Source organism: Microcoleus sp. Pol7_B2, assembly GCF_036701035.1.
Lineage (GTDB): Bacteria > Cyanobacteriota > Cyanobacteriia > Cyanobacteriales > Microcoleaceae > Microcoleus.
This window is the reverse complement of record NZ_JAUBQB010000053.1, coordinates 1-50,458: the sequence shown is the minus strand read 5'-3', so window position 1 is coordinate 50,458 and position 50,458 is coordinate 1. Positions and strand designations below refer to the sequence as shown.

Here is a 50,458-nt window from a genome sequence, read left to right as displayed (position 1 = left end):
GGCACATCTCTTGATGAAGTTATTCGTGCTTATTGTGCAGAAAGAGTGTCTCATACTTATTTGAAATGACTATATATTTCGGTCACGCCACTGCGTCCTATCAATCGCAACTATCAATTCTTTCTGTTTGTTGAATTGAGTCCTTAAGATGTATTTAATCAGAGGAAACCACAGTTTTTCAATATTGAGAGCCGGTAATTTCAAAAATCTTTGAATGGCGCGTCTTCTACTCTCAAATGTGATCGGGTATGGCATGACTGTTGCCAGCGATTCAATGCTTACTTGTTTATGTGCTTGCAGCAGAAAAACTAAAATTTGCAGAGTTAAGTATTCCGCTTTTTTTAGTTGTCTTTGGAAACAATTTTGGTAAAATGGAGGTAACATTGTATATAGATGGGGTTGCTTATAAAAATTGACCCCATCTTTTTTTACCATAAATCGGTCTAACCTTTGTTAGCTATGGGTCTTGACGGGGTTGTCACCCCCTGAAAGATTAAAGCTAATATAGCAATACTAAATCAGTCGTATTTTTTTTACCCACCCCAAATATCCCCTTATCAAGGGGAGGGAGTAAGAATTTCACACATGATTTAGGATTGCTATAGCTCTCTAAATAATAAGCTTTGAAATTCCCTTTTACTTTACCTATAAATTTTACTTTAAAAGCTGTTACCTTGTTCCTTTTAATCGTTTTTGAGCAAGTTTTTTGAAGGGGTTTTAAACTCAATGGTTGCCTCCTGAGCTTTTTCGTTACTCACAGGCTTGGGTTCCTTTAAGTTGGCTTTCATGCGATAGTGTACTTGCTTGTGTAATGTTTGATATTTGAGTGAAATTTGATAGTTCTCTTCTACCCATTGACCAATTTCTTTATAAGTCTTAAAATCACAGGACTCTTCACTTAATTTTTCTGAGATTCCGGCTATTACCGCTGAAGGAATTACTCGGGGTCTACCAGTTGCTTGCCGTATTTCTAACATTTCTGACAGACCGCCAGCAATATATTGTTTTAACCATCTATGTACAGTAATTCTATGTACACCTAAACGTTCAGCTACATCTGTAAGGCTTTGACTAGCTCCAGTTTTTAACCAATAAAGTGCCTGAATTTTTTGTTTATTAGGTAGAGTTCGCTGCTCGGACAGAATTATTTTTAACTCGTCTGCTGTTAAATCAATTCTTTCTTGGTAGTTTACTTTCATAAAGTATTACTCAAACTTTGTTCTTCATTGTAGCATTTCTTCTGGAGAAATGATATTATTAACTAAATTTCCATTTTCAGGAACGTCAGCCAGTCGCTTAAAGACTAGCAACGTAATATCATCAAACACTTTCTGCTTACCGATATGTTGCCGCACATCTAGAATCACCGCATCCTTAACTCCTGCTGCAGACTTGTGCCAATTTTGACTAATTACTTGACACAATTGCTTCAGTCCATACTGCTTTTTGCCGATGTTATAGGCTTCTGGAATGCCATCAGTATAAAGCACTACGCCATCTCCAGGTTCTAGCTCAATCAGGACGTGACTGATCAAGTCTGCGATATCATCATCTAAAGCGATCGGGAAACCTAAATCCACCGTGTCGATGCGCTCAACCTCTCCATTGTTTCGCACCACTAGCGTTTCTTCATGCTGACCGCTGATGCTAATGAGTCCTTCGGAGTAGCTCAAAATCGCCAGCGTCAGACTTTTCTCAGAATTCATGCGCTGTACGTTTTTGTAGAGGGTACGGTTGAGTACATCCAGGAATCGAACGGGGTCTAGTTCACGAATCTCTTGCAGGGTGCGAACTGAGGTTTGCGCCATCAGCATCAGAATGCCGCTTTCGAGGCCGTGTCCGGTGACATCACCGATCGCCAGTGTGACAACACCATCGATCTGTAGCACGTCGTAGTAGTCACCTCCTACTTCATCAGCGGGTTCCATGTATCCGGCGATATCTAGTCCGTCAATTTCCAGTTCCTCAGGGTTAGGCAAAATCATTTGCTGGATCTGACGCGCCACATTTAATTCTGCACCTAAGCGGAGGTTGTCTACTTTGAGTTTTTCGTTGAGGGTAATGATTTCCTGATTAGCATTAGCGAGTTCTGCTGTTCGTTCTTTAACTTTGTCTTCGAGGGTTTCAAAGGATTCTTGGATTTGCCTCGCCATGCTGTTGAAGGATCGTGCCAGCAGACCGATTTCGTCTCGCGATCGCATCTTCACACGCATATCTAAGTTACCCGCCGTAAACTGGGCAACCGCTTGGGTGAGGTAAATCACAGGCTTTGTTAATAGTTGTGCGATCGCCAAAGCGATGATAGTTACAATTGTGGCGATGATTGCTAATAAAAGAAGTGCATCACGTATTTGTTTTTCTACAGGTGCTAGGGCAACGGCAATCGGCTGTGCGAAAAGAACTGACCAAGGTTTATATTTCAGGCGGGCGATCGCTAAGAGGCTCAACTCATTATTACCCGTAGCTGCCAATCGTGTGGTTAGATAAGGCTGTTTAGTGTCTAATGCTTGCTTGAGGTCGGGCAAATTGATTGCAAGTTCTTTCGTTAGAGTCTTAGGCAAACGCCCTTCGCGTTGCAGTTTCGCTACAACATTGGGCGGCAAAGGCACAATCGATTTGAAAAGGAGTTCAGGTGTAGTGCTATGTGCCAGATGGATATAGTGTTCATCTAAAAGAACTCCTAACGATTTCGCACCTGCGTGTTCAGTTTCCCGAGTCACCAACTGCTGGACAGATGTGGCATTGTATGCCACCCGCAATACACCCAATATATTTCCCTTCGCATCGCGAACAGGACTGCTAAAGAAGAGCGTCACGAGGTTGGGAATTGTCGGCGATTGCCTAATACTAGAAACAAAAGATAGTTGAGTTTTGAGCGGTTCTTGGAAGTAATCTTGACCGGATTCATCTCGTCCAACATCCGGTGTATTCGTATCGAGTACATTTCGTCCCTCTAAGTTGAGCAAGGCATAGGAGATAATATTAAGCATATCTTTGCGACTGAGCCGGGTTAAGGTTTCAGTCGCTAACATCTCTTGGGGACTACCATTTCGCCGTTCTGGAGGTAGGCTCAGATAGGCAGACAAACCTGGTAAAATCGCTTCTACGCGCACGGCATTGAGATTTGCATCGATAAACCCGTCTATTCTGTTAGCGGTTTCGTTAGCCGCCGCAGATAGGGCTTGTCGTGCGTTGTCGGTCAATGCCTTTTGAGTTGTCTGCTTGTTGATAAATGCTAACAGCAGCAACGGAATTAGAGCAACGAGGAGAAACGACACGATTAACTTTGTACGAATGCTGTTGAAAAAAGAGCGCTTCATGGTTTCCGACTAAGAGGGGGGGTTAAAAAAGAAGAATTGAACAATTTTTCTAGATTGGGAAGGCGCGTCACATTGCCCGTGCGAATAAAAAAGTCCGCATATTTCTTGGCGGTTTTGTAGATATAATTAGGACTGTCCGATTGAAAGAACTTTTGATTTTCTGCAAGGTCAGTGAGGTCTATTCCCTCGAAAGAAATTGTCTTGATGGGAATATTCAACGCTTTGCTAACGAGCTCGTTTCCTTCGGGAATATTTGCTTCCCAATATGACAAGCCTTGAAGCCAGCCTCGCACAAAGGCGCGAATATCTTCGGGGCGATCGCGTATCACCTCACCCCGAAACGCGACCAAATCCAAAATTAAGCCTGGGGTTTGTTTGCTGGTAAACAGGATATGCGCCCCTAATTTTAATGTTTCAGAAAGATACGGTTCCCAAGTGTGTCCTGCTTGGATAGCATTGTTTTGTAAGCGCTCGGGAACTTCTAAAGCCTCGACTTTAACCAGGCTAACATCATCGCTCGTCAGTTGAGAGGTTTTCAACATCTCAGTAACGAAAACTTCGCTAAAGCCGCCTAGATTTGCACCAAGCTTTTTTCCTTTCAAGTTAAGAATTGTTTTAGTGTCTGATTGCGCGACTACCACATCAGCACCTGTCGATTCATCCACAACCATCACAGCTTGCATATCAGGATTTGTTGCACTCAAGATTATAAAATCTCCCAAGGTTAATCCGATCCCATCATACTTCCCTGCACTGAAATCCGCTTGTTGCAATTGTAAGTAGTCTACATAGCTGACTTCCACGTCTATCCCTTGCGCTTTGAAGAATCCTTTCTGTTGAGCAATGATGACAGGTGTATAGCCAACAAAACTGACACAAGTTAGTTTCAGGGGAGGAAGTTTGACTGTTAGGGATTCCGGAGAATGACAAGCAAACAGCAGCCAGCAGGTAATAATAAAGATGCTGTTGAAAAACGAGCGCTTCATGGTTTCCGACTAGGAGGGGGGGTTAAGAAAGAAGAATTGAACAAGGTTTCTAGATTGGGAAGGCGCGTCACATTGCCAGCGCGAATAAAAAAGTCCGCATATTTATTGGCGGTTTTGTAGATATAATTAGGACTGTCTGATTGAAAGAAGTTTTGATTTTCTGCAAGGTCAGTGAGGTCTATTCCCTCGAAAGAGATTGTGTTGATGGGAATATTCAACGCTTTGCTCACGAGTTCGTTTCCTTCGGGAATATTTGCTTCCCAATAGGACAAGCCTTGAAGCCAGCCTCGCACAAAGGCGCGAATATCTTCGGGGCGATCGCGTATCGCCTCACCCCGAAACGCGACCAAATCCAAAATTAAGCCTGGGGTTTGCTTGCTGGTAAACAGGATATGTGCGCCTAATTTTAAGGATTCAGAAAGATGCGGTTCCCAAGTGTGTCCTGCTTGGATAGCATTGTTTTGTAAGCGATTGGGAACTTCTAAACCATCAACTTTAACCAGGCTAACATCATCGCTCGTCAGCTTAGAGATTTTCAACATCTCAGTAACGAAGACTTCGCTAAAGCCGCCTAGATTTGCACCAAGCTTTTTTCCTTTCAAGTTAGGGATTGTTTTAATGTCGGATTGGGCGACTACCACATCTGCACCTGTGGATTCATCCACAACCATCACAGCTTGCATATCAGGATATGTGGCACTCAAGATCATAAAATCGCCCAAGGTCAATCCAATTCCATCATACTTCCCTGCACTGAAATCCGCTTGTTGCAATTGTAAGTAGTCTACATAGCTGAGTTCCACGTCTACCCCTTGCGCTTTGAAGAATCCTTTCTCTTGAGCAATGAGGCCCGGTCTATGGCCAACAAAAGAGATCAAACTTACTTTCAGGGGAGGACGTTTTACTTTTAGAGATTCCACAGAATGACAAGCAAACAGCAGCCCGCAGGTAATAATAATAAAGATGCTGTTGAAAAAGGAGCGCTTCATGGTTTCCGACTAGGAGGGGGGGTTAAGAAAGAAGAATTGAACAAGGTTTTTAGATTGGGAAGGCGCGTCACATTGCCAGCGCGAATAAAAAAGTCCGCATATTTCTGGGCAGTTTTGTAGATATAATTAGGGCTGTCTGATTGAAAGAAGTTTTGATTTTCTGCAAGGTCAGTGAGGTCTATTCCCTCGAAAGAGCTTGTATTGATGGGCATATTCAACGCTTTGCTCACGATCGCGTTTCCTTCGGGAATATTTGCTTCCCAATATGACAAGCCTTGAAGCCAGCCTCGCACAAAGGCGCGAATATCTTCGGGGCGATCGCGTATCGCCTCACCCCGAAACGCGACCAAATCCAAAATTAAGCCTGGGGTTTGTTTGCTTGTAAACAGGATATGCGCCCCTAATTTTAATGCTTCAGAAAGATGCGGTTCCCAAGTGTGCCCGGCTTGGATAGCATTGTTTTGTAAGCGATTGGGAACTTCTAAAGGCTCGACTTTAACCAGGCTAACATCATCGCTGGTCAGTTTAGAGGCTTTCAACATCTCAGTAACGAAAACCTCGCTAAAGCTGCCTAGATTTGCACCGAGCTTTTTTCCTTTCAAATTAGGGATTGTTTTAATGTCGGATTGGGCGACTACCACGTCTGCACCTGTCGATTGATCCAACACCATCACAGCTTGCATATCAGGATTTGTGGCACTCAAGCTCACCAAATCGCCCAAGGTCAATCCGATCCCATCATACTTCCCTGCACTGAAATCCGCGTCTTGCAATTGTGAGTAGTCTACATAGCTGAGTTCCACGTCTACCCCTTGCGCTTTGAAGAATCCTTTCTCTTGAGCAATGATGAGAGGTGTATAGCCAACAAAAGGAACACAAGATACTTTTAGGGGAGGGGGTTTTAGTTTTAGAGGTTCCGGAAAATGACAAGCAAAAAGTAGGCAGCCGGTAATAATAAAGATACAGATGAAATTGAGTAGTTTATACATACTATCTAAAGCATTCCTGGTGTAGAAAAGGCGATTTATATTTTCTTGAGTCCGATCGACCTAAGTGCATCGTCCGCAATCGCCGCTAAACCTGTTCGGGTGGCGATATCTAGAACAAGCTTGCCCGATCGCACTTTTGCCAATTCTACTAACCGAGTTGCAGCCTGTTTGTGAAATTCCTTCTCGTAGTCGGGCGGTTGTTGAAGTCATTGAGAATCTGCCGTTTGTAGGCAATTAGCGAGTCAGTCATGCCGAATTACTGGTTTAACTTTCTACATTGTGGCAGTTATGGTCGATCGCGACTCTCGTCGCAGGTGACATCAGCCGGCAATCTCTACAATGCCCGCAAATGTATGCAAAACCGCTACTGAGTATCAACTCTCCGGCAACAAACACCCGCCCAACTGGGATCGCGAAGCTGTAATCCGCTACAATCTGTGTTTGGTAAAGAATTTTTACAAGTTCACAGCCCATTACAGCCTTTGCGGCTTGTACTACCCAACCTGCCTGAAAATATGGATTTTGCTACTCTTGCTGCCCAGCTAAATGCTGGAACTATCTTGCCAGAGGGAATTGTCATCATCACCCTCTTGGTGGTTCTCGTCGGCGATTTAATCGTAGGCCGCAGTTCCTCGGCTTGGACTCCCTACGTTGCCGTTGCGGGTTTGTTGGCCGCCGTCGCTGCCTTGTGTTTGCAGTGGGATAACACGGATACCATCTCGTTTCTGGGCGGTTTTAACAGCGATGCCTTGAGTTTAGTGTTTCGCGGAATTATCGCTTTGAGTACGGCTGTCACTATTTTGATATCCGTCCGCTATGTACTGCAAACGGGTACTGCTTTAGCGGAATTTATCGGCATTTTGCTGACCGCTACTTTGGGAGGAATGTTCCTCAGCGGCGCTGATGAATTGGTGATGATTTTTATTTCGTTGGAAACTCTGAGTATCTCGTCTTATTTGCTGACGGGTTACACAAAACGCGACCCGCGTTCCAATGAAGCTGCTTTGAAATATTTGTTAATTGGGTCGTCTTCTTCGGCGGTGTTTCTCTACGGGCTTTCGCTGTTGTACGGGTTGTCTGGCGGCGAAACTAAGCTGAGTACGATCGCGGCTAACCTTTCTACTGTGGATGAAGGTCAATCTCTCGGTTTGGTAATTGCTTTGGTTTTTGCGATCGCCGGAATCGCCTTCAAAATCTCTGCGGTTCCCTTCCACCAATGGACTCCTGACGTTTACGAAGGTTCTCCTACACCGGTTGTTGCCTTCCTTTCTGTCGGTTCCAAAGCAGCCGGTTTTGCCCTAGCAATCCGCTTGTTAACAAGTGCTTTCCCCGCACTTACCGAACAGTGGCACTTCGTATTCACGGCCTTAGCCATTCTCAGCATGGTGTTGGGAAATGTGGTTGCCCTCGCCCAGACTAGCATGAAGCGGCTTTTGGCTTACTCGTCGATCGCCCAAGCGGGTTTTGTGATGCTGGGTTTGATTGCAGGAACAGAAGCCGGTTACTCCAGCATGATATTTTATCTGTTGGTTTACCTGTTTATGAACTTGGGTGCTTTCGCTTGCATCATCCTGTTCTCGCTGCGGACTGGAACCGACCAAATTAGCGAATACTCGGGTTTGTACCAAAAAGACCCGCTGTTAACTTTAGCCTTAAGTATTTGCCTGCTTTCTCTCGGTGGAATTCCGCCCCTGGCTGGATTTTTCGGCAAAATCTATCTGTTCTGGGCTGGCTGGCAAGCAGGACTTTACGGCTTAGTTATTCTGGGATTAATTACCAGCGTAGTTTCGATTTACTACTACATCCGCGTTGTCAAGATGATGGTAGTAAAAGAACCTCAAGAAATGTCAGACGCGGTAAAAAATTATCCCGAAGTTCGTTGGAACCTTCAGGGAATGCGGCCTTTGCAAGTCAGCGTTGTACTCACCTTGGTTGCGACAACATTGGCGGGAATTTTGTCGAACCCTTTGTTTAATTTGGCTAATGATGCTATTACCAAAACTCCCATCTTGCAGTCGGCTTTGAGTCATGTGCAACCTGTTGCGGGTGCGAAAATTGAACCTAACTTGGTGTCTCGCCGAGATTAATTTTTTCGGGTTTTGAAATAGTGGAAAACGCCTGACTCTTGGAAGTTGGGCGTTTCTTTTTTGGTGTGATATACTGTTAATTATAATTTTTAACCGCAGATGTAGGCAGATTAACGCAGATAAACGCAGATAAAAGTTAGTACAGAGGCAATAATGTTAGTACAAAGTAAGGAAAAGTTTTATACTCCAGATGAGTACCGGGAGTTAGAGGAAACTGCTGAGTTTAGAAATGAATACCGCGATGGAAAAATTGTACAAATGAGTGGTGGTAGTATTAATCACAGCCGGATTATCCGAAATTTGAGTAGAGTCTTGGGAAATTTGCTTGAGGGGCAGCCCTATGAGCTTTTTCACAACGATTTGCGGTTGTGGATTCCTCGGTACCGACGGGGAACTTACCCGGATGTGATGGTGATTGAAGGGGAGCCAGTTTTTACCCAGGGACGCAGTGATGAGATCCTCAATCCGATGCTCATCGTGGAAGTGCTTTCTAAGTCTACCAAAGATTTTGATCGAGAGGATAAGTTTCGGTTTTATCGATCTATCCCTGAATTCTGTGAATATGTGTTAGTCAATCAATCTGAGTTTTTAGTGGCACAATATATTAAAACAGAATCGAATGAATGGTTATTTCGGGAATATGAGGGAGGGACAGCAAAAGTTTCTTTTGCTTCCTTGGGAGTGCAAATGTTGATGAGCGAGATTTATGCAAAAGTGGTATTTGAAACCTCTGAAACAGAAGTACCATAATCTAATTAATTGGTTTGTTTCTGCAAATCCCAGACTGCTGAATAAAAATCATTGGCGAGCGAGATTGTAACCACGAATTAGGGTGTTTACTTGCTTTATTCAAGAGTTTCACAAGTAAAATTCAGAGTAAAACTAGATGAATGTAATTTGGTTACTATTAAAAGCTTCTTGGTTAAATGTTTCCATCGCCATACTCACAGGCTTAATCAGCGGCGGTTGCAGCGCTATGTTAATTTCCCTAATTAATCGAGCAATCAGCGACAATTCCAATGGTAATTTAGTCTGGTATTTTGCGGGATTAGCAATCTTGGCTCTTTTGAGTGGCTTTGTATCCCAATTTTTGTTAATCTACCTTTCTCAAGAAGCTGTTTACAATCTGCGGCTGAGTTTGAGCCGTGGCATTTTGTCTACTCCTTTGCGGAATTTGGAAGAGTTGGGCGCTAACCGCTTGCTGGCAACTCTCACAGATGATGTGGGAACGCTTTCTAATACTATATTTTTGATTCCTTTTCTCTGTGTTGATATCGCCGTTGTCGTGGGATGCTTAACTTACTTAAGCACGATTTCGGGGACGGTTTTTGTTGTTGTATTTGGTTTTTTGGTGCTGATGATTGGCACAGTGCAGTTGTTGCTCAGCAAAATGCGGAAATTCTTCGATTTAGCCAGAGAAGAACAAGATATATTATTTAAGCATTTTCGCAGTATTACTGATGGAATTAAGGAACTTAAACTGCATTCCTTGCGCCGCCAAGAGTTTTTTACGGAACAATTGCAGGTGAGTGCTGATGCTTCCCGCCATTATAACGTGACTGCTTTGAATACTGGTGCAGTTGCGATTGGAGTGGGTCAGTTGCTATTTTTTATGCTGATGGGTTTGCTGCTGTTTGCTTTGCCGAAATTTGTGCCAGTTTCTACACCTGTTTTGTCAGCTTACATTCTGACAAGTACCTATCTAATGTCTCCGTTTCAGAATATTTTGCAAAGGTTGCCGGCGATTTTTCGTGCTAATACTTCTGTGGAAAAGATAGATAGAATGGGATTGGCTTTGGCGAGTCAAGCTGAGATAAGTTCAACGGTTAAACCGTTTCAAACTCCTGAGTGGGAGACACTGGAGTTAAATCGAGTAATTCACAGCTATCCGGGAGAAAAAGAAGACAGTAATTTTAGTTTGGGCGAGCTTAATTTGAAGTTTCATTCGGGTCAATTGGTGTTTATAATTGGCGGGAATGGCAGCGGTAAGTCTACTTTAGCTAAGTTAATCACTGGTTTGTATATTCCTGAATCGGGAAAAATTCTCCTAGATGGTCAGTCAATTACTGATGAAAATCGAGAGTGGTACAGGCAGCATTTTTCTGCTATTTATTCTGATTTCTATCTGTTTGAAAGGCTTTTGGGGATGACTAATCACGATTTGGACAAGCAGGCTGCTGAATATTTGCGAGAGTTTCATTTGGAAAATAAAGTTCAGGTGAAAGATGGAGTTTTGTCAACTACGGCTTTGTCTCAGGGACAGCGAAAGCGGCTGGCTTTGCTGACGGCGTATTTGGAAGATAGACCGATTTATTTGTTTGATGAATGGGCTTCCGATCAAGACCCGTTTTTCCGGGATATTTTTTACAAGCAGTTGCTACCGGAGTTGAAGCGGCGGGGGAAAACAGTTTTTGTGATTAGTCACGACGATCGCTATTTTGATTTAGCCGATCGCGCAATTAAACTAGATTACGGTAAAGTAGAGTATGACCGATAAAATGGATAACTACCGAATTGTCGAAACTTTGACCGAAAGCCAGGTTTCCGACTTGATGGATTTGTACAAAAACGAGTTTTGGAGCGACAAGCGGACGCGCGATGACGTTGTGAAAATGCTGGCGGCGACTGATGTTATCATTGGTTTTGTCGATGAGAGCGATCGGCTAATTGGCATTACCCGCGTCCTTACCGATTTCGTATACAGAGCCATGATTTTTGATGTCATTATCAAGCCGACACACAGAAAGATGGGACTGGGTGCGAAGTTGATGGATGCAGTTTTAACTCATCCCGAACTGCAAGGTGTCGAGCATTTTTATCTTAATTGTTTGCCGAACATGATGCCGTTTTACGAGCGTTGGGGTTTCACGGATGATATGGGCGAACTTAAGTTTTTGCGGCGAACAACAGGCTGAACTCAGCCATTTTAAAGCCCCAATTTTTCTCTAATTGCGTCTTCTTTGAAACCTACTAAAACAGCCGTTCCATCTTTAACGAAAAGAGGACGTTTCAGTAGCATCGCATCCTTAGCAAAAGCCTCCACCCACTGTTCGCTCGTCCAATCTTTCTTGTCGTCGCCCAAAGCGCGGTAAGATTGACCGGAAGTATTTCGTATGGGTTGAAAACCCAAAGCAGCTACCCAGCTTTGAATTGTTTCGCGAGTCGGTGGCTGTTCTTTGGTGTTAATGAACTCGTAATTAACATCGCTATCTTTGAGCCATTGGAAAGCTTTTTTGCAGGTGCCGCAGTTCGGGATTCCGTAAACTTGAATTGACATAATAATGACTGTTGACTAATGACTAATGACTAATGACTACTGACTAATCTAGCTTGTTGAACCCATTTTTGCACGCGATCGACTGAAGGAGTCAAGTCATTGCGCTGCATTGTCGCTACGTGCAGCCTTAAAACTTGTTGGTGCAATCTCTCCACGGGCATTTGAGCCAATTGAGCCGGCGAAGCAACCCCGGCGTGAAGTAACAGCCCGCAATACTGACACCCTACACTCGGAATTCGAGCCAAATTTGCCATCGCTACCCATTTATTAACATATTGAATGTTAATCTGTAATTGATTGGCTAGCAACACTTTCGCCGCCTGCGTTTTCGTCATGCGAATTAGTTGTCCGGTTGTGGTGATGCTGCACTCTTCTAGTTGAGATTGGTTTTCCTTGCTCAATCCCGGTAAGTCTGCGATCGGCCAATCGCGTACTTGCACAGAAGTTTGAGGAGCTTTATGAGAAATTTTCATGTTTTTTCAGTTAATTTTACTTATAATTTAAATTCTAAAAGATCGAACCGTCAATTATAGGCGATCGCTCACCTCACCCAATCAACAAAAACCAGATCGAGGAATTTGATTAATTGCGGGTGTTGTGACATTTCTGCTAATTGCCTGCAAAGTAGCAGTTTCAGCCTTTTTTTCCTGTCTGTGGCTCAGCCTTACTGCTTAACCCAATCATCCCGGCGATGACGACAAAGACTATAAAAAAGACACCCTATAAATGCTAGCAAAAAATCAGATAAACATGAGAGTTTTCTCAAAAAGGTCTGCCAAGTTGGCAGTCTGAATTTTAGTGTTTTAATGCCGAGAATGCAAAAACTTCCCGCTGACTCCAAACCAAACTCAAACTTATCGGTTTCTACCCATGAAAATTACAGAAGGTTATGATTTGTTAACTAATACTTTACAGCAACGGCGACAAAAACTGGCCAGTTTAATTAATTTTCCGGTAATTCTCTGGTCGGGCCGCAGCATTCCTCGCAATTATCCGGCACTTACTTATCCTTTTCGTGCCAGCAGTCACTTTCTATATTTTGCTGGTTTGCCCTTAGAAAATGCTGCCATTCGCTTAGAATCGGGAAAATTAGAATTGTTTTTAGATGAGGCACCTGCTAGCAGCACGCTTTGGCACGGAGAAATGCCGAGAAGAGCAGAAATTGCCGAACTAATTGGGGCTGATGCTGCTTTCCCAATGGCCGAATTAAAAGCCCGATCGACCAATGCAGCAACGATCGCCGTTCAGGATTCTTGGACTCAGTTGCAACAGTCTCAAATTCTCGATCGCCCTCTGGCACCGCCAAACTCGCCAACCGGAATCGACCTAGAATTAACTCAGGCGATCGTATCTCTGCGCTTGAGCCACGATGCAGGTAGTTTGGCCGAATTGCGTCAAGCTGCGGCTGTCACTGTAGAAGCTCACAAAGCGGGGATGGCGGCAACTCGAAATGCTCAAATAGAAGCAGGGGTGCGCGCTGCAATGGAAAGTGTCATCATCTCCAAAAATATGACCTATGCCTATCCTAGTATCGTGACTGTTCACGGAGAAGTCCTGCACAGCGAACATTATCACAATCCCCTACAAACCGGAGATTTGTTGTTAGCAGATGTTGGTGCGGAAACATCAACGGGATGGGCGGCGGATGTGACTCGCACTTGGCCGATTTCGGGCAAGTTTTCTCCGACTCAAAGAGCGATTTATGACGTAGTTTTGGCAGCACACGATGCTTGTATTGATAAAATTAGCCCGGGCATGGAATATCAAGACATTCACCTGTTAGCTGCTCGGATTATGGCGGAAGGATTGGTTGATTTGGGTATCTTGCGGGGCAATGTTGAAGATCTGGTAGAAATGGATGCTCACGCACTATTTTTTGTGCACGGTATCGGACATCTAATTGGTTTGGATGTTCACGATATGGAAGATTTAGGAGATTTGGCTGGCTATGAAGCCGGAAGAACGAGAAGCAGTCGGTTTGGGTTGGGATTTTTGCGGTTGAATCGAGTTTTGCGTCCGGGAATGCTGGTATCGATCGAACCGGGATTTTATCAAGTTCCGGCAATTTTGAATAACTCTGAAAATCGTGCCCAATATAAAAATTTTGTTAAGTGGGACGAGTTGGAAAAATTCGCTGATGTGCGGGGAATACGCATAGAAGATGATATACTTGTCACCGAAGACGGTAGAGAAGTGTTGACAGGGAAATTGCCGACAAAAGCTCCGGAGATTGAGGAGCTAGTTGCGGTAAATACGTAAGTAAAGCCCACTTCTCGGGGACATAGGTAGTTTCATCACGTAGGAAAAAAGATCAATAAAAATGAATAAAAGTTGGCAAACAAGTCTGTTCATATTAATTAAAAAAGTCATCACCAAAGTCAGAAAAATCGCAGCACTAATACTTCCACGCATTGGTCGCCAACCTGTATCCTCGCCACCACCCATGCAAGCTGCACCTTTGCCCAGCAAAGAAGAAGAGAGGCTAGAAGCACTTCACCGCTACGACATTCTACATACAGAGGCAGAAGCAGCTTTTGACGATCTAACAGCTTTAGCCTCCTATATTTGCGGCCCTCCTATTGCTTTAGTAAGTTGGATAGAGTCTAACAGATAGTGGTTTAAATCCAAAGCCGGCAATTTTGAATAACTCTGAAAATCCTGCCAAATATAAAAATTTTGTTAAGTGGGAGGAGCTAGAAAAATTCGCCGATAATCCGGATTGAAGATGATATACTTGTCACCGAAGACGGTAGAGAAGTATTGAGAGGAAATTGCCGACAAAAGCTCAAGAGATTGAGGAGCTAGTTGCGGTAAATAGGTAAGTAAAGCCGACTTCTCTGGTACAGAGGTAGTTTCATTAGGTAGGAAAAAAGATCGATAAAAATGAAGAAAAGTTGGCAAACAAGTCTGTTCATATTAATTAAAAAAGTGGTTTTCCAAGTCAGAAAAATCGCAGCACTAATACTTCCACGCATTGTTCGTAAACCTATATCCTCGCCGCCACCCATGCAAGCTGCACCTTTGCCCAGCAACGAAGAAGAGAGGCTAGAAGCACTTCATCGCTACGACATTCTAGATACAGAAGCCGAAGCAGCTTTTGACGATCTAACAGCTTTAGCCTCCTATATTTGCGGCACTCCTATTGCTTTAGTAAGTTTGATAGATTCTAACAGACAGTGGTTTAAATCAAAAGCAGGTCTGGAGGTGCCCGAAACTCCGAGAGAGTCAGCTTTTTGCGCCCACGCTATTTTAAATCCCAACGAATTGCTAGTTGTACCCAATGCTCTAGATGACGATCGCTTTGCCGCCAATCCGCTAGTAACTTCCAATCCAAATATTCGGTTTTATGCTGGCGCGCCGCTAGTAACTCCCGATGGTTATCCGATCGGCACTTTGTGCGCGATAGATACAATCCCTCGTAATCTCGCCCCAGAACAGCTAGAAGCGCTGCGGACTTTAGGACGGCAAATTATCAACCACATGGAGTTGCGAATCAATCTGACTAAATTAAAGCGGGCACAGCTCAGGAACAAACAAGTAGAAGAAAAACTCCGTTCTACCGACGAGCAAATTGTCAATTTTTTAGAAGGAATGAGCGATGCTTTTTTTGCTTTCGACACCCAGTGGCGATTTACTTACGTCAATTACAAAGGATCACAATTTTTGAAGCGATCCCAGGAAGAACTTTATGGTAAAAATTTTTGGGAAGAGTTTCCCGAATTCGCAAATTCTGATTTTTATAAAGAGTATCATGAAGCTGTTGCTAAACAAATTGGAGTGGCTTTTGAAAAATATTATCGTCCCTTAAAAGTGTGGTTGGAAGTCCGGGTTTTTCCTTCTTACGACGGCATTTCTGTGTTTTTTCACGACATAACCAAGCGCAGGCAGATGGAAGCTGCACTCAGAAAAGAACAGAAAACAACTGAAAGGTTATTGTTAAATATTTTGCCCGAACCGATCGCCCACAGGTTGAAGTATAAACCGGGGGTGATAGCTGACAAGTTTGAAAAAGCAACAATTCTTTTTGCTGACTTGGTGAATTTTACCCAGATTTCTACTACCATGTCCGCCACTAAATTAGTATACTTACTGAATGAAATTTTCTCAACTTTTGACCAACTGAGTGAGAAGCACGGCTTAGAAAAAATCAAGACGATCGGGGATGCTTACATGGTAGCAGCCGGTATTCCCATTGAACGTCCAGACCACGCAGAGGCGATCGCCGAAATGGCGCTGGATATGCTAGCAGCAATTAAGGAACTAAATGCGAAGCTAGATACGAAATTTGACCTCCGCATCGGGATTAATAGCGGGCCGGTGGTAGCGGGGGTAATCGGGACTAAAAAATTCATTTACGATTTGTGGGGAAATGCAGTGAATACAGCCAGCCGCATGGAATCTCACGGCATAACAGGTCGCATTCAAGTCAGCCGCTATACTTATGAGTTGCTTCAGGATAAATATGAATTTGAAGATCGTGGCGAGATCGAGATTAAAGGTAAAGGGCAAATGCAGACTTATTTGCTGACGGGTAGAAAAATAGCAAGCGAGCTCAAAATCTCAGAGTAAATAAAACTAAGACTTGAAAGTAACTGATTGTTGAGGGAAACTCCGCAGGCTGCGATTAATTGCCTCTTCGGCGCGATCGCCCTGTGGCAGAACGGCTGCTGCAGATCAACCAAATAAGATTATGCTATAGACAGAGATATCGGAGCAATCCTAGGCGCGGTACTCGACGTTATAAAAATACTAAGTTGAAGTCGTCGGAGCCTTTAATAATGGTTCAATTTCATATTCAAACAGATAGCGATATTCCAGCATCCACCCAACTATTCAATCAAATCAGGTTTGCGATCGCCTCGCGACAATTTCCGCCCGGACACCGCTTGCCCAGCACCAGACAGCTAGCCATGCAGACGGGTTTGCACCGCAACACCATCAGCAAAGTATACCGCCAGCTCGAAAATACCGGACTCGTAGAAGCCCAAGCAGGATCGGGCATTTACGTCCGCGCCCTCGGCAACGAAGGCGGCAACAAACTCAAATCTCCGATCCTCGAAGAATATCCCCTGGCCAATAAAATAGTGCAAGGAAGTATCGATCAACTGCTGGGACAGGGCTGTACGCTCAACCAAGCGAGGGAATTACTTTTGGCCGAAATTGACTGGCGGCTCAGGTGCAGCGCCCGAGTGGTCGTCACAGCCCCCACAGAAGACATCGGCGTGGGCGAACTGATGGCGAAAGAACTCGAACAAGCTCTTCGCATTCCCATACAGTTAGTGCCGATGGAACAGCTAGGTACTTTTTTGGATCAAATCTCTTCGGGAACTGTGATCACGAGTCGATATTTTATCGGAGAAGCAGAATCGATTTCGGCACCGCGTTCTGTGCGAGTTATTCCCGTAGACATCTACGACTACAGCCAGGAAATCCAGCTAGTCGGGAGTTTGCCCAAAGACAGTTATTTGGGTCTAGTCAGCCTGAGTCCGGGAATGCTGCGATCGACCGAAGTCATCATCCACAGCATCCGGGGAGAGGATTTGCTGGTGATGACGGCCTTGGTGTCAGACGAGTACAAGATTAACTCGATCGTGCGATCGGCCAGAACAATTTTTTGCGACCAACCGAGTTTTGCTACAGTTAAAGCTGCCATCAATGCGGCTAGAGAAGATATTATTCGTCCCCCGCAACTGATATGCTCCGAAAATTACATCGGCTCTAAGTCGATTAATTTGCTCAAGCGCGAGTTGGGCTTGGGATGACGAAGGAAGAAGGCAGAAGGCAGAAGGCAGAGGGAAGAAGGAAGAAGGAAGAAGGAAGAAAAACAATTCAACTTTTTTAAGTTACCAATCCCAATGCCCAATGCCCCAATCCCAATGCCCAATGCCCAATGCCCAATGCCCAATTACCGATTACCAATTACCCATTAGAATTATCCATGACAATTGAAATCCAACCTTCAATTAATGTTAAAACGGCGATCGAAAGCCGCCGGGCCGCGCGCAGCTTCAAACCCGATCCGATTCCCCCAGCAATATTGGCAGAGATTTTGCGGTTGGGAGTGCGATCGCCCTCTGGTTACAACTTGCAGCCTTGGCGGTTTATCGTACTTCAAGACTCAGCCAGCAAAGAAAAATTAAAAGCTTGCGCCTTTGATCAGCGCCAAGTGGTAGAAGCCCCAGTAGTATTAATCTGTTGTGGCGATCGACGCGCCGCCAGCCCCGAAAACACCGAAGCTGTCATCGAATTGGGCAAAGCCACAGGGGCAATGAATGACAATTTAGCCGGTTATATGCGACAAGCAATCCCGCAATTGTTCGAGAACCGTCCCTGCTTCGACTCCCTAGAAGCTTGGACAAACAGACATACAATGCTCGCAGTAGCCCACTTAATGATTGCAGCTAAAAGTTTTGGGGTAGACAGTTGTCCGATGGAAGGTTTTGTCAGCGCTAAGGTGAAAGAAGTTTTTCAAATTCCCGAAGAAGTAGATGTTTGCTGTTTGCTGCCGCTTGGTTATGCAGCAGAACCTTTCAAACAATATGGCGGACGTTTTGACGTGACTCAAGTTTATTACAGCGAAAGTTATGGACAGGCTTTGCAAGCTGAGATTTGAGAGTTAAGATTTTGTTGCAACTTGAATTTTAAGAGTTAAGATTTGGAATGAATCGGTGCCGTAGTTCAAACAAATCAAAAATCCCGACAGTTAGGCAATCTAAAATCAAAAATCCCAAATCTAAAATCGAAAGTGGTGATATCAGAGAGAGGAAAAAATATGACAGCAGCAACGCGACAAAGCAACGCACAAATTCTCGAAGTAAAATTGCAGCAACACTTGCAAGCAGCCGGATTTAAAAACTTACCGCTTTATATTAGTTGTGATTTTCGAGATGAATCTTTAACGGTTGTGGGAGAACACCCGCGCAGTTTAGTTCTCAAAGCCAAACCGACTTTTGCGGTGCTAGAAGCAGCAATTCTCGAAATAGAACCAGAATCTATTCAACAGATTGGACTTTGCCTAAAAATTACCGGGCAAAAACAGCCTTATGCTTTCCATTCTTTTACCATGCACAACCCTGTTTTGTCAAGACCAAAAACAGTGCAGTTGTTCAAAAAAACCGAGAATACCCCCGCAGAAGAAACAGGGATAGTCTTAACAGAAAATGTTGCTCAGACGGCGGATGTAGAGGAGGAGATACCGTTAGAAACGGATGGGAAAGATGCGTGGGCTGAAGAATATTTCCCCAATTTGTCTGAGAGTTCCAGCAATTCCGATCCGATCGCCTTTAAGGTAGCTGCAATCCCGGCAGATATTGCAGACAATCCCTTCAATCCGCTGGATATGGAAGCGGTAGCAGTTGCCCAAAAACCCAAGCATTCACCGTTTGCGATGCTGGCTGCAGCAGGAATGGTCAGCATGGCGGCGCTAATTTTGGCAGGCGGTTATTATATGCTGAGCCGCCCCTGTGTTATCGGAGAATGTACAGCATTAGCTAATGCCAAACAGTTGAGCGATAATTCGACGAAGACGCTGAAAACGTCAAAAGTTGCCAACAGCCCCCAAGAAGCGCAGCGACAGTTAAAACAGGCGATCGCCCTTTTAGAACCGATTCCCTCCTGGTCAATTCATCGCGGTGAAGCTCAAAGCGCTCTGGAAAGCTACCGTTCGCAAAATCAGAATTTAAACTCTGCGATCGATGCAGCGCGCCTCGCACAGTCAGCAGCCCAGAAAACCCAAAATCCGCCTTATTCTGCCGAAAACGGACAGGAAGCGCAAGCTCTGTGGCAAAGTGCGATCGCCGAACTCGGAGAAATCCCCACCGACAGCCCAGTTTATCCGTTTGCTCAGAGAAAGACAAAAGAATACGGGAAGAATTTAGCAACTGGAAATCGGCAGTTAAGCACAGAGAAACAAGCCGAAAAAACGCTGCTCGCGGCCAAAAGTAGAGCCCAAATAGCAGAAGCTCGCGAAGCAGTAGCTCAGACAGCCGAGACTTGGGATCAAGTGCAATCAGGTTGGGAAGAATCCCTCGACATCCTATCAGAAATTCCCACGAGCACGACATCTTACCAACAAGCTAAACTGTTAGTTCCTAAATACGAAACCAAACTTTCAGAAGCTCGCGAGCGCAAAAATGTCGAAGGAATTTCGGAAAATGCGTATACTCAAGCTGTGACTTTAGCAGCGGAAGCTCAAATTTTCGAGGGCAAAAACGCCTGGTTTAAAGCATCAGAATCCTGGCGAAGAGCTTTGAGTTACGCGGAGCAAGTGCCGGCGGCAACTGCCTATTCTCAGAAAGCCCAACCGCTGATCGCTTCCTACAAAACTTCATTGCAGCAAGCAGAAGTAAGGTTACAGGAAGAAAGAAACCTACAAAAAGCCCGCACTGATTTAGATAGAACTTGTAAAGGTAACCCCAAGATTTGCGACTATACTGTTAGCAAAGATTTGATTGCGGTACAGATGACTCCTAATTACGTGCAGAAACTGCAACAAACTTTCATTCAAGCAAACAACAACAATGCTGTGAAGTCTCGCCAAGCTGTAGAAAAGCACGTTCAAACATTGCAAAAAGCTTTGGAGGCGATCGCCGAAAACGCCAAAATCCCGATGCAGGTGTACGATGGCGAAGGCCAGCGGATTGGGAGTCACGAACCGAAGTAGTTGTAGTTGTAGGGTGCGTGAGGGCGAAAAATCTGTCATATTTTTCGCAATATTTACACTCACGCATCTCCAGCGATTTCATCCGCAGTCAATCCCGCTTGAAAAACTTGTTGCGCCGTCAAATTCAACTCTGGAAAAGTTGGCGACTCAATCCTATCATTTCCCCGAACCAAACTCACCTCATACTCGCCGTCAACCAACTGATAAACCGATATCGTTGGTTGTTTGGGATTGCCAATAAACCTGCGACCCCCCAAACCTAGATAATCCACAATCCAGTATTCAGGAATCCCGATTAGTTCGTATTCGCCTACTTTTTTGATGTAGTCATCTTGCCAATTCGTGCTAACTACTTCAATAACCAGCGAAATTGATGCACATTGAGTCACAGTGGAGAACTTTTCCCAAAGAGGTTCTGATGCTAAGTTGGGGCGGTTTAAGATCAGAATATCGGGCGAATAGGCTGATTCGTTTTCCGGCGGCTTAACTAATGCTTGTTTTGGGATTAGGTACGGAAGGTTTAGCCTGACAATTTCAAGAGTTAATTTCGAGACTAAGAAACCGATAACTTCTTCATGTTTTCCCGGTGGCTGGGTTATTTCAATAATCCCTCCCTTGTGCAGTTCGTAACGTCGGTTTTCTGGTTTCCATTCGACAAATTCTTCAAAGGTTACTGGTTGAGTTGGACTTTGAATCATGGCTATTTATCCTTAGTGATGACAGGGCGGGCTAGAAGCCCACCCCACAAGAAAACTCACTCTTCGTGGAACAGGCATCTTGCCTGTTCCCCCACCCCACAAGAAAACTTAAGTCTTGTGGAACAGGCATCTTGCCTGTTCTTAAAAATAGTGCCAAATGCAAGTTCATACCCACATGATGTTACCAATTACCAATGCCCAATTACCATTTTATCAATTGTGCATCTTGATTAAAAAACTTCCGGGACAATCCCTCAGTCAACAGCAGAGTTGCGATTACAGTTGCCAGCGCTAACACAAACATAATCAAAATCTGGTAAGATGCTGCATCGAGAGGACTGACACCGCTCAGCATTTGACCTGTCATCATCCCGGGTAAAGTCACGATTCCTACCACTGTCATTGTATTTAAGAGCGGGATTAATCCAGCTTTGATGGCATCTTTGCGGTACTGTTTTACTGCTTGCTGCGGAGTGGAACCTAAACTTAAATGGGTTTCTATTTCTAACTGGCTGCTATTAACTGTACTGAGAAGTCTTTCGCCGGCGATCGCCCCGGAGTTCATGGCATTGCCCAAAATCATACCCGCTAAAGGAATCAGGTATTGCGGTTCGTACCAAGGGTCAGGTTGCAAAATTAGCAAGTTTGTATAAGCGAGAGTCAAGGCCGTACTGATAAAAATTGAACCCCAAACTAAGGGCAGTAAGTTCTTGATTTTTTTGCTGATGCGGTTGCTGGCAACCATGCTAGCTGTTGTCAGCATGATTGCTAAAACTGCTAAAACCAGCCAAGGATTTTTCCCCTCGGGGTCAAATACGACTGCGAGCACGTATCCGACTAAGATTAGCTGGATCAGGGTGCGCCCTGCCGCGATCGCGATCGCCCCCTCCAATCCCAATCCCTGCCACGCCGAAAGCCCGATCGCGATCGCCACCATCCCCAAAGCCCAACCCAAATCTGTAAAATCTAGCTCAATTAACACCGGCCCACCCTTTCGATAATGTGATTGTTTGCCTGTCCAAATATAAGATATTGCAATAAAGGTTTCTGGAAAACAGTTTTGCTGCAAGAATTTGCTTTGATAATGCTTGAAATTTATGGTGTGAAGAGTGAATAATGTTCCCCCCCTCGACTTAACCCGCCAATACGCGCAGATTGGCGACGAGATAACCGCTGCGGTGCAAAAAGTGCTTGCCTCTGGCGGCTACGTAGGCGGCCCGGCCGTAAAGAGTTTTGAACGAGAGTTCGCCGACTACACTGGAGTTTCCGAGTGCGTGGGCTGCAACTCCGGCACCGATGCGCTGATTTTGGCTTTGCGTGCTCTCAAAATTGGCCCCGGCGATGAAGTGATTACCACTCCTTTTACCTTTTTTGCTTCGGCTGAGACAATTAGCGCCGTCGGTGCAACTCCAGTATTTGTCGATATTGACAGCGAGACTTTTAATCTGGATGTCGAACTTGTCGAAGCGGCAATTACCGACAAAACCAAGGCAATTATGCCAGTGCACATCTTCGGCCAACCCGTAGACATGACTCGGTTGATGGAAATTGCGACTCGACACAACTTAGCCGTAATTGAAGATTGCGCCCAGTCTGTCGGGGCCCAATGGCAGTCTCGAAAAGTCGGCAGCATCGGCCATGTCGGCTGCTTCAGTTTTTATCCGACCAAAAACTTAGGCGCTTGCGGTGACGGTGGCGCGGTGACGACAAACGATCCGGCCCTCGCAGCTTCGATGCGAGTGCTCAAAGAACACGGACAGTCTTCTAGATATTTCTACGAAGAAATCGGGTACAACAGCCGTTTAGATGCCCTGCAAGCGGTGATTCTCAGCATTAAATTGCGGTATCTCGACAGTTGGAACGCGCAGCGGCAGGAGAAAGCGGCACTTTACAGCGAATTTCTCTCCCGCGTGCCCGGAGTTGCCGTCCCCAAAGAATTGCCGGAAGCAAGAGGAGTTTGGAATCAATACACGATCCGGCTGACAAGTCCAGAAGAGGCGCAAAATCCCTCTGGCGATTTTCGAGATTGGATGCGGGCTCAGTTGCAAGAATGCGGCATCGGTTCGATGGTTTACTATCCGTTACCTTTGCACCTGCAACCTGTTTACAAATCTTTGGGTTATCAAGCAGGTCAGTTGCCAAAGGCTGAGCAAGTTTGTCGCGAAGTCTTGTCTTTGCCGATGTTTCCGGAACTGTCGAGGGATCAACAAGAGCGGACGATTTATGGGCTGAAAGATTGCTTGGCAAAGGCCGATCGCATCCGGTAGCTTTGGCGCGATGGCATAAGCGAGCGAAACGCAGCAGGAGAAAAGAATTGCAGGGTTGCAGTGTTGTGAGAATGTGCAGCGGTCAGGGAGAGCCGTTAAGTATTTTGACCGATCACTTGTACTTTTATGTACTATATTTAATGAAAAGAAACAAATTTAGGCTAGCAATCCGCCTCGAACGGGTGCATTTTCCGCTCGCCTAAACCTTGCAATGCGATCGGTCAATGATGAAGAAGGAAGAAGGAAGAGGAAAGAGGGAAGAACGAAGAAGGAAGAACGAAGAAGAAAGAATAAATAATATTTGAACTTTCGACTTCCAATCCCCGATGCCCGATGCCTGATCCCTAATGCCCGATGCCCGATGGCCGATGCCCAATTCTCAATTTAACCTGTAATTTTCATAAGATAAGAGGAAAATAAACGAGTGCCTCAGTATCAATTCACTCAGGCTAGACGCTACGATCCACAAGCGATCGCTCAGTATTACCGCAACCGTCCTTGGAAAGCAATTTGGCGCGCAATTACCGTTATTTGGTCTTTTGCGGGCTTCGTTCTGGGGATGCTGTGGGACAGTTGGCAGCACGAAGTCGCAGCACACCAGCCGGAACGGGCCGCCCACCTGCGACAAATACTCACTCGCTTGGGCCCCACTTTCATTAAAGTCGGCCAAGCCCTTTCTACCAGACCGGATTTGATCCGCAAAGACTTTCTCGAAGAATTGATCAAACTTCAGGATCAATTGCCGCCGTTTGACTCGGTGCGCGCTTTCGAGATTATTGAAGCAGAACTCGATCGCAAAATTAGCGAAACCTATAGCGAAATCTCTCCCGAACCTGTCGCCGCGGCAAGTCTCGGTCAAGTCTACCGAGCTCGCCTCCTCACGGGGGAAGCAGTAGCAGTGAAGGTTCAGCGACCGAATTTGCTGCCAGTCTTGAGCCTGGATCTTTATTTAATGCGCTGGGCCGCTGGATGGTTGGGCCCCTTGTTGCCGCTGAATCTCGGTCACGACCTTTGTTTAATAGTCGATGAATTCGGTATCAAATTGTTCGAGGAAATTGACTATATCAATGAAGGCCGCAACGCCGAGAAATTTGCTACAAATTTTGCCGACGACCCGACAGTAAAAGTTCCGAGCATTTACTGGCGCTATACTTCAAATTGCGTTCTCACTCTCGAATGGATTGAGGGCATCAAGCTGACAGATATGGCAAGTGTTAAAGCCGCAGGTTTGGATACCGATAGTTTAATTGAAGTCGGAGTCCGCAGCGGTTTGCGGCAGTTGCTGGAACACGGATTTTTTCACGCTGACCCCCATCCGGGAAATCTGTTTGCCTTAGCGGACGGCCGTATGGCTTACATTGATTTTGGGATGATGGATCAGATGGAAGAAACAACTAAAGAAACTTTGGTTGATTCTGTCGTTCATTTGATCAACAAAGATTACTTAGAGTTAGCTAAGGATTTTGTCAAACTGGGCTTTTTGACACCAGATACAGATATTATGCCGATCGTTCCGGCGTTGGAATCTGTACTGGGTGATATCGTCGGCGAAAAGGTGTCAGATTTTAACTTCAAGACGATTACAGACCAGTTTTCGGAGTTGATGTACGATTATCCTTTCCGGGTGCCGGCGAAATTTGCCTTAATTATTCGCTCTCTGGTGACAGAAGAAGGTTTGGCCTTGACGCTGAATCCCAATTTCAAGATAGTCGAGGTGGCGTATCCTTATGTAGCGCGGCGTTTGTTGAACGGAGAATCTCCGGCACTGCGGCGGCGACTGATTGAGGTATTATTCAAAGATGGCAAATTCCAGTGGAACAGGTTGGAGGACATGATCGCGATCGCCCGATCCGATCGTAGTTTCGACTTGCTACCAACAGCACAACTAGGCTTGCAATTCTTGCTGTCAGAGGAAGGGTCGTTTTTGAGACGCCAGCTAATGTTAGCTTTGATTGAGGACGATCGAATCCACACCGAAGAAGTTCGCAGCCTGTGGAACTTAGTCAAGGAAGATTTGCAGCCCGGTCGCCTTTTCAACGTTGCTCTAGGCGCTTTGACGGAGTTTTCCACAGCAGGAGCAGCGGCGCTAACTCGGTTTTAATTAGAAGGAAGAAGGAAGAGGGAAGAAGGAAGAAGGAAGAGGGAAGAAGAAAGAAAAATAATTCTACTTTTGCCGATTCCCAATTCCCAATTCTCAATTACCTACTCCCAATTCCCAATTACCCAAATTACCCAAATTAAGGAATTATTCGTGTATTATTTTCCAGAACCTCCCTATTTTTTAATGTCGGCTGGACTGCTAGCAGGGATGGCCTCCGGTGTAGCATTTGAAGCAACTCTCAAACAATCCGTACAACAGTGGTCTAAAAATCGTTCTACTCGCACCTTGGCTAACCTGCCAAGGCTGCAATTGGTCATACCTTTTCTGGGAATGGCTGGCGGTATTTGCGTATTTTTAGCTTCTGGAATGGAGATTTTTGGCTTCCCAAAACTACTTTCTTATGCCCTAGCTTTGCCACTGACGGTACTCACAGGTTGGCTAGTTTGGACTCAGTTGGGTAAGCTTTTGATCGAGTTAGAACGCGGAGGTTCCCAAGCGCTGGATTTAGATTCTTTTGAACAATGAAAGGTTAACTATCAACCTCTTTTTATCTGAAGGAAGGGGGTTGATAGTTCTCTAAGATTATCCTATTTGATGCTTTTTGAAACGCAGAGAACGCAGAGGAAGAGAAAGAGAAAGAAGAATATGAAAACTTATGCAATAATTTCTGTAAAATTTTTAAAATCTAAAATCTAAAATCTAAAATCTAATGAGTATTGTTATTGTTACGGGTGCGGCGGGATTTATTGGCTCTAACTTAGTAGAAACTCTTTTAAATAGAGGGGACACGGTTATCGGTGTTGATGAGTTCAACGATTATTACGATCCGGATCTCAAGCGCAAGAATATTGCACGATTTGAAAAGTATCCGGGTTTTGAATTGGTGGAAGGCGATATTTTGTCTCAAAATTGGCGAGGTCTTTTATCCGATGTTAAGGTAATATTTCATCAGGCGGCGCAAGCAGGAGTTCGTGCTAGCTGGGGCGACGGTTTTCGCAGCTATACCGAACGCAATATTAACAGCACTCAAGTATTGTTAGAAGCGGCCAAAGATGCCCCAAGATTGCAAAAGTTTGTCTATGCTTCTTCTTCTTCAATTTACGGCAATGCTGAATCTTTTCCCACGAATGAAAATGCTTGTCCGCAGCCGGTTTCTCCCTACGGAATTACAAAGTTAGCCGGTGAACGTTTGTGCGGGCTTTATTACAAAAATTTTGGTCTTCCGACTACTTCGCTGCGCTATTTTACTGTTTACGGGCCGAGACAGCGCCCCGATATGGCTTTTCACAAATTTTTTAAGTCGATTTTGTTTGATGAGGCGATTTCAATTTTCGGCGACGGATTGCAAACGCGGGATTTTACGTTTATCAGCGATTGCGTTGCGGCGAATTTAGCGGCGGCTGAGGTTCCGGAAGCTGCGGGGGAAGTTTTTAATATTGGTGGGGGAAGTCGGGTAGTTTTAAAAGAAGTTATTGATACAATAGAGAGAATTGTCGATCGACCTATTCGGATAGATTTTACTGAAGCTGCGAGGGGAGACGCCCGACACACTAGCGCTGATGTGTCTAAAGCCAAGAAAATCTTAGGTTATCAGCCGCAGGTTGCTTTAGAAGAAGGCTTAAGGCGCGAATGGGAGTGGATTCAGTCTTTGTACAGTTAGAGGCTATCTATCCCAGAAATTCCGCAGCTTAAATTGAAAGTTGTTAACTTTTTGACTTCCCCAAGTTTTGAGATTTCTCCCCAAGCGAACCAACAAATTTGGAGGCGCGAGTTTTGGCTGTGTTTCCGGCGAATTCAAATAGCGATAGTGGAGAAATACGTCTCGGTAGGGAATCTCAACATCTTCGCCAGCACACAATCGAGTAAACTTTGCAGCCGAAATACTCATGTAGTGCAAATAAGTCAGCCGTCGCCCTTTGTCATATAGAACATAATCTATCACCTCAAATTGAGAAGACCAATGATTTCCCGTTACCTGTTGTGGTTCAGCATATGCAAAGTTGTAAAAAGAGATATTGCTGCGGGCGACTAAATAGTTAAGTAAAGATTGGTCAGCGCCCCGTAAAGACATTATTTCCGCTTCTCCTGATGTTAATTTTTCTAATAATTGAGAGCCATTATTTCGATTGAAACCCGCGACTTTTGATGCAAACCAACCCGCACAAAAAGTATGAGATTGCAGTTCGTCAATATTTAAAATTTGAGGTAATTTTGGAGACGATAAATCAAATATATAATTGAGGTCGGATTTGTATTGAAAATCGTTTGCTACCCAATCAAAATCATCAAGCTTTTGATAAATATAATCTAGAGAACCCATTAACAGAGTGTCTGCGTCAAAATAGATAAATTTATCAAAAGGACCGTCGAAACAACATAATTTTCGGTGCATTTCCAAACATTGAACAGGTTTCAAACCTTGAGATTGCCAAACTTTTTGAGCTTTTGCATGAGTTTTCCAAACTTGAGTCGCAAAATCTTCCCAGAACTGGATAGAATCGGTATTTTCAAACAGGGTGACATTGTGTAGGCGGGAAATGTGCGATCGCACTTTTTTCAAGTTATCATCATAGGGAATGATGCAAACAGGAATATTTTTCGCCCCATTGACTTCTAGACTGTTTAATAAAGCCACGAATTGGTCGAAAACAACATCGTTTGCCAGAATATAAATGCCATCAGCCATAGTTTTTTAGTTAATAAGTAACCCAGCGCATATATATTGCTTTTTAGGTGCGGGCCAGATGCCCACACCACAAGAAATAAAATTTATTGATTGTGAAACAGGCAAGATGCCTGTTCTTCAAAGCTTGTTTGGCGTCAAAAATACAACAATATTTATGAATCGTGGAACAGCTATATTGCCTGTTCTTCAAAGCTTGTTGACAATGATAGAACATATGATTTTATCCTCACCTACTGAAAGCCCGAAATATTTTTTGCACTAAATTTGGTTGTTCCTCATTGAGATAACGATAATGTTTCCAAAGTTTCCAATAAGGGCTGCCTGATTTAATGGGGATTCCAGCCCAGTGAATATATTTTAACCTTTTGCCTTTGTCATAAAGAACATAATTTATTTCCTGAAAATGCTTGGAACCAGCCCAGCTTCCCGGTTCGGTTGCTGAATCTTTAACAAGATTGCAGCGCTTGGGAATCAGTTTGAGAATGATATAATTTAGTATAGGTTGGTCTGTGACATTTTGAGTAAAGTCAAAATATTCTCGATGCTGCGAACATTCTCGCAAAATTTTATACATTTGCGATTCTGTAATACTTCCTTTTCGGGAAGCCCAAAAACCGCTGTTAAATACATCTTGAAGCTGTGAGTCTGTAAAGATATTTTGTTCTTTTACAGCCGGTGAAAATACATTTCGCAGTTTTTCGCTGAGGTGGTGGTAGTCGCAGCAAAAAAAGTCTACTTCTGATAGTTTGTTAAGGTTGGCTGCGATGTCTTCAAAGACGATGATATCGGTATCGATGTACAGAAATTCGTCTAGGGGGCCAAACCAGGCGGCGAGTTTTCGCATTTTGTTGGGGAGGGCTAAAAAGTTGCGATCGAACGTTTGGCCAATTTCTCTGGTAAACTGTTCCAAAAACTCCAGATTTGGGAACAATCGCACGTCGTGGAGAAGGCTGAGTGCGGCTGCGACTTGCTGATAATTGTCGTCGAAGGGAATCAGAAAAACAGGTACTTGACAATTGTACAGACGTATGCTGTTTAAAAGGGCGATCGCACTTTCGATCACCTTATCATTCGCAACAATATAAATACCGCGACTCATACATTTATCCTCAACCTTCTCAATACCCTTTTTAACAAATTCGGCCCAGAAACCTCAGTATAAGACTTTGGCGCTTGGGCAAAAATCGGACGCTTGGAGGGTTCGTGGAGATAGCGGTAATGCAGGAACAAATCGCGATAGGGAAACTCAATATTTTCCCCTGCACAAACTCTCCGAATTAAATCCGGCTGCACACCAATATAATGAATGTAAGTAAGTCGGTTTCCCTTGTCGTACAAAATCTGATCTTGCTCTTCAAAATGTTTAGAAGTTACACTGCACCCAGTTTTTTCGCCATCCGGGAGGCTATAAGCAAAATTATAGCTATTCATGCCCGTTTTCATCACCATATAATTGAGCAACGGCTGTTCTCCCGCACCTTCATAGAGAATTTCCGCCTCGCCCGATTGCAGTTGAGCTAACAGCCATTCCCTAGTATTTTGCTCAAACAATCCTTGCTTGCTGGCGTAAAATCCAGAACAAAATATTTCCGAGTCGATCCGATTTTGCTCAAAAACTTCTAGGAGTTTTGGCGACTGAATATTGTATACTTTAGTTGGGTCGCGAAATTGAAAATCATAAACCACAAAATCCGATTCCTCTAACTTCATAAAAACCGCATCAAGGGAATTCATCACCAAAGTATCGGCATCCATATAGATAAACTTTTCAAACGGGCCGTCGAAAGCGCAAAAGCGTCGGTGTGCGCCGTAAAGCCGGAATTTTTTGCGGTTCAAACGCTCTGGTGCGGCTGCTTGCATGAATTTGTCCCATCGCTGAACAGATTCGCTATCTTCATAAATAAAGACGTTGGGACGGTTAGCAATTTCAGCTTGGATTTGCTCTATTTGCTCGTCAAAAGGATAAATACAGACCGGAGTATTTGAGCCTAAGATAATTTCAATACTGTTGAGTAAGGCAATTAATTGGTCGTAAACTTTATCGTTGGCTAGCGTGCAAATTCCGTTCATATCTATAGTCTCGCGAAGGCGGACTTGGTTTATGTAGTTGCGATTTCCACCGCCGAATCATTTAAAGGGTAAAAGAACAGAAAAGGCCGAGTCCGGGTGACCGCAGCACAGAACCGAAAACCGGAGACTACGCCAAATCCGCAGCTACGCGAAAACCGATCTTCCTGCGGCGACCGCCCGCCGAAAGCCAGTTACGATCGGCACTGCGACAATTGACCGCATAGTTGTCCCAGGAACCGCCACGCAGCATACGGTATTCAGATGTGCCCGTTTCCCAGCAACTTCCGTCAGTTGGTGCGCCGTTATAGTTTTCGTGCCACCTATCGCTGCACCATTCCCAAACATTGCCGTGCATATCGTACAGTCCAAAGGCATTGGGGGGAAATCTCCCGACATTGGTTGTTTCTTTACGGGAAAGTCCTTTGGGAGCGTTTGCGTAGGGGTAGTATCCGTGATAATTGACTAAATCCGGGGTAATGTTTTCTCCAAAATGAAATTCGGTTGTGGTTTTCGCACGACAGGCGTATTCCCATTCTGCTTCACTCAGGAGGCGATATTTTTTCCCGTTTTTTTGCGAGACTTTGGCACAGAATTCGACGGCATCATCCCACGATACATTTTCTACACAACGTTTTTCACCTTTGAAACCCGATGGGTTGTTTCCCATTACTGCTTCCCACTGTGCTTGGGTGATGGGGTATTTGCCTGCAAAAAAAGCCGGTACCGTGACTAGATGGTGCGGATTTTCGTAATCATATCGTCCTTGTTCACTGTTAGGCGAACCCATCATAAATGTGCCTCCGGCAATATAAACCATTTCCAGCACAACTCCATTGCCCAAGTCTTCGGCGAAGAAGTGAGCATAATAACGGCAGCGACTGTTTTCTTTTCCTTTAGCATTTACTGTTATCGCATCAAAGTCAAAAGTAGGAAAATATTTTTGTAACTGCTTTTTTATATTTGGTTCATCTCTATCCTTCAGCACCAAAAAGGCTGCCAACTTCACCTGCAGCGATTCATCTTGCAGTGCCCCAACGATCAAATCTAAACCAACATCTCCATATCTGATTGCTTCAGACAGCGCAGCAATTTTTACCTCGACAATCGGTGAAGCCAAACGACTCTTAACGCCGGGAATCCCGCCTAAAACAGCCGCAGCGAATGGCACTTGAGATTCACCGCCCTTGACGGCATCGTATTTTTTGGGTTGATTTTGGTTTTCTGTCATTGCCCTATTTCCTAAGATACAAACTTAGACAGCCAATTAAGCAAGTTCAATTCATGGAGAATGATTTGTCTGGCTTCGGCAATTTTCTCCCTCGCTTCATGCCAATAATCCGCATTAGCCACAACCTCTTTAATAAATTCTACTCCTTTCTCATCCAGACTGGGAAGCCGCAGAAAACTCCCCGCCGGCAACAATTTATCCGCCGCCGAACCGCCGTAATAAATCGGCAAACACCAAGCTAAAAAAGCATCCCAAAGCTTCTCGCTGACATACAAATCGTTTTCTGCATAATTTTCAATAGCTAAGTTGTAATAGTATGGTGCGACGGCGTGCCATTTATTGTTCACAGTGCCGTTCCCGCGCGCCCAAGTTGGCAAGTTTCGCCCGTAAAGGTCAAAATCCAATTCTTGCGATCGCAGCAATTTGATAAAGTCTAATCTCTGGCGGTGATTGGCGCTGCGGCTAACACCTGAAGTAATCCAAGAACAGGATTTAGTTTTCGGCGGCGCAGGCATTTCCTCGAGTTCTCGAAACGAGTTAGAGTGATACCAAATCGCGGGCATATAATTGGGGTTTGGTGCGAAGTCGTCTGGCCCGGAAACGTAACCGCAGTAAAGTTTTGCTTGTTCGTAGTTGGCTTTGGTAATTTCAATAACTTCTGGTAATGGTGGCTCGCGTATCAGGTAAATTATGCGTTCCTTGGGGACACCGCGCAATTTTTCTTGGATGTCGTTTTCTGGGTTTTGATGCCTGTAACGACGTATTTTATCAACCCAGGATTGCTTTTTGGAAGGTTGGGGAAAGTCGAATTGATACATCAGTAAAAAGTCTGGTTCTGGGTGGTTGGCGAGCATTTGAATGTTTCCCCATTTGCCGAAGTTTTGGGGGGTTTGTTGCCACAGCCAGTCGCTTTGGTTCATGCCTGGGTAGGTGGTGATGGTGCCGATGATTTTTTGGTTCATATCTAATAATAAATCTGGTTTTTGCGTGTGGGCGGGGCGGGTTTATGAGATTATTAATTTTAGGCGATAATTGTTGGTAAAACCCGCCCCGGAGGATTTTAAAATTATCGGATGAGGATTAATGAATGATTTGCGATCGCACTTGCTCATCCACATACCTCAAAATTCTCTCTATCCTATTTTCCCACGAAAACTGCTTGACAAAATCCATTGTTTCTGCATAACCTTCGCTTTTCCTCGGATATTTGGTTAAACAATCTCGAATGCTTTGCGCGAACTGGTGCGGGTTATCCGGTTCGCACCAAGTTGCTGCTATATTTCCCGATTTAAATTCCATTAATGATGCAATCTCCGTTGCCACAATCGGAGTTCCCGATGCCATGTAATCAAAGAATTTTAAAGGAGATGTGAACGTCGCGGCCTCTGTCAAACAGTGAGGGTGAGTCAAAACATCGGCTGCTTGCAGCAAGCTAGCCAGTTGATTTTGAGGCAGGTAGCCGAGAAATTTAATGTTGTTAACTTGCTGGGATTTGGCTAACTGTTGGTAGGCTGTTACTTGGGATGAATCACCGCCCGCGATCGCAAATTGAACCAGTGGCAATTCCTTAGCCACATCCACCAACATATCAACACCTTTAAACGGGTAAAGTCCGCCTGCATAAACTGCTAAATGCTGTCTGTCATCTTCTAATAATTGCTGTCGCCAATTCTGGGCAGCTTCTGTTTGTCTGGCGAGAAACAAATGGTTAAAACCGTTGTGCAGCGAAATTACTTTTTCCGGCGGCATCCCATTCAAAATCATGCTGTCTCGCACTGTATCGGCAACAGTTACGGAAATCTGAAGCAGAGGATTGCGGACAATTTCTGGTTCAAATTGCTTGTTTTCATGGTGGTGCTGTTCGTAGATAGCGGGAATTCCGTTTTTAACTGCTGCTTTGACAAAGTTCCAGTCGCGGGTGTGGACAATTTTAGTTGATTTAAGCAGGTGAATCGGTAAATAGTATTTTGATACTATTGTACTCGAACTCGTCCACTTGCTGTCCCAACGGTCGATCGGCCACGGCATCGGTAAATCTGCTACTTTTAATTTATTTTGAATATTGTAAATTTTGGCAAGTTTGTCATCGGGTTTCCTGGGTTGAAAAGGAAAAAGCAAATCAACCGGATTCAAAGCACTCCAGCCTTTACGGAGGTATACCAAAACTGCTCGATAACCGAGGTTTGCTGCGGCATTGGCCGAGTGTGCAACTTGAACTAAGCTCGCGATATTGGGTTGCGGTAAGATATTTCTGGTAAAAAATACATAATATTTAGACATCGTAATTGGTAGTTGGTAATAGGTAATTAGTAATTGTTAACTCTGTAGACAGTGGACAACTGACAACTGCCAACAGACTACTTTTTAACAGCCTGACGCTTAATAGTGTTTTCTATAAATTCTAAAGTAGTGAAAATATTAGCAGCAGAGTGAAATGATTCTCGGATTAACTCGTCTCTTTCTTCGGGAGAGTCTACCATTTCATCTACTAGCATTTTGAGGTAAGCTATCATGGGAGTCAGGCGAGTGCGAATTTCGTAAGAACCTCTAATTAGAGCTTCATCGCGAGCGGTTTCTTCAGCAAATTGCACTGAATACAAGCGAGTGTAGTAACCTCCTTTTGCTAGCAATTCTTCGTGGGAACCCATTTCTACTACTTGTCCGCGATCGATCACGGCGATTTTGTTGGCTTTTTGGACTGTGGAGAGGCGGTGGGCGATTACCAACGTTGTGCGATCGCAACTCAATTTCTCAATCGCCGCTTGCACGTACCTTTCCGAAACCGTATCCAGCGAACTCGTTGCCTCATCTAAAATTAAGATTTCCGGGTTTTGCAGCAGGGCTCTAGCAATTGAAATTCTCTGACGCTGCCCTCCCGATAAGATCACGCCCCGATCGCCAATTTGAGTCTCCAACCCATCCGGCAATAATTGGATAAACTCGTAAGCATTCGCTCCCTTTGCCGCTTCCACAATTTCTTCCTCAGTCGCTTGGGGTCTAGCATAAGCAATATTTTCGCGCACTGAAGCATTAAACAAAAACGTATCTTGGCTAACAATACCCATCGCTTGTCTGAGACTTTTTAGATCAAATTCGCGCAAATCCCTGCCATCGATCGAGATATGACCTTCAGTAGGATCGTAAAATCTCGGCAGTAAATCTGCCAAAGTTGACTTGCCAGAACCCGAAGTTCCTACCAAAGCCAAAGTAGTGCCGTGAGGTAGAAACAAATCAATTCCTTGCAAAACTAAATTTTTGTGGTTAGGATAACTAAAAGATATTTTATTAAAATGAATTCCCGATCGCAAATGAGTGTAAGGCACAGAACCGTTCAGCATAAATGGCTTGTCCTCGCAGCTCAAAAAATCATTAACCACCTCTACACTAGCCGACGTATTTGCAAATTGACTGCGCCCGCTATTCAACTGTGAAATTAAAGGAATCAATCGAAACAGTACCAATAAATAGGTTAATAAAATTGTCGCAATAGACTCTATCTCATTCGCAAATATTGTGCGACCTATAAATACAATCAAAATTATAACTATCAAATTAACAACTTCGTTAATTGGGGCGATCGCCGCATAATTTACCTGAGCCTGAAAATCCGCTTGTTCTCGCCTTTGAATTAAATGCTTGATCCGCTGATACTCTCTTTCCTCGTTCCCCGTTGACTTAACCAGCCGAATCCCAGTAATCGTTTCCAGCACCCTAACCGAATAATCTTTCGACATTTCAGAAAGCAGGTGACCAAAATGCTTGGAACGGTTAATAATATATTGATTTGTCCAAGCAACTAACCCCAGCAAAACTGTAGCTGTCACCGTCAGTTTCCACGAGATCGAAAGTAGCAGACCCACAAACACCAAAACAGTGATTGAGGTAGTAAACATTCCGATGGCCGTACCAACTGCACTAGCAGTCCGACCAATCTCTCCGCCCAATCTATTAATTAAATCCCCGACTTTAGTTTTAGAGTAAAAATCTAAATCTACTTCTAACAACAACCGCAAACCTGCTTCTCGCAAATCAAAAGTCAGAGAGCGCGTCAGAGAAGTAGCTACTAAAGTATTGATATAACTCGCAACATTTTTTAAAAAAATTGCCAGCACAACCGCCCCGGTCATCAACATTAAACGCTGATTTCCGGGCATTCCCTCAAAGGGATACATCAAAGTTTTAATTAGAGGTGGAGCACCACGCAGCTCGATCGCTTCCTCTAAAAAACTTAAAAGCACTGGTACAATCAGAGTCGTGCTGATACCGTTGAATAAAGCGCCAGAAAAGCCCAGCATCACAGTTAAGAAAATCCTGCCGGGATATCGTCTGGCAAATTTTAGGAGTAGCTTATTGGCAGACATGAAGCATTCCCAGCTAAACAGTACGGCATCTCAAAATATTCTTTAATAAGAGACAGTTTTTCTTCCTCCCGTGAGTAGTTTTAAAATAACATTTACATACCTGCGATTATATCTGAAAGTATCGGTTTCATTGCTTGAATACTATATTTTTTCACACATCTTTCCCGCCCTTTCATGCCTTGTAAATTAGCCGCTGTCCAATTTTGAAATATCCATTGAATCTTTTGTGAAATTTGAGCGGGAGAACTCGGCTCGACTAAATAACCCGTTCCCCCTAAAATTGCTGGAATATCCCCCACTCGCGTAGACAAAACAGGCTTAGCCATTGCCATGCCATCTGTCAGCTTGAGTGGAAACTGAGCCACGGCTGTGAGAGTTTCTCGCTGAGGAACAACGACAACATGAGCCGCCGCTACAACGGACGGCATTGTCTCCACTGGAAACCTTGGCAGTTTAATAATCCAACGCCCCCATTGTTTCACAAGTTTATCATCATAATCATCATAAGGACTCCCGCCGACGATCGCTAATTTTAAATCGGGCTCATTTAACTGTTCGAGGGCCATCAAAACATCCTCCACGCCTTTATGAGGTCGCGGTGCCCCCGGAAACATCAGAACTCTATACCCGGATAAGCCGTAACGCTGTCTGCTCAATTCAGGATTGTATTTAGCAGGGTCGAACATTCCAGTATCCTTACCATTAGGCAAATATACACCACCAAAACGCTGTTTTAAAAACTCAGTATCAACGGTGACTGCATCAGCACGGTGAATGAGACTTTCCATCCACTTGAGATAGAGCGGATTATCTGGTTCTCTCAATTGACCGTTCTGTTTAAAAATATCTCGATAAAGTTGTTTGAAAGATGGACGGTATTTCCATTCATCTCCGCCGTACCAGCTCAGTTCCCAGTCGTCTATATCTAAAATTATAAATTGGCGAGTCGCCAGTTTTTTTAGCAGTGATAGCCCAAAGCTTGTAGGTTTAGGTTTGACTGCATAAATAATATCCCCATCTATTTTTTTCCAAAGTTTTTGAGCATCCATTAAAAACCCCGGATAATTTTTACCCGGTATCGCACATACTGGGATGTCTCTAGGAGGAGTAGCGTACAATTCCTTGCCAAACTGAAATCCAACAATTTCTACATCACATTTAAGCTCAATCAAGACTTGAGCTAATAAAAAAGCACGAATTGCACCTCCGCCTGACAAATCGCTCACTACTAATGAAACTTTCACTGAGTATTTTGTTTAAAACATTTGTTTGATTTTCCTGCTTAACCAAGCTTTTGTCAAGGCGATGGGGACTCACGCACTCCAAACCAAAGCAACCGGGTTTTTAACCAGGGCAAAGGGCAGGAACGCGTCTTTTGGTAAAAAAAACACAATAATGAACCCAAGACTGTTATTCCAGCCAGCAATAATTCTTCTAGGTAAATTTTCGGATATGTTGAGGCTAATTTTTTTAAATTGAAGCTGAATTTTGTTGCTTTTGATTCAGTTTGCCAACCAACTTTAATTATTTTAAACGCCAGGGATTGTTAAGTTGATTTGGTAAAAATATTTTAGCTGTGCGATCGACTATTCTAGTAAAGAGCGATCTCGTCACGTTCTTCGCGTACTGAGGGCGGTAAGGATAAGTGCAGTGCATTACTTTAATCGGTTTGTCGATCGTATAAACATCTTTCCACTTATCCAAGTAGTTGTAAACCGGGGACAAAGTTGTCATTTTCGGTTTCACCGATTCAACAGCCGCCGCAAAAGCTCCCTGGTCTTTCAAAAGTAGCACATTTTGATGCGCCACTACCATGTTAAAATATTTCTTAAAGTTTATAAACAATTCCTGAGTTTTACTGCTTTTCGTAAAAGCGATAAATCCGCCATTGTATTGAATGCTATTTGCATTTAGCGGCAACCCGACAGACTGCAAAGTTGACAGAATATCCTGCTTGACTCTTAATAAATTTGCCGCTTTAGCAATCGCAGGCTGCACATCTTCCGTCACCAACAAATCCACCCCATCAAGAAAATCAAAAACCTCATCTATTGGTGACAGCAAACAAATATCACAATCCATATAAATAGTTTTCTCAAACAGAGATTCCTCGTACAAAGCCAGCTTAGCTAGTCGCGACGCCAAAACAGGATTTTCATTAGAGGGTGCAGGTTTCAATATGACATTTCCGAACACCTGAAGTAAAGGATATAAAATTAGAGGTACTCTATCTATTAAAATAATAATTGGTTCGCGGTGAAACTTCCTGACAGACGCCAGAAAATGAACGCAATCTTGGAAAGAGTAAAGACCTGTTAATATAGTGATAAATCCCTTGATTGCTAATTTATTTGAATTCATTAATTTACTTATTGATTTACTTATTTACCGAGCGTGTGTCCACTCCCAAAAGTTCTCACTCCACTCATCTCGACTGTGATAAATTCCTTGCCATTCATAAAAATGTACAAAATCTTTCAGGTTAATTCTTTTATTGACATCGCGGATCATATAAAGAGGTTTATCTCCATAAAAAGAAGCCCACATAGTATAACTGCTAGGCGGCCCGACAACATAGTCGCACTCAGCCAAAGCATACATATCTTCAATTAAGTGACCACTGCCAAATCCACAGTTAAAATTATCAAACAAACTCTGATTTTGTGGAATATTAGAACAAATCAAAAACGTGATTTTTTTTCCTTCAAATAGGCTTACCGCAGAATTCATGACTTCTAAATATTGCTGAGTTGTGTAAAAGTATCTCCCCTTTTGATGCTGAGCATAATCCCCTTGACGGATGTGAATTCCGACGAGGATATCAGAGTTATTTTTTAAATTCAATATCAAACTAGCTACATTGATTCTATATCGCTCTAATGGTGCCAAGTATGCTCTAATCTGGTCGGCGTACTTGTGTAAATAGGGGAGATCTTCTACAAACCAGCCATCTCGAAATAGCCAGCCTTGAAAAAAAACAATTGAACCGTGTTTGATTTGTTCGATTTCCTGATATTTTAGCCAACTAAAAGGTTTTTCTCGGGTTATTTCTTGCGTTTTTAATATTTTTTGGCGGCTTAAATACTTAATAAATTTGTAATATTTACTTCTGACAAACTTGTTGCCTGCTGCGGTAAAATATGGAGGAGGATAACAACACAAAAAATCCCCTGCGGTTCCCACAAAGAATTCTGCATATTCCTCAAAAGCCGGATTGAGAACAGTCAAATTATGCTCGATCGCCCAAGCAATAAAATTAGCAAAAAGCAGCAACCGGTTGCCCAGTTGTCCCGATTTAGCAGATATTATTAGCATATTGTATTTTTGGGGCGGGGGGACGCCCACCCCACAAGAATTTCATCAAACTTGGCTGTAATGGTAAGGTGCGCCCAGCGCACCTTAAAGACTAAGAGTTGTGGCGTTTTTGGTGCCACTGCCAAGCATGGGAGATAATGTTCTTAATGTCGGGATATTCTGGAGACCAACCCAAGGTTTTGATGGCTTTCTCGCTGCTGCCAACCAAAGCAGGCGGGTCTCCCGGGCGCCGATCGCACTCAACAGCCTTAATCTCTTTTCCCGTCACTTGGCGAGCCGTTTCTATCACCTCTTTCACCGAAAACCCGCCGCCATTGCCCAAATTAAAGAAATCAGATTTGCCACCCTTGAGCAAATATTCTAATCCCAAAATGTGAGCAGATGCCAAATCGTTAACGTGAATGTAATCCCGAATGCAAGTACCGTCAGGAGTCTCGTAATCCGTGCCAAAAATCGCGATCGAATCTCGTTTACCCAAAGCAGCGAACAACACCAGCGGGATTAGGTGAGTTTCTGGATTGTGATCCTCTCCTAACAACCCGTTAGGGTCAGCCCCAGCCGCGTTAAAATAGCGGAAACAAACAGACTTGAAATCATACGCAGCGTCAAAATCCGACAAAATCCGTTCTACCATTAACTTAGTAGCACCGTAAGGATTGATCGGATTTTGCGGGTGGTCTTCTGTGAGCGGAATTTTCTGCGGTACACCGTAAGTCGCGCAAGTAGAAGAAAACACAAATTTCTTCACGCCAGCAGCGATCATTGCTTCCAAAAGCGTAATAGTGCCGATGACATTGTTGCGATAATATTTAGCTGGGTCGGTAACAGATTCGCCCACGTAAGCGTATGCAGAAAAGTGCATTACCGCCTCAATCTTGTGCGTAGCAAACAAGTTGTCTAGAAGAGTGCGATCGTTCGTGTCGCCAACTACTAACTCCACCTGCAAAGCCTGATCTACTAAATCTCTGTGACCGTAAACTAAATTATCCAAAATCACCACACCGTAACCGGCGTTTTTCAGCGCTAATACCGCGTGAGAGCCAATATATCCAGCTCCGCCCGTCACCAAAATAGTTGGTTTGTCTGCACTCATTTTCTTCTGCCTGTTTTTGTAGCTGGGATTGCCAAGAGCCTTGTTAATTTGAGACTTCCACATCAGACGCTTTCACACTCCGCGTGAGCCGGAGAATTAAAGCGAAATATATAGGCTTTGCTGTGCCCGACGGGACGCTCGCACTCCTAAAAAACGCTTTTTACACTCCAGATAGATGCTGACTGTGCAAGTCTTTGTGTTCAATCGATAAACTTGAGGCGACCAATTTGGATATAATCAAATATCCGATTAATCTGATGTCGATCCTCTTCTGAAATTTTATCATCTGACAGGATAGCCGAAGTCAAAACTAAGTGTTCCCGGCGAGTTATCTTACCAGACGCTACAATCCGATCGACTTTTTGAGAAATTGTTAAGTTCGATTTGTTGTGAGATGTTCGCATTTATTCGATCGGTTTTATGCCAAAATAGTTAAAGCGGATTGCAGTTATTGACCCAAAAATGGTGCGTACTCGACCGCAAATCAATTTGCTCAACAGCAGAAATAACGTATCAGAAACCTATCTCAGAAACGTATTAGAGTTTTACTTCCCAAGATAGATATGCGGACTTAAGAAATCTGCAATCAGCCTTCGGATAGCGTTCAGAGTAACTTAATTATATAATATTTTTCCTAGAGAGGCACTTTTCTATGCAGGTTTATCGGCTTCCGGTACTGTCCGACAATTACATTTTCTTGCTGCACGACCCCGATAGCCACACAGCAGCCGTCGTCGATCCAGCGCGCTCAAAGCCAGTATTAGAGCAACTGCAAGCACTCGGAGCCGAATTAACAGCAATTTTCAATACCCACCACCACAGCGACCACATAGGCGGCAATCAGGAACTGATCGATCGCTTTCCCCAAATTAAAGTTTACGCTGGCGCAGAAGATAGAGGCAGAATTCCCGGACAGCAAGTGTTTTTACAAGCGGGCGATCGAGTTTCTTTCGCCAACAGAACCGCCGAAGTGTTCTTCCTACCCGGTCACACAAAAGCTCACATCGCCTACTATTTCCCCCCCACCAACCCAGGGGAAACCGGCGAATTGTTTTGCGGCGACACCTTATTTGCTGGAGGCTGCGGCAGGCTCAAAGAAGGCACTCCCGCCCAAATGTTAGCCTCTCTGGGGCAACTGCGACACTTGCCCGATAGTACGAGAGTCTGGTGCGCTCACGAATACACGCTGAACAACCTGCAATTTGCTTTGAGTGTGGATGGCGACAATCCGGATTTACAGCAGCGCTTCGCCGAAGTCAAGGAAGCGCGCAGTCGATCGCAACCTACAATACCATCATCGATCGGCCTCGAAAAAAGGACAAACCCATTTTTGCGCTGGGATTTTCCCAACCTGCAATCAGCCGCCAACACCTCCGATCCAGTGCAAACCTTCGCTCGATTGCGCGGCATGAAAGACCAATTTTGACCTTAACGTTTTTTTTGTTTCAGGTAACTCTTAAACTTGAGTATCGGTTCGCTCAACCACCTGTCAAGTCTTTGGTATTTTACGTGAAAGCTCGACAGCCCCTTAAACTTATTTGGAATTTTTTCTAGTTCGTCCTTAAACGGTGTCTGAGACAACATATCAAGCCATAATTGATTGGGGGCGGAGCTTTCCCACGGTTTCGGTCTTGACATAAAGTGCATCACTTTACTTGACATATCATCAGTCTTGTGGTTGTTCCATATTTGGTCTAATTGCTTCCACCTTCCCACTAAAACTGAATTTAATGCACCTTGATCGCGATCGCCCCAAACGTGGGTTCTAGCATTTTGGAGCAACTTTTCCGACAGTTGCTCTTCCTCCCAAAGCTTCATGTTGTAAACTAAAACACCACTATTGAAATAAGGGTTTCGATCTTGATAATTGTTGGGATTTCCCCAGAAGTTGGCGGCGGCTGCTATCGGCAGAGTTGGAAAATCTAGGTTCCACAGCGGCTTTAAGCTGCCCAGAACGATCGTATCACTGTCGAGCCAAATCAGCCTTTCTGTTTCTTTGGTATATTTTCGCGGCTCCAATTTAACGTAAGGAAGTTTAGAACCTGATATCGAAAGAAGTTGGTCGTAATTAGATTGCAATTCTTGCCATTCAATCTGGTATTTGCAGCAATTCTGTAACTGTTCCTTTTGCTGTGAATATATCCTGGTAGATACAACGCTAATTTTGACCTGCTCCTCCCCAGATTGGCTAATATTCAGATCTACAGACTTCAGAAGTGCTGCTAACCCCAGAATATAGGTGCGATCGGCGGCTGTGAATATGTGCATAGGATTAAGTTTGTGAGATGAACGGCAAACGTGACACAAACGTTGGGACTGGAGGAAGCAGGCGACCCTGTATTGAGGTAAATGCGATCGCCCGTTTACCGTTGAGACGAACAAAATCTTGCCTAAATTTCCGGTTAGATTTACACAAAGAAACGGGGTTTCTAAGTAGGTAGGCGCAAATAAAGTTTACAATGTAACAGAATGTAAGGCGGGCGTAACAATAGCGATTGCTTCGTTTAACTCGCTGCCAGAGAGGGGTTATGTATTTTCAAGCTTCATCTACTTATTTATCTGTGTGCAAGTGCCATCTGTTCGCACCCGAAAACGAGCAACAGCCATTGGTAATATGCAGCAACGCGAAAAATAATCAGACGGACTAACCTGGCATTTGAAACAGCCAGAAAATTCCCCGTCGCCTGTGCGGAATCCCGCAACTGGTTCAGACGTGGGAGTCTACGATAAAATAAATTGTCTAGATATCGATATTACCGCAGAACGATCGACATCCATCTTAGGTTTGAAGTGTCACCCTGCTCAAGTCAAAAGTTCCTCTGGTTATTTCCCTATTATTGAGCGCGGTTTGCTTTGCCAAAAGTAAAATTAGCGTTGTTAGAAACCGATGCAAAACCCACGCAATACTGAACCTCAAGCAAAAATCGACCCCTCTGTTTCAACGGATTCTAACAAAGCGTTCTACCCAGCCGCGCCTTGGCCAACTGATGTAGGGATGGTTCTGCAATTGGCAGATGGTAGCATTCAGGGGTGCAATTCTCACGCCCAGGATCTGTTGGGGATGACAGCACAACAAATGCTCTTATGCACTTCAATCAACAGTCGGTGGCAGACTCTGCGTGAAGATGGTTCGGATTTTCCCGGCGAGACACATCCGGCGATGGTGGCGCTGCAAACCGGGCAACCATGTTTAAATGTCATCATGGGCTTTGATCGACCACAGGGAGAATTGATTTGGTTAACGCTCAATTCTCAACCTTTATTTCAGGAAGATCGATCGACTCCCTATGCGGTAGTTACAACCTTCACGGAGCTCGCTCAACCTCAGCCTGAACCAGTCTGTAACGCGCCCGCGCCCCAACTATCAGACACCCTCGAAAGTATTTCGGACGGGTTCTTTGCTTTGGATCGAGACTGGCGATTTACCTACCTCAATTCGCAAGCGGCGCGGTGGCTGAATCGGCCCTCGAAAGATTTGATTGGCAACAGCATTTGGGAAGAGTTTCCCGAATCAGTGGGCAGTTTGTTTGAGCAGGAATATCGCCACGCCGCCACGTCCCAAGTTACGGTTAGTTTTGAATCTTTTTATCCGCCACTCAATGCTTGGTATGCGGTACGAGCTTATCCCATCCCATCGGGGCTTGCCGTTTATTTTCAAGATGTCACTGAGGAGAAAGCGGCTAGGGCTGCTTATATTAAACAAGCGCAAACGGCACATCAACAACTAGCAGAAATCGAGGCGATTTATGCTAGTGCGCCGATCGGACTTTGCTTCCTCGATACTGAGTTGCGGTTTGTCCGCCTCAACGATTGGCTAGCAGAAATTAACGGAGTTCCAGCCGCCGCCCACATCGGCCAAACATTGCGCGAAATCTTGCCAGAAATGGCAGATGATTTAGAGCCGCTTTACCGACAAGTTATTGAAACTAAAGTTCCACTTCAACAGCTCGAAGTTCGCAGGACGAACTCACCACAGCCGGGAGTCGAACAGGATTGGCTGTTGAGTGTCTATCCACTGAGGGCCCAGGACGATCGCGTCCTGGGAGTGAATGTGACGGTGCATGAAATTACCGATCGCAAAGCTACCCAAAAAGAAATTCAACGGCTCAACCAAGAACTAGAGCGACGAATTAATGAACTCGAATCGATACTTGATGCTGTACCCGTGGGCATTACGATCGCCGACGACCCACAGTGTAAAGTAATTCGCGCTAACCGATTTGCCCAGTCGATGTTGATAGTGCCGCCGGATACCAATGTTTCTGGAACCGGAGAGCAAGCCGCAGCCCTTCCCTTTAGACGACTCCGCAACGGAGAAGAAATTCCGGGAGAACAACTCCCCATGCAACTTGCCGTGGCTTCCGGCGTCCAAGTGCGAGATGTGGAAATTCAAATGGTGCGATCGGACGGGGTGGCTTTTGATTGGTTGGTGAATGCGGTGCCGTTATTTAACGAACAGGGCGCAGTTCGGGGGTGTGTGGCGGCCTTTATGGATATTAGCGATCGCAAACAAGCTATTGCTGCTTTGCGCCGTTCCGAGGAACGCTATCGCACTTTGTTTGAGTCCCTAGACGAAGGCTTTTGCGTCATAGAAATGCTGTTTGACGAAAACGAAAAGCCGATCGATTACCGCTTTTTGGAAGTCAATCCGGCCTTCTTGAAACAAACCGGACTCGAACAACCTGCGGGTAAAACGGCGCGGCAGCTCGTTCCGGACCTCGAAGATTATTGGTTTGAGATGTACGGCAAAGTCGCGCTGACGGGGGAGTCCTTGCGCTTCGAGCACGGCTCGGAAGTCATGAACCGCTGGTTCGAGGTTTTGGCGTTCCGCACTCCTGAGCCACACAGCCGAAAAGTCGCCTTACTTTTCAAAGAAATCAGCGATCGCAAACAGTCGGAGAATCTTTTGCGCCAACAGGAAGAGCAACTGCGGCTGTTCGTTAAACATTCGCCTGCGGGGGTGGCGATGTTTGACCGCCAGATGCGGTATATGCTGGTGAGCGACCGCTGGCTGGCAAGTTACGGGCTCGGCACTCAAAACATTGTGGGTCGATCGCATTACGACATCTTTCCCAATTTGCCCGATCATTTCAAACAAATCCACCAGCGCTGTCTGGCCGGTGCAGTAGAAACCTGCCAAGAAGATCTGTTTCCCCGCCCTGATGGCTTGATCGACTGGGTGCGCTGGGAAATTTACCCTTGGCTAACCAACACCAATGAAATTGGCGGCATCATGATTTTTTGCGAAATCATCACCGAGCGCAAAAACGCTGAACTCGCGCTGCAAGCGGCCAACCAACAAGTCAGCAATATTATAGAAAGTATTACCGATGCCTTTATGGCGATCGATTCACAATGGCGCTATACCTACGTTAATGCCACAGCAGAAAAACTGCTTTCTCGATCGAGGGCCGACTTGTTAGGTCGATCGATCTGGGAGATATTCCCCGCCGAGGGAGAAGCGAATTCGAGGGTATATCAAGAATTTCATCGAGTCGTTAACGAGCAAGTTTCTGTCAAATTTGAAGAGTTTTCCCCGTCGCTCCAGATGTATATAGAAGTGAGCGCCTATCCAGCGGCAGAAGGAGTGACGGCTTATTGGAGCGATATTAGCGATCGCAAACGCACTGAAGAAGAATTGCGACAAAAAAATGCGATTTTGAACGTAATTAACGAGTCAGCACCCACGCCAATTTTTGTCAAAGATCGAGAAGGACGGATTATTTATGCAAATCCAGCCACGCTGGAAATAATGGGCAAACCTGCTTCTGAAGTAATTGGTGGTCGCGACCTGGATTTATACCCAGTAACAGAACTTGCAGTCACAGTCACGGAAAACGATCGGCGCATTATGGAATCCGGCAAAACAGAAGTCCTCGAAGAATCTCACGATGGCATTCGGACATTTCTGGTAATGAAAGCTCCATATCGCAATCAGGCGGGAGAAGTCATCGGCTTAATTGGCATCTCCAGCGACATCACAAATCGCAAACGAGCAGAAGTCGCCCGGGAAGAACAAACTAAGTTACTTCAAGTCATCATTGACAGCATTGGCGATGGTTTAATTTTGGCCAACCAACAAGGGGAGTTTGTGTTGTTTAACCGAGCCGCCGTAGGCATATTCGGTCAGCTATCGAATGAAAAATCTTGTGAGGAATGGTCGAGCACCTACGGACTATTTACCGCAGACAAAAAAACCTTCTTCCCCGACGCTGAACTACCTCTAGCCAGAGCAATCAAAGGTGAATATGTCAATGATGTAGAGGTATTTGTCCGCCGCGAAGATTCCGAAGATCGCTGGATCAGTATCAGCGGTTATCCGGTAGTTGATGCTAGCAGTGAAATCAAAGGCGGAGTGATTGTCTGTCGGGATATCACAGAACGCAAACAAGCAGAAGCAGCGATGCAAGAAAGCGAAGAACGATTCCGCAATATGGCTAACAACGCTCCCTTTATGGTATGGGTAACAGACCCCACAGGCTATTGCACTTTCTTGAGCGAAAGCTGGTATGACTTCACAGGTCAAACTGAGGAAACAGGTTTGGGACTGGGTTGGGTAAACGCGGCACATCCAGAAGACCGAGAACAGGCAAAAAATGCGTTCTTGACCGCCAACGAACGCCAGGAACCGTACCGCGTAGAATTTCGCCTCCGGCGCCAGGATGGCGGATATTCTTGGGTGATCGATGCGGCTGCTCCCAGATTTTCCGAAAGGGGACAATTTGAGGGTTATATCGGCTCTGTTATCGACATTACAGAGCGCAAACAAGTGGAAACTGAGCGCGATATGGTTCTCCAATTAGAACAAACTGCCCGCACGGAAGCCGAGCGAGCTAACCGCATTAAAGACGAGTTTCTGGCGGTGCTTTCTCACGAGTTGCGATCGCCCTTAAATCCGATTTTAGGCTGGTCGCAACTGCTCATCGGCGGCAAGCTGAAGCCGGCTCAAACTGCCAAGGCCTTTGAGACGATTGAGCGCAACGCCAGACTGCAATCTCAATTAATCGAGGACTTGCTTGACGTGTCTCGGATTCTGCAAGGAAAACTCAGATTAAATGTTGCTCCGATGAATCTGGCAACTATTATTCCATCTGCTGTGGAAACCGTGCAATTAGCAGCAGAAGCTAAAAAAATTAAAATCCAAACAATCTTAAATCCTGATGTCGGGCCAGTTCTCGGCGATACAAGTCGCTTGCAACAAATTGTGTGGAATTTGTTATCAAATGCGGTGAAATTCACGCCCGAAGGCGGTCGAGTAGAAGTTCGATTAGGGCAAATCGCACGCCAAGCTCAAATTCAAGTCACGGACACGGGTAAAGGTATTCTTCCCGATTTCTTGCCTTATGTTTTTGACCATTTCCGACAAGAAGATGGCGCTACAACGCGCAGATTTGGAGGCTTGGGACTGGGATTGGCGATCGTCCGCCAACTGATCGAACTTCACGGCGGAACCGTGTTTGCAGAAAGCGCCGGAGAAGGTCAAGGAGCGACGTTTACGGTGAGATTACCGCTATTAAATGATGATTTTAGAAGGCAGGAGGAGGAAGAACGTCATGGGGCTGCTTGTCCCGATCTCTCATCCTTGCCGCTAGCTGGATTGAGAATTTTGGTGGTAGATGATGAACTCGACTCGCGAGATTTTGTCGCTTTCGTGCTTGAGGAAGCGGGTGCAGAGGTGATTTCCCTGTCATCTGCTACTGAGGCGCTAGAGTCGATCGAACAAACTGCACCAGATTTGCTCGTCAGCGACATCGGAATGCCCCAGATGGACGGATATATGTTGATCAAGCGCATCCGCACTCAGCTTGCGCCTGAGTATCGCCAGTTGTTGGCGATCGCCTTAACGGCCTATGCTGGAGAAGCGAACGAGCGCCAAGTTTTGCAAGCCGGATTTGACCAACACTTAGCCAAGCCGATCAATCCGACCCAGTTAGTTGCTACTGTAGCGCGAGCGATCGTCGCCCAGCGCCTTGAAAATAAAGCGTGAGTGCTCGGTAAGACATTGCGCTGTAGTTGATTTGCCTCATTACAGAACCCCCGTTTTGCGTAATTTCAAACTGAATTTGCCCGTAAAAAATATTATCCCTGTTTCTTCCCTCGAACCTCGAATCTCAACATCCATCCGTTATTAAATCCGTTAAATCCACTACATCCGCTACATAATCCGTTGCCGAACTTCCTTCTCCCTTGCGATCGCCCCTCAAACTTCGCTATTATAAAAAGTTGCAGTTAAAACCCCACAACCCACGATCATGGCCAAGCGCGTTCAATTAGTTTTAAATAAAGATGTCAGCAAACTCGGCAAAGCTGGCGACGTAGTAGAAGTAGCCCCGGGCTACGCCCGCAACTACCTAGTACCCCAAGGAATGGGATTTAGAGCCACTCCGGGCATTCTCAAGCAAGCAGAGCGCCGCCGTGAAGAAGAAAGACTGCGCCAGCTAGAGCTCAAACAGCAAGCTGAAGTCCGCAAAACCGCCCTCCAATCGGCTGGGCCTTTCATCATCTCCAAGCAAGTTGGGGAAGCAGACGCGATTTTTGGTACTGTTACCAACCAAGAAGTAGCAGAACTGATTTTCAACTCTACCAGTCAAGAAGTCGATCGGCGCGGCATCACTCTGCCCGAAATTCGCCAAACTGGTACATACAAAGCTGAAATCAAACTACACGCAGAAGTTACCGCCGAAGTTGATATTCAAGTTGTTCCGATGTAATTAAGAGTCATCAGTCATGAGTAATTAGTTGTTAGTCATTAGTCATCAGTCATTAGTTGTTAGTCATTAGTCATTAGCTAAGAACTGAGTACCGCTAACTAAGGACTGAGGACTGCTAACTAAGGATTCAAAACTGACGACTAATCACTGGCAACTAATAACTAATGACTGCGGACTAAGGACTGAGGACTATTGACTAATGAGCGATTTGATGCCGACAAATATAGAGGCAGAAGAAGCAATTTTGGGCGGGATTTTAATTGACCCCGAAGCTATTTCCCGAATTGCCGAACTGCTGCGACCGGAGTTTTTTGCCATCACCGCTCATCAAGTCATTTATCGCTCGGCATTAGGCCTATTTTTACAGGGTCAACCTACCGATTTAATGACGGTAACAACTGCGCTAACCGACCGCAACCAGTTAGAGCAAGTAGGAGGACTAACTAAATTAGCACAATTAGTCGATCGCACAGTTTCCGCAGTCAACATCGACCAATATGCAGTTTTAGTTGAAGACAAATATCAGCGCCGCAAATTAATCGAAGCTGGCAACAACATAGTACAATTAGGTTACGAGACGGCAACACCACTAGAAACAGTCTTAGACCGCGCCGAACAAGAAATTTTCAGCATAACTCAAGAACGCCCGCAACAGGATTTAGTATCGATCGGCGAAACACTAAACCAAACATTTCAAGACCTAGAAAATCGCAATGAAGGCCTGACACTTCCCGGTATTCCGTGCGGTTTTTATGACTTAGATGCTATGACAGGAGGCTTTCAGCGATCGGATTTAATCATCGTTGCAGCCAGGCCGGCGATGGGCAAAACGGCCTTTTGTACCAACATCGCCCACCACATCGCCGCCGGACAGCAAAAATTGCCGGTTGCCGTTTTCAGCTTAGAAATGTCGAAAGAACAGCTAGTGCAGCGTATCCTGTCCAGCGAAGCCAAAATAGAAAGTAACAGGTTGCGATCGGGTAGAATCAGTCAAAACGAATGGGAACCAATTAGTACAGCCATTGGCAATTTATCAGAACTACCGCTGTTTATTGACGATACTCCCAATATTACCGTCACCGAAATACGATCGAAAGTCCGCCGCCTCCAAGCAGAACAAGGCGGAACCCTAGGATTAGTCTTGCTAGATTACCTGCAATTAATGGAAGGTACCAGCGACAACCGCGTGCAAGAACTATCTCGAATTACCAGAAGTCTTAAAGGTTTAGCCCGCGAACTCAACGTGCCGATTATTGCCTTATCTCAGTTGAGTCGGGGTGTGGAAGCGAGGACAAACAAGCGACCGATGATGTCTGATTTGAGAGAAAGTGGATCGATCGAGCAAGACGCGGATTTAGTAATTATGCTCTACCGCGATGAATACTATAACCCTGATTCGCCCGATCGCGGAATTGCAGAAGTAATTATTACCAAACACAGAAACGGCCCCACAGGAATCATCAAACTATTATTTGACGCCCAATATACCTGCTTTCGCAATCTGGCATCTCCGAAGCGATCGTAAATCAACCAGGACATACACCAATACGGTTCAGTTAAGGCTCAAACCCTGGTAAATTAGGTATTGTTTCCAAAAATGGAGAGTAAGTTAGCGTGC

43 protein-coding genes are annotated in these 50,458 nt (G+C 44.8%); 20 read left to right on the top strand and 23 right to left on the bottom strand.

The window, feature by feature from the left end:
- Window positions 1-69: 69 nt before the first annotated feature.
- The 6 genes from QUA57_RS19275 to QUA57_RS19250 form a co-directional block, all read right to left on the bottom strand.
- Window positions 70-435: a hypothetical protein gene (locus QUA57_RS19275; RefSeq protein ID WP_333063124.1), complete on the bottom strand. Its 366-nt coding sequence runs from the start codon at window positions 433-435 to the stop codon at window positions 70-72.
- 248 nt (window positions 436-683) lie between these two features.
- The gene (locus QUA57_RS19270) at window positions 684-1,199 is read right to left on the bottom strand and encodes a helix-turn-helix domain-containing protein (RefSeq protein ID WP_333063122.1); all 516 of its coding nucleotides are present in this window, start codon (window positions 1,197-1,199) and stop codon (window positions 684-686) included.
- 24 nt (window positions 1,200-1,223) lie between these two features.
- Complete coding sequence (locus QUA57_RS19265; RefSeq protein WP_333063120.1) at window positions 1,224-3,320, bottom strand: SpoIIE family protein phosphatase; 2,097 nt, start codon at window positions 3,318-3,320, stop codon at window positions 1,224-1,226.
- A complete protein-coding gene (locus QUA57_RS19260) occupies window positions 3,317-4,306 on the bottom strand; it encodes an ABC transporter substrate-binding protein (RefSeq protein ID WP_333251267.1) in 990 nt (329 codons plus the stop codon). The genes QUA57_RS19265 and QUA57_RS19260 overlap by 4 nt, the downstream gene beginning before the upstream one ends.
- Complete coding sequence (locus QUA57_RS19255) at window positions 4,303-5,295, bottom strand: ABC transporter substrate-binding protein (RefSeq protein ID WP_333063117.1); 993 nt, start codon at window positions 5,293-5,295, stop codon at window positions 4,303-4,305. Before QUA57_RS19255 ends, QUA57_RS19260 begins: the two co-directional genes overlap by 4 nt.
- The gene (locus tag QUA57_RS19250; RefSeq protein ID WP_333063115.1) at window positions 5,292-6,284 is read right to left on the bottom strand and encodes an ABC transporter substrate-binding protein; all 993 of its coding nucleotides are present in this window, start codon (window positions 6,282-6,284) and stop codon (window positions 5,292-5,294) included. The genes QUA57_RS19255 and QUA57_RS19250 overlap by 4 nt, the downstream gene beginning before the upstream one ends.
- A gap of 64 nt (window positions 6,285-6,348) precedes the next feature.
- Here QUA57_RS19250 and QUA57_RS19245 point away from each other — a divergent pair, with 64 nt between their 5' ends.
- The 5 genes from QUA57_RS19245 (at window position 6,349) to QUA57_RS19225 (ending at window position 11,286) form a co-directional block, all read left to right on the top strand.
- Complete coding sequence (locus tag QUA57_RS19245) at window positions 6,349-6,522, top strand: hypothetical protein (RefSeq protein WP_333063113.1); 174 nt, start codon at window positions 6,349-6,351, stop codon at window positions 6,520-6,522.
- A gap of 277 nt (window positions 6,523-6,799) precedes the next feature.
- Window positions 6,800-8,371 carry an NAD(P)H-quinone oxidoreductase subunit N gene (locus tag QUA57_RS19240; RefSeq protein ID WP_333063111.1) on the top strand — a complete coding sequence of 524 codons (1,572 nt, stop codon included), beginning with the start codon at window positions 6,800-6,802 and terminating at the stop codon, window positions 8,369-8,371.
- 153 nt (window positions 8,372-8,524) lie between these two features.
- The gene (locus tag QUA57_RS19235; RefSeq protein ID WP_333063110.1) at window positions 8,525-9,121 is read left to right on the top strand and encodes a Uma2 family endonuclease; all 597 of its coding nucleotides are present in this window, start codon (window positions 8,525-8,527) and stop codon (window positions 9,119-9,121) included.
- Between the two features lie 136 nt (window positions 9,122-9,257).
- Entirely contained in the window at window positions 9,258-10,868 is a 1,611-nt protein-coding gene (locus QUA57_RS19230; protein ID WP_333063109.1) for a cyclic peptide export ABC transporter, read from the top strand.
- Window positions 10,858-11,286, top strand: a complete 429-nt coding sequence (locus tag QUA57_RS19225) for a GNAT family N-acetyltransferase (protein ID WP_333063107.1) — start codon at window positions 10,858-10,860, stop codon at window positions 11,284-11,286. Before QUA57_RS19230 ends, QUA57_RS19225 begins: the two co-directional genes overlap by 11 nt.
- Before the next feature lie 11 nt (window positions 11,287-11,297).
- On the opposite strand, the gene QUA57_RS19220 is transcribed toward QUA57_RS19225, so the two are convergent.
- A complete protein-coding gene (locus tag QUA57_RS19220; RefSeq protein WP_333063105.1) occupies window positions 11,298-11,648 on the bottom strand; it encodes a Spx/MgsR family RNA polymerase-binding regulatory protein in 351 nt (116 codons plus the stop codon).
- A 29-nt stretch (window positions 11,649-11,677) separates the two neighbouring features.
- Window positions 11,678-12,121, bottom strand: coding sequence for a DUF4332 domain-containing protein (locus tag QUA57_RS19215; RefSeq protein WP_190735149.1), 444 nt, complete (start codon window positions 12,119-12,121; stop codon window positions 11,678-11,680).
- Window positions 12,122-12,518: 397 nt separating this feature from the next.
- Here QUA57_RS19215 and QUA57_RS19210 point away from each other — a divergent pair, with 397 nt between their 5' ends.
- From QUA57_RS19210 to QUA57_RS19180, 6 genes are all read left to right on the top strand, one after another.
- Window positions 12,519-13,907 (top strand): aminopeptidase P family protein, encoded by a 1,389-nt coding sequence (locus tag QUA57_RS19210; RefSeq protein WP_333063103.1) that lies wholly within the window; start codon window positions 12,519-12,521, stop codon window positions 13,905-13,907.
- A 61-nt stretch (window positions 13,908-13,968) separates the two neighbouring features.
- A complete protein-coding gene (locus tag QUA57_RS19205; RefSeq protein ID WP_333063102.1) occupies window positions 13,969-14,262 on the top strand; it encodes a hypothetical protein in 294 nt (97 codons plus the stop codon).
- Between the two features lie 392 nt (window positions 14,263-14,654).
- Window positions 14,655-16,217: an adenylate/guanylate cyclase domain-containing protein gene (locus QUA57_RS19195; protein WP_333063101.1), complete on the top strand. Its 1,563-nt coding sequence runs from the start codon at window positions 14,655-14,657 to the stop codon at window positions 16,215-16,217.
- Window positions 16,218-16,426: 209 nt separating this feature from the next.
- Window positions 16,427-17,410, top strand: a complete 984-nt coding sequence (locus QUA57_RS19190) for a GntR family transcriptional regulator (RefSeq protein ID WP_333063099.1) — start codon at window positions 16,427-16,429, stop codon at window positions 17,408-17,410.
- 176 nt (window positions 17,411-17,586) lie between these two features.
- Window positions 17,587-18,261: a nitroreductase family protein gene (locus tag QUA57_RS19185; protein ID WP_333063098.1), complete on the top strand. Its 675-nt coding sequence runs from the start codon at window positions 17,587-17,589 to the stop codon at window positions 18,259-18,261.
- 159 nt (window positions 18,262-18,420) lie between these two features.
- Complete coding sequence (locus tag QUA57_RS19180; RefSeq protein WP_333063097.1) at window positions 18,421-20,310, top strand: hypothetical protein; 1,890 nt, start codon at window positions 18,421-18,423, stop codon at window positions 20,308-20,310.
- Between the two features lie 59 nt (window positions 20,311-20,369).
- Here the strand turns inward: QUA57_RS19180 and QUA57_RS19175 are convergent, their stop codons facing one another.
- Both QUA57_RS19175 and QUA57_RS19170 read right to left on the bottom strand, forming a co-directional pair.
- Complete coding sequence (locus QUA57_RS19175; RefSeq protein ID WP_333063095.1) at window positions 20,370-21,008, bottom strand: Uma2 family endonuclease; 639 nt, start codon at window positions 21,006-21,008, stop codon at window positions 20,370-20,372.
- 202 nt (window positions 21,009-21,210) lie between these two features.
- Window positions 21,211-21,990, bottom strand: coding sequence for an ABC transporter permease (locus QUA57_RS19170; RefSeq protein WP_333063094.1), 780 nt, complete (start codon window positions 21,988-21,990; stop codon window positions 21,211-21,213).
- Window positions 21,991-22,117: 127 nt separating this feature from the next.
- Here QUA57_RS19170 and QUA57_RS19165 point away from each other — a divergent pair, with 127 nt between their 5' ends.
- The 4 genes from QUA57_RS19165 to QUA57_RS19150 all read left to right on the top strand — a co-directional run bounded on the left by QUA57_RS19165 (window position 22,118) and on the right by QUA57_RS19150 (window position 27,036).
- Entirely contained in the window at window positions 22,118-23,275 is a 1,158-nt protein-coding gene (locus QUA57_RS19165; RefSeq protein WP_333063093.1) for a DegT/DnrJ/EryC1/StrS family aminotransferase, read from the top strand.
- A 424-nt stretch (window positions 23,276-23,699) separates the two neighbouring features.
- Entirely contained in the window at window positions 23,700-25,376 is a 1,677-nt protein-coding gene (locus tag QUA57_RS19160) for an AarF/ABC1/UbiB kinase family protein (protein ID WP_333063091.1), read from the top strand.
- Between the two features lie 150 nt (window positions 25,377-25,526).
- On the top strand, window positions 25,527-25,901 hold the full coding sequence (locus tag QUA57_RS19155; RefSeq protein WP_333041041.1) for a hypothetical protein: 375 nt from the start codon (window positions 25,527-25,529) through the stop codon (window positions 25,899-25,901).
- Between the two features lie 184 nt (window positions 25,902-26,085).
- Window positions 26,086-27,036, top strand: a complete 951-nt coding sequence (locus QUA57_RS19150) for an NAD-dependent epimerase/dehydratase family protein (protein WP_333063089.1) — start codon at window positions 26,086-26,088, stop codon at window positions 27,034-27,036.
- Window positions 27,037-27,039: 3 nt separating this feature from the next.
- On the opposite strand, the gene QUA57_RS19145 is transcribed toward QUA57_RS19150, so the two are convergent.
- The 12 genes from QUA57_RS19145 to QUA57_RS19090 all read right to left on the bottom strand — a co-directional run bounded on the left by QUA57_RS19145 (window position 27,040) and on the right by QUA57_RS19090 (window position 40,533).
- Window positions 27,040-28,062: an Npun_R2821/Npun_R2822 family protein gene (locus QUA57_RS19145; RefSeq protein ID WP_333063087.1), complete on the bottom strand. Its 1,023-nt coding sequence runs from the start codon at window positions 28,060-28,062 to the stop codon at window positions 27,040-27,042.
- Between the two features lie 226 nt (window positions 28,063-28,288).
- On the bottom strand, window positions 28,289-29,161 hold the full coding sequence (locus QUA57_RS19140) for an Npun_R2821/Npun_R2822 family protein (RefSeq protein WP_333063086.1): 873 nt from the start codon (window positions 29,159-29,161) through the stop codon (window positions 28,289-28,291).
- A complete protein-coding gene (locus tag QUA57_RS19135; RefSeq protein WP_333063085.1) occupies window positions 29,158-30,132 on the bottom strand; it encodes an Npun_R2821/Npun_R2822 family protein in 975 nt (324 codons plus the stop codon). Before QUA57_RS19135 ends, QUA57_RS19140 begins: the two co-directional genes overlap by 4 nt.
- Before the next feature lie 127 nt (window positions 30,133-30,259).
- A complete protein-coding gene (locus QUA57_RS19130; RefSeq protein ID WP_333063084.1) occupies window positions 30,260-31,360 on the bottom strand; it encodes a formylglycine-generating enzyme family protein in 1,101 nt (366 codons plus the stop codon).
- A gap of 11 nt (window positions 31,361-31,371) precedes the next feature.
- A complete protein-coding gene (locus QUA57_RS19125) occupies window positions 31,372-32,322 on the bottom strand; it encodes a glycosyltransferase family 10 domain-containing protein (RefSeq protein WP_333063082.1) in 951 nt (316 codons plus the stop codon).
- Window positions 32,323-32,440: 118 nt separating this feature from the next.
- Window positions 32,441-33,640, bottom strand: a complete 1,200-nt coding sequence (locus QUA57_RS19120; protein WP_333063080.1) for a glycosyltransferase family 4 protein — start codon at window positions 33,638-33,640, stop codon at window positions 32,441-32,443.
- Between the two features lie 77 nt (window positions 33,641-33,717).
- A complete protein-coding gene (locus tag QUA57_RS19115; RefSeq protein ID WP_333063079.1) occupies window positions 33,718-35,721 on the bottom strand; it encodes an ABC transporter ATP-binding protein in 2,004 nt (667 codons plus the stop codon).
- A 92-nt stretch (window positions 35,722-35,813) separates the two neighbouring features.
- Window positions 35,814-36,965 carry a glycosyltransferase family 4 protein gene (locus QUA57_RS19110; RefSeq protein WP_333063077.1) on the bottom strand — a complete coding sequence of 384 codons (1,152 nt, stop codon included), beginning with the start codon at window positions 36,963-36,965 and terminating at the stop codon, window positions 35,814-35,816.
- Between the two features lie 280 nt (window positions 36,966-37,245).
- Window positions 37,246-38,082: a hypothetical protein gene (locus QUA57_RS19105; protein WP_333041030.1), complete on the bottom strand. Its 837-nt coding sequence runs from the start codon at window positions 38,080-38,082 to the stop codon at window positions 37,246-37,248.
- Between the two features lie 24 nt (window positions 38,083-38,106).
- Window positions 38,107-39,036, bottom strand: a complete 930-nt coding sequence (locus QUA57_RS19100) for an alpha-1,2-fucosyltransferase (protein ID WP_333063075.1) — start codon at window positions 39,034-39,036, stop codon at window positions 38,107-38,109.
- Between the two features lie 91 nt (window positions 39,037-39,127).
- The gene (gene galE / locus QUA57_RS19095; protein ID WP_333041028.1) at window positions 39,128-40,129 is read right to left on the bottom strand and encodes a UDP-glucose 4-epimerase GalE; all 1,002 of its coding nucleotides are present in this window, start codon (window positions 40,127-40,129) and stop codon (window positions 39,128-39,130) included.
- 200 nt (window positions 40,130-40,329) lie between these two features.
- Window positions 40,330-40,533 carry a hypothetical protein gene (locus QUA57_RS19090; protein ID WP_190659093.1) on the bottom strand — a complete coding sequence of 68 codons (204 nt, stop codon included), beginning with the start codon at window positions 40,531-40,533 and terminating at the stop codon, window positions 40,330-40,332.
- A 248-nt stretch (window positions 40,534-40,781) separates the two neighbouring features.
- On the opposite strand from QUA57_RS19090, the gene gloB reads away from it, so the two are divergent.
- Window positions 40,782-41,555 carry a hydroxyacylglutathione hydrolase gene (gene gloB / locus QUA57_RS19085; RefSeq protein WP_333063074.1) on the top strand — a complete coding sequence of 258 codons (774 nt, stop codon included), beginning with the start codon at window positions 40,782-40,784 and terminating at the stop codon, window positions 41,553-41,555.
- Between the two features lie 2 nt (window positions 41,556-41,557).
- Here gloB and QUA57_RS19080 read toward each other — a convergent pair whose 3' ends face one another.
- The gene (locus tag QUA57_RS19080; protein ID WP_333063072.1) at window positions 41,558-42,397 is read right to left on the bottom strand and encodes a glycosyltransferase; all 840 of its coding nucleotides are present in this window, start codon (window positions 42,395-42,397) and stop codon (window positions 41,558-41,560) included.
- A 388-nt stretch (window positions 42,398-42,785) separates the two neighbouring features.
- On the opposite strand from QUA57_RS19080, the gene QUA57_RS19075 reads away from it, so the two are divergent.
- The 4 genes from QUA57_RS19075 (at window position 42,786) to dnaB (ending at window position 50,365) form a co-directional block, all read left to right on the top strand.
- Window positions 42,786-42,995 (top strand): hypothetical protein, encoded by a 210-nt coding sequence (locus tag QUA57_RS19075; RefSeq protein WP_333063071.1) that lies wholly within the window; start codon window positions 42,786-42,788, stop codon window positions 42,993-42,995.
- Between the two features lie 21 nt (window positions 42,996-43,016).
- Window positions 43,017-48,116 carry a PAS domain-containing protein gene (locus QUA57_RS19070; protein WP_333063069.1) on the top strand — a complete coding sequence of 1,700 codons (5,100 nt, stop codon included), beginning with the start codon at window positions 43,017-43,019 and terminating at the stop codon, window positions 48,114-48,116.
- A gap of 265 nt (window positions 48,117-48,381) precedes the next feature.
- On the top strand, window positions 48,382-48,840 hold the full coding sequence (gene rplI, locus QUA57_RS19065; protein WP_006634794.1) for a 50S ribosomal protein L9: 459 nt from the start codon (window positions 48,382-48,384) through the stop codon (window positions 48,838-48,840).
- A 199-nt stretch (window positions 48,841-49,039) separates the two neighbouring features.
- Window positions 49,040-50,365, top strand: a complete 1,326-nt coding sequence (gene dnaB, locus QUA57_RS19060) for a replicative DNA helicase (RefSeq protein WP_333063067.1) — start codon at window positions 49,040-49,042, stop codon at window positions 50,363-50,365.
- Window positions 50,366-50,458 lie beyond the last annotated feature (93 nt).

Excerpts from the sequence above, each read along its gene's own strand:
- QUA57_RS19205 (WP_333063102.1), top strand. The coding sequence starts at position 13,969 with ATGAATAAAAGTTGGCAAACAAGTCTGTTCATATTAATTAAAAAAGTC.
- QUA57_RS19185 (WP_333063098.1), top strand. The coding sequence starts at position 17,587 with ATGACAATTGAAATCCAACCTTCAATTAATGTTAAAACGGCGATCGAA.
- QUA57_RS19130 (WP_333063084.1), bottom strand. The coding sequence starts at position 31,360 with ATGACAGAAAACCAAAATCAACCCAAAAAATACGATGCCGTCAAGGGC.
- QUA57_RS19265 (WP_333063120.1), bottom strand. The coding sequence starts at position 3,320 with ATGAAGCGCTCTTTTTTCAACAGCATTCGTACAAAGTTAATCGTGTCG.
- QUA57_RS19105 (WP_333041030.1), bottom strand. The coding sequence starts at position 38,082 with ATGAATTCAAATAAATTAGCAATCAAGGGATTTATCACTATATTAACA.
- QUA57_RS19220 (WP_333063105.1), bottom strand. The coding sequence starts at position 11,648 with ATGTCAATTCAAGTTTACGGAATCCCGAACTGCGGCACCTGCAAAAAA.
- QUA57_RS19115 (WP_333063079.1), bottom strand. The coding sequence starts at position 35,721 with ATGTCTGCCAATAAGCTACTCCTAAAATTTGCCAGACGATATCCCGGC.
- QUA57_RS19250 (WP_333063115.1), bottom strand. The coding sequence starts at position 6,284 with ATGTATAAACTACTCAATTTCATCTGTATCTTTATTATTACCGGCTGC.
- QUA57_RS19230 (WP_333063109.1), top strand. The coding sequence starts at position 9,258 with ATGAATGTAATTTGGTTACTATTAAAAGCTTCTTGGTTAAATGTTTCC.
- QUA57_RS19070 (WP_333063069.1), top strand. The coding sequence starts at position 43,017 with ATGCAAAACCCACGCAATACTGAACCTCAAGCAAAAATCGACCCCTCT.
- QUA57_RS19190 (WP_333063099.1), top strand. The coding sequence starts at position 16,427 with ATGGTTCAATTTCATATTCAAACAGATAGCGATATTCCAGCATCCACC.
- QUA57_RS19240 (WP_333063111.1), top strand. The coding sequence starts at position 6,800 with ATGGATTTTGCTACTCTTGCTGCCCAGCTAAATGCTGGAACTATCTTG.
- QUA57_RS19175 (WP_333063095.1), bottom strand. The coding sequence starts at position 21,008 with ATGATTCAAAGTCCAACTCAACCAGTAACCTTTGAAGAATTTGTCGAA.
- QUA57_RS19090 (WP_190659093.1), bottom strand. The coding sequence starts at position 40,533 with ATGCGAACATCTCACAACAAATCGAACTTAACAATTTCTCAAAAAGTC.
- QUA57_RS19270 (WP_333063122.1), bottom strand. The coding sequence starts at position 1,199 with ATGAAAGTAAACTACCAAGAAAGAATTGATTTAACAGCAGACGAGTTA.
- rplI (WP_006634794.1), top strand. The coding sequence starts at position 48,382 with ATGGCCAAGCGCGTTCAATTAGTTTTAAATAAAGATGTCAGCAAACTC.
- galE (WP_333041028.1), bottom strand. The coding sequence starts at position 40,129 with ATGAGTGCAGACAAACCAACTATTTTGGTGACGGGCGGAGCTGGATAT.
- QUA57_RS19195 (WP_333063101.1), top strand. The coding sequence starts at position 14,655 with ATGCAAGCTGCACCTTTGCCCAGCAACGAAGAAGAGAGGCTAGAAGCA.
- QUA57_RS19125 (WP_333063082.1), bottom strand. The coding sequence starts at position 32,322 with ATGAACCAAAAAATCATCGGCACCATCACCACCTACCCAGGCATGAAC.
- QUA57_RS19225 (WP_333063107.1), top strand. The coding sequence starts at position 10,858 with ATGACCGATAAAATGGATAACTACCGAATTGTCGAAACTTTGACCGAA.
- QUA57_RS19080 (WP_333063072.1), bottom strand. The coding sequence starts at position 42,397 with ATGCACATATTCACAGCCGCCGATCGCACCTATATTCTGGGGTTAGCA.
- QUA57_RS19150 (WP_333063089.1), top strand. The coding sequence starts at position 26,086 with ATGAGTATTGTTATTGTTACGGGTGCGGCGGGATTTATTGGCTCTAAC.
- QUA57_RS19100 (WP_333063075.1), bottom strand. The coding sequence starts at position 39,036 with ATGCTAATAATATCTGCTAAATCGGGACAACTGGGCAACCGGTTGCTG.
- QUA57_RS19210 (WP_333063103.1), top strand. The coding sequence starts at position 12,519 with ATGAAAATTACAGAAGGTTATGATTTGTTAACTAATACTTTACAGCAA.
- QUA57_RS19235 (WP_333063110.1), top strand. The coding sequence starts at position 8,525 with ATGTTAGTACAAAGTAAGGAAAAGTTTTATACTCCAGATGAGTACCGG.
- QUA57_RS19140 (WP_333063086.1), bottom strand. The coding sequence starts at position 29,161 with ATGAGTCGCGGTATTTATATTGTTGCGAATGATAAGGTGATCGAAAGT.
- dnaB (WP_333063067.1), top strand. The coding sequence starts at position 49,040 with ATGAGCGATTTGATGCCGACAAATATAGAGGCAGAAGAAGCAATTTTG.
- QUA57_RS19260 (WP_333251267.1), bottom strand. The coding sequence starts at position 4,306 with ATGAAGCGCTCGTTTTTCAACAGCATCTTTATTATTACCTGCTGGCTG.
- QUA57_RS19215 (WP_190735149.1), bottom strand. The coding sequence starts at position 12,121 with ATGAAAATTTCTCATAAAGCTCCTCAAACTTCTGTGCAAGTACGCGAT.
- QUA57_RS19275 (WP_333063124.1), bottom strand. The coding sequence starts at position 435 with ATGGTAAAAAAAGATGGGGTCAATTTTTATAAGCAACCCCATCTATAT.
- gloB (WP_333063074.1), top strand. The coding sequence starts at position 40,782 with ATGCAGGTTTATCGGCTTCCGGTACTGTCCGACAATTACATTTTCTTG.
- QUA57_RS19135 (WP_333063085.1), bottom strand. The coding sequence starts at position 30,132 with ATGAACGGAATTTGCACGCTAGCCAACGATAAAGTTTACGACCAATTA.
- QUA57_RS19255 (WP_333063117.1), bottom strand. The coding sequence starts at position 5,295 with ATGAAGCGCTCCTTTTTCAACAGCATCTTTATTATTATTACCTGCGGG.
- QUA57_RS19145 (WP_333063087.1), bottom strand. The coding sequence starts at position 28,062 with ATGGCTGATGGCATTTATATTCTGGCAAACGATGTTGTTTTCGACCAA.
- QUA57_RS19120 (WP_333063080.1), bottom strand. The coding sequence starts at position 33,640 with ATGTCTAAATATTATGTATTTTTTACCAGAAATATCTTACCGCAACCC.
- QUA57_RS19180 (WP_333063097.1), top strand. The coding sequence starts at position 18,421 with ATGACAGCAGCAACGCGACAAAGCAACGCACAAATTCTCGAAGTAAAA.